The organism is Blautia glucerasea, assembly GCF_020537505.1.
Classification (GTDB): domain Bacteria; phylum Bacillota; class Clostridia; order Lachnospirales; family Lachnospiraceae; genus Blautia_A.
Window position 1 is genome coordinate 1 of the sequence record NZ_JAJBMO010000030.1, and the last position, 45,749, is coordinate 45,749.

General features: G+C 43.3%; 41 protein-coding genes, 2 pseudogenes and 1 riboswitch. Of the genes and pseudogenes, 38 read left to right on the forward strand and 5 right to left on the reverse strand.

Annotated features, from left to right (window positions below):
- Positions 1 to 174: 174 nt before the first annotated feature.
- From LIQ05_RS16935 to LIQ05_RS16950, 4 genes are all read left to right on the forward strand, one after another.
- A complete protein-coding gene (locus LIQ05_RS16935; protein ID WP_005421611.1) occupies positions 175 to 921 on the forward strand; it encodes an SDR family NAD(P)-dependent oxidoreductase in 747 nt (248 codons plus the stop codon).
- Positions 922 to 1,013: 92 nt separating this feature from the next.
- Entirely contained in the window at positions 1,014 to 1,319 is a 306-nt protein-coding gene (gene trxA, locus LIQ05_RS16940; RefSeq protein WP_226822584.1) for a thioredoxin, read from the forward strand.
- Positions 1,320 to 1,331: 12 nt separating this feature from the next.
- The gene (locus tag LIQ05_RS16945; protein ID WP_005421613.1) at positions 1,332 to 1,652 is read left to right on the forward strand and encodes a rhodanese-like domain-containing protein; all 321 of its coding nucleotides are present in this window, start codon (positions 1,332 to 1,334) and stop codon (positions 1,650 to 1,652) included.
- A 1-nt stretch (position 1,653) separates the two neighbouring features.
- Positions 1,654 to 3,345 carry an FAD-dependent oxidoreductase gene (locus LIQ05_RS16950; RefSeq protein ID WP_226822586.1) on the forward strand — a complete coding sequence of 564 codons (1,692 nt, stop codon included), beginning with the start codon at positions 1,654 to 1,656 and terminating at the stop codon, positions 3,343 to 3,345.
- A gap of 120 nt (positions 3,346 to 3,465) precedes the next feature.
- Here the strand turns inward: LIQ05_RS16950 and LIQ05_RS16955 are convergent, their stop codons facing one another.
- A complete protein-coding gene (locus tag LIQ05_RS16955) occupies positions 3,466 to 4,149 on the reverse strand; it encodes a Crp/Fnr family transcriptional regulator (RefSeq protein ID WP_044951848.1) in 684 nt (227 codons plus the stop codon).
- A gap of 166 nt (positions 4,150 to 4,315) precedes the next feature.
- Here LIQ05_RS16955 and LIQ05_RS16960 point away from each other — a divergent pair, with 166 nt between their 5' ends.
- The 7 genes from LIQ05_RS16960 to LIQ05_RS16990 all read left to right on the forward strand — a co-directional run bounded on the left by LIQ05_RS16960 (position 4,316) and on the right by LIQ05_RS16990 (position 8,489).
- Entirely contained in the window at positions 4,316 to 4,639 is a 324-nt protein-coding gene (locus LIQ05_RS16960) for a thioredoxin family protein (RefSeq protein ID WP_226822645.1), read from the forward strand.
- 15 nt (positions 4,640 to 4,654) lie between these two features.
- On the forward strand, positions 4,655 to 5,578 hold the full coding sequence (gene trxB / locus LIQ05_RS16965) for a thioredoxin-disulfide reductase (protein ID WP_226822588.1): 924 nt from the start codon (positions 4,655 to 4,657) through the stop codon (positions 5,576 to 5,578).
- Between the two features lie 117 nt (positions 5,579 to 5,695).
- Positions 5,696 to 5,986: a hypothetical protein gene (locus tag LIQ05_RS16970; RefSeq protein WP_226822590.1), complete on the forward strand. Its 291-nt coding sequence runs from the start codon at positions 5,696 to 5,698 to the stop codon at positions 5,984 to 5,986.
- Positions 5,987 to 6,391: 405 nt separating this feature from the next.
- A complete protein-coding gene (locus LIQ05_RS16975) occupies positions 6,392 to 6,787 on the forward strand; it encodes a methylglyoxal synthase (RefSeq protein WP_021926957.1) in 396 nt (131 codons plus the stop codon).
- The gene (rsmD, locus tag LIQ05_RS16980) at positions 6,784 to 7,338 is read left to right on the forward strand and encodes a 16S rRNA (guanine(966)-N(2))-methyltransferase RsmD (protein WP_226822592.1); all 555 of its coding nucleotides are present in this window, start codon (positions 6,784 to 6,786) and stop codon (positions 7,336 to 7,338) included. The genes LIQ05_RS16975 and rsmD overlap by 4 nt, the downstream gene beginning before the upstream one ends.
- A gap of 9 nt (positions 7,339 to 7,347) precedes the next feature.
- Positions 7,348 to 7,836: a pantetheine-phosphate adenylyltransferase gene (gene coaD / locus LIQ05_RS16985; protein ID WP_226822593.1), complete on the forward strand. Its 489-nt coding sequence runs from the start codon at positions 7,348 to 7,350 to the stop codon at positions 7,834 to 7,836.
- A 17-nt stretch (positions 7,837 to 7,853) separates the two neighbouring features.
- A complete protein-coding gene (locus LIQ05_RS16990) occupies positions 7,854 to 8,489 on the forward strand; it encodes an ATPase (RefSeq protein ID WP_226822594.1) in 636 nt (211 codons plus the stop codon).
- An 11-nt stretch (positions 8,490 to 8,500) separates the two neighbouring features.
- Here LIQ05_RS16990 and LIQ05_RS16995 read toward each other — a convergent pair whose 3' ends face one another.
- On the reverse strand, positions 8,501 to 9,430 hold the full coding sequence (locus tag LIQ05_RS16995) for a nucleoside recognition domain-containing protein (protein ID WP_226822596.1): 930 nt from the start codon (positions 9,428 to 9,430) through the stop codon (positions 8,501 to 8,503).
- Between the two features lie 145 nt (positions 9,431 to 9,575).
- Here LIQ05_RS16995 and LIQ05_RS17000 point away from each other — a divergent pair, with 145 nt between their 5' ends.
- The 19 genes and pseudogenes from LIQ05_RS17000 to LIQ05_RS17090 all read left to right on the forward strand — a co-directional run bounded on the left by LIQ05_RS17000 (position 9,576) and on the right by LIQ05_RS17090 (position 31,325).
- The gene (locus tag LIQ05_RS17000; RefSeq protein WP_226822597.1) at positions 9,576 to 11,027 is read left to right on the forward strand and encodes an aminoacyl-histidine dipeptidase; all 1,452 of its coding nucleotides are present in this window, start codon (positions 9,576 to 9,578) and stop codon (positions 11,025 to 11,027) included.
- 178 nt (positions 11,028 to 11,205) lie between these two features.
- A complete protein-coding gene (locus LIQ05_RS17005; RefSeq protein ID WP_226822599.1) occupies positions 11,206 to 12,039 on the forward strand; it encodes a M23 family metallopeptidase in 834 nt (277 codons plus the stop codon).
- A gap of 123 nt (positions 12,040 to 12,162) precedes the next feature.
- On the forward strand, positions 12,163 to 13,005 hold the full coding sequence (locus tag LIQ05_RS17010; RefSeq protein ID WP_226822601.1) for a GTP pyrophosphokinase: 843 nt from the start codon (positions 12,163 to 12,165) through the stop codon (positions 13,003 to 13,005).
- Between the two features lie 160 nt (positions 13,006 to 13,165).
- Positions 13,166 to 15,091, forward strand: coding sequence for a YgiQ family radical SAM protein (locus LIQ05_RS17015; RefSeq protein WP_226822603.1), 1,926 nt, complete (start codon positions 13,166 to 13,168; stop codon positions 15,089 to 15,091).
- A gap of 10 nt (positions 15,092 to 15,101) precedes the next feature.
- Positions 15,102 to 15,713, forward strand: coding sequence for a hypothetical protein (locus LIQ05_RS17020; protein ID WP_226822605.1), 612 nt, complete (start codon positions 15,102 to 15,104; stop codon positions 15,711 to 15,713).
- 137 nt (positions 15,714 to 15,850) lie between these two features.
- Positions 15,851 to 16,831 carry an RluA family pseudouridine synthase gene (locus tag LIQ05_RS17025; protein ID WP_226822607.1) on the forward strand — a complete coding sequence of 327 codons (981 nt, stop codon included), beginning with the start codon at positions 15,851 to 15,853 and terminating at the stop codon, positions 16,829 to 16,831.
- 1 nt (position 16,832) lies between these two features.
- Positions 16,833 to 17,402, forward strand: coding sequence for a signal peptidase I (gene lepB, locus LIQ05_RS17030; RefSeq protein ID WP_226822609.1), 570 nt, complete (start codon positions 16,833 to 16,835; stop codon positions 17,400 to 17,402).
- A gap of 2 nt (positions 17,403 to 17,404) precedes the next feature.
- Positions 17,405 to 17,950, forward strand: coding sequence for a Holliday junction resolvase RecU (locus LIQ05_RS17035; RefSeq protein WP_226822611.1), 546 nt, complete (start codon positions 17,405 to 17,407; stop codon positions 17,948 to 17,950).
- Between the two features lie 243 nt (positions 17,951 to 18,193).
- Complete coding sequence (gene hisZ, locus LIQ05_RS17040; RefSeq protein ID WP_226822613.1) at positions 18,194 to 19,330, forward strand: ATP phosphoribosyltransferase regulatory subunit; 1,137 nt, start codon at positions 18,194 to 18,196, stop codon at positions 19,328 to 19,330.
- Positions 19,327 to 19,962 carry an ATP phosphoribosyltransferase gene (gene hisG, locus LIQ05_RS17045; protein WP_226822615.1) on the forward strand — a complete coding sequence of 212 codons (636 nt, stop codon included), beginning with the start codon at positions 19,327 to 19,329 and terminating at the stop codon, positions 19,960 to 19,962. The genes hisZ and hisG overlap by 4 nt, the downstream gene beginning before the upstream one ends.
- 86 nt (positions 19,963 to 20,048) lie before the next feature.
- Entirely contained in the window at positions 20,049 to 21,362 is a 1,314-nt protein-coding gene (gene hisD / locus LIQ05_RS17050; protein WP_226822617.1) for a histidinol dehydrogenase, read from the forward strand.
- Complete coding sequence (gene hisB, locus LIQ05_RS17055) at positions 21,359 to 21,946, forward strand: imidazoleglycerol-phosphate dehydratase HisB (RefSeq protein ID WP_226822619.1); 588 nt, start codon at positions 21,359 to 21,361, stop codon at positions 21,944 to 21,946. Before hisD ends, hisB begins: the two co-directional genes overlap by 4 nt.
- 154 nt (positions 21,947 to 22,100) lie before the next feature.
- A pseudogene (hisI, locus tag LIQ05_RS17060) lies at positions 22,101 to 22,421 on the forward strand (phosphoribosyl-AMP cyclohydrolase); the annotation flags it as partial.
- A 29-nt stretch (positions 22,422 to 22,450) separates the two neighbouring features.
- Positions 22,451 to 23,881 carry a VanW family protein gene (locus tag LIQ05_RS17065; RefSeq protein WP_226822625.1) on the forward strand — a complete coding sequence of 477 codons (1,431 nt, stop codon included), beginning with the start codon at positions 22,451 to 22,453 and terminating at the stop codon, positions 23,879 to 23,881.
- A gap of 54 nt (positions 23,882 to 23,935) precedes the next feature.
- Positions 23,936 to 24,128: riboswitch (cobalamin riboswitch) on the forward strand.
- Between the two features lie 208 nt (positions 24,129 to 24,336).
- The gene (locus LIQ05_RS17070) at positions 24,337 to 26,847 is read left to right on the forward strand and encodes a hypothetical protein (protein WP_226822628.1); all 2,511 of its coding nucleotides are present in this window, start codon (positions 24,337 to 24,339) and stop codon (positions 26,845 to 26,847) included.
- A gap of 17 nt (positions 26,848 to 26,864) precedes the next feature.
- Complete coding sequence (locus LIQ05_RS17075) at positions 26,865 to 28,067, forward strand: ABC transporter substrate-binding protein (protein WP_226822630.1); 1,203 nt, start codon at positions 26,865 to 26,867, stop codon at positions 28,065 to 28,067.
- Positions 28,068 to 28,175: 108 nt separating this feature from the next.
- A complete protein-coding gene (locus LIQ05_RS17080) occupies positions 28,176 to 29,228 on the forward strand; it encodes a FecCD family ABC transporter permease (protein WP_226822632.1) in 1,053 nt (350 codons plus the stop codon).
- Between the two features lies 1 nt (position 29,229).
- Complete coding sequence (locus LIQ05_RS17085) at positions 29,230 to 30,330, forward strand: ABC transporter ATP-binding protein (RefSeq protein WP_226822633.1); 1,101 nt, start codon at positions 29,230 to 29,232, stop codon at positions 30,328 to 30,330.
- A 131-nt stretch (positions 30,331 to 30,461) separates the two neighbouring features.
- Positions 30,462 to 31,325: a YitT family protein gene (locus tag LIQ05_RS17090; RefSeq protein WP_226822634.1), complete on the forward strand. Its 864-nt coding sequence runs from the start codon at positions 30,462 to 30,464 to the stop codon at positions 31,323 to 31,325.
- Here LIQ05_RS17090 and LIQ05_RS17095 read toward each other — a convergent pair.
- Both LIQ05_RS17095 and LIQ05_RS17100 read right to left on the reverse strand, forming a co-directional pair.
- A complete protein-coding gene (locus tag LIQ05_RS17095; RefSeq protein WP_226822635.1) occupies positions 31,318 to 32,070 on the reverse strand; it encodes a response regulator transcription factor in 753 nt (250 codons plus the stop codon). The genes LIQ05_RS17090 and LIQ05_RS17095 overlap by 8 nt on opposite strands.
- A complete protein-coding gene (locus tag LIQ05_RS17100; protein ID WP_226822636.1) occupies positions 32,063 to 33,823 on the reverse strand; it encodes a sensor histidine kinase in 1,761 nt (586 codons plus the stop codon). The genes LIQ05_RS17095 and LIQ05_RS17100 overlap by 8 nt, the downstream gene beginning before the upstream one ends.
- A 209-nt stretch (positions 33,824 to 34,032) precedes the next feature.
- Between LIQ05_RS17100 and LIQ05_RS17105 the strand changes: the two genes are divergently transcribed.
- The 5 genes from LIQ05_RS17105 to LIQ05_RS17125 all read left to right on the forward strand — a co-directional run bounded on the left by LIQ05_RS17105 (position 34,033) and on the right by LIQ05_RS17125 (position 40,692).
- Positions 34,033 to 35,280: an ABC transporter substrate-binding protein gene (locus LIQ05_RS17105; protein WP_226822637.1), complete on the forward strand. Its 1,248-nt coding sequence runs from the start codon at positions 34,033 to 34,035 to the stop codon at positions 35,278 to 35,280.
- 94 nt (positions 35,281 to 35,374) lie between these two features.
- Positions 35,375 to 36,271, forward strand: coding sequence for a carbohydrate ABC transporter permease (locus LIQ05_RS17110; RefSeq protein ID WP_226822638.1), 897 nt, complete (start codon positions 35,375 to 35,377; stop codon positions 36,269 to 36,271).
- On the forward strand, positions 36,268 to 37,101 hold the full coding sequence (locus tag LIQ05_RS17115; RefSeq protein WP_226822639.1) for a carbohydrate ABC transporter permease: 834 nt from the start codon (positions 36,268 to 36,270) through the stop codon (positions 37,099 to 37,101). Before LIQ05_RS17110 ends, LIQ05_RS17115 begins: the two co-directional genes overlap by 4 nt.
- Before the next feature lie 25 nt (positions 37,102 to 37,126).
- Positions 37,127 to 39,154, forward strand: a complete 2,028-nt coding sequence (gene yicI, locus LIQ05_RS17120) for an alpha-xylosidase (RefSeq protein ID WP_226822640.1) — start codon at positions 37,127 to 37,129, stop codon at positions 39,152 to 39,154.
- Between the two features lie 164 nt (positions 39,155 to 39,318).
- Complete coding sequence (locus LIQ05_RS17125; RefSeq protein ID WP_226822641.1) at positions 39,319 to 40,692, forward strand: MATE family efflux transporter; 1,374 nt, start codon at positions 39,319 to 39,321, stop codon at positions 40,690 to 40,692.
- A gap of 192 nt (positions 40,693 to 40,884) precedes the next feature.
- Here the strand turns inward: LIQ05_RS17125 and LIQ05_RS17130 are convergent, their stop codons facing one another.
- Positions 40,885 to 41,406, reverse strand: a complete 522-nt coding sequence (locus LIQ05_RS17130; RefSeq protein ID WP_226822642.1) for a hypothetical protein — start codon at positions 41,404 to 41,406, stop codon at positions 40,885 to 40,887.
- Positions 41,407 to 41,607: 201 nt separating this feature from the next.
- Here LIQ05_RS17130 and LIQ05_RS17135 point away from each other — a divergent pair.
- From LIQ05_RS17135 to LIQ05_RS17145, 3 genes and pseudogenes are all read left to right on the forward strand, one after another.
- Positions 41,608 to 42,982: pseudogene (locus LIQ05_RS17135) on the forward strand (sodium-dependent transporter).
- A 404-nt stretch (positions 42,983 to 43,386) separates the two neighbouring features.
- Positions 43,387 to 44,589 carry a [FeFe] hydrogenase H-cluster maturation GTPase HydF gene (gene hydF, locus LIQ05_RS17140; RefSeq protein WP_226822643.1) on the forward strand — a complete coding sequence of 401 codons (1,203 nt, stop codon included), beginning with the start codon at positions 43,387 to 43,389 and terminating at the stop codon, positions 44,587 to 44,589.
- Between the two features lie 124 nt (positions 44,590 to 44,713).
- A complete protein-coding gene (locus LIQ05_RS17145) occupies positions 44,714 to 45,592 on the forward strand; it encodes a LysR family transcriptional regulator (protein ID WP_226822644.1) in 879 nt (292 codons plus the stop codon).
- Positions 45,593 to 45,749 lie beyond the last annotated feature (157 nt).

The window sequence follows — 45,749 nt, forward strand, 5'->3', positions numbered from 1 at the left end:
AAGCGGTTCCAACAATAGCAAAACCCTGCAAAAGCAGGGCTTTGTCTACAGTCTGAAACCCTGGTGCGTGTGAGCAACAGGGTTTTTTATTGCGATAGTTTGTGATGATATCACAGAAAATGATTTACCTTTTGCTTATAATGTAACTACAAACAAAGTAAGGAGGTAGTCTAAATGAGATTAAAAGATAAAGTTGCAATCATTACGGGTGGAAGCCGTGGTATAGGATTTGCCACAGCTGATAAATTCTTGAAGGAAGGTGCTTCAGTTGTGTTGGCAGCAAGTTCACAGGAATCGGCAGATGTTGCTGTAGATAAATTAAAAGAAAAATATCCCAATGCAATAGTTGCTGGAATTAGTCCAAATCTGGCAAGCATGGAGTCTGTCAGAAAGGCTTTTAAAGAGGCAACTGAAAAATATGGATGTGTCGACATACTGGTAAATAATGCAGGGATTTCAGAAAACACCTCATTTATGGATTATACAGAGGAGACTTTTGATAAAGTCATGGATCTAAATGTAAAAGGAGTATTTAATACTACTCGTGTAGCAGCAGAATGTATGGTGGCAAGAGGCAAGGGGGTCATTCTCTCAACTTCTTCCATGGTGAGTATTTCGGGACAGCCAAGTGGGTTTGCTTATCCGGCATCGAAGTTTGCAGTAAACGGATTGACTGTATCATTAGCAAGAGAACTAGGACCTAAAGGTATTCGTGTTAATGCTGTTGCACCTGGGATTACAGAAACTGATATGATGAAGGCCGTGCCAAAGGAAGTTATCGAACCTATGATTGAAAGAATTCCATTGCGTCGTCTTGGACAGCCAGAAGATATTGCCAATGCGTTTGTGTTTCTTGCTTCAGATGAGGCGAGTTACATTACAGGTGTTATATTAAGTGTAGATGGTATGGCAAGAAGTTAAGTTAATGAGGTATGGTGATGTAATCACGGAAAATAAATGAAATTAAGACTATAATAAATCTACAAAAAGAAAAAGATAAGGAGGACTGTAAAATGTCTGCTATTAATATCAATAAAAATAATTTTCAGAACGAAGTACTGAATTCCGATAAAACCGTTCTTTTAGATTTTTGGGCATCTTGGTGTGCACCTTGTCGCATGGTAGTACCTATTGTAGAGGAGATTGCAAGTGAGCGTAGAGATATTAAAGTTGGAAAGATTAATGTAGATGAAGAGCCTGAACTGGCAAATAAGTTCAGTATTATGAGCATTCCGACTTTAGTGGTTATGAAGAATGGGAAGATTGTACAGCAGGTTTCAGGGGCGAGACCTAAGAATGCGATTTTAGAAATGCTTTAGGGAGGTGTGCTAATGGGATTTTTTGATCTCTTTAAACAGTCGAATATTAATCAAGGCATAGAAGAATATAAAAGGACTGATGATGCAGTTCTGCTGGATGTACGTACACCGCAGGAATATCAGGAAGGACATATACCAGAAAGTAAAAATGTGCCGTTGCAGCAACTTGACAATATTGCTTCTGTAGCGAAGAATAAGGATATCCCACTGTTTGTATACTGTTATTCCGGTTCACGAAGCCGCCAGGCAACTGGGATACTGCAACGAATGGGATATTCTAAAGTAAATAATATCGGTGGCATTGCAGCTTACTCAGGAAAGGTGGAAAAATAAGATGAAGGTAATAATTGTAGGAGGTGTAGCCGGAGGAGCTACAGCCGCAGCAAGAATACGCAGACTGAATGAACATGCTGAAATTACTGTGTTTGAAAGATCCGGATACATATCCTATGCAAATTGTGGACTTCCATATTATATTGGAGACGTGATCACAGACCCGGAAGAACTTACACTACAGACACCAGAGAGTTTTTTTAAACGCTTCCGTATTAACATGAAAATTCATCATGAAGTTATCTCCATACATCCGGAACGTAAAACGGTTTCAGTGAAAAATTTAGAGAATGGTGAGATATTTGAAGAAAAATATGATAAGCTGATCCTCTCTCCAGGTGCAAAGCCAACACAGCCGAGACTTCCCGGAGTAGGTATTGATAAACTTTTTACACTTCGTACTGTAGAAGACACTTTTCGGATAAAGGAATATATAAATAAGAATCATCCAAAATCGGCTGTATTGGCAGGTGGCGGTTTTATTGGTCTGGAACTGGCAGAAAATTTGAGGGAGCTTGGCATGGATGTTACGATTGTCCAGCGGCCTAAGCAGCTGATGAACCCTTTTGACCCGGATATGGCATCCATGATCCATAATGAAATGAGAAAGCATGGGATAAAACTGGTACTGGGCTATACAGTAGAAGGATTTAAAGAAAAAGACAACGGAGTGGAGGTCCTGTTGAAAGATAATCCATCCCTTCAGGCTGATATGGTAGTTCTGGCAATCGGAGTCACACCAGACACAGTATTAGCAAAAGAAGCCGGTCTGGAACTTGGCATCAAGGAAAGTATTATAGTGAATGACAGAATGGAAACCTCTGTACCGGATATTTATGCTGCAGGTGATGCAGTTCAGGTAAAACATTATGTTACGGGTAATGATGCGCTGATTTCTTTGGCAGGACCAGCCAATAAACAGGGCAGAATCATCGCTGATAATATTTGTGGCGGTGATAGTCGTTACCTGGGCAGTCAGGGAAGCTCCGTTATAAAAGTGTTTGATATGACTGCAGCCACTACAGGTATCAATGAAACCAATGCCAAAAAGTCAGGATTAGAGGTAGATACAGTAATTCTTTCTCCTATGAGTCATGCCGGTTACTATCCTGGTGGAAAAGTGATGACCATGAAGGTGGTTTTTGAAAAAGAGACCTATCGTTTGCTTGGTGCTCAGATTATTGGATATGAAGGAGTTGATAAACGTATTGATGTGCTGGCAACAGCAATCCATGCAGGGCTGAAGGCAACCCAGCTGAAGGATTTGGATCTCGCATATGCACCGCCTTATTCCTCTGCCAAGGATCCTGTAAATATGGCAGGATTCATGATAGACAATGTAGCAAAAGGTACCTTAAAACAATGGCATCTGGAAGATATGGATAAGATTTCTAGAGATAAAAGTGTTGTGTTGCTGGATGTGAGAACTGTAGGTGAATTTAACAGGGGGCATATGGATGGATTCAAAAACATTCCTGTAGATGAACTAAGGGAACGTATCAATGAAATTGAGAAGGGAAAGCCTGTTTACCTGATATGCCAGAGTGGGCTGCGAAGTTATATTGCCAGTCGTATTCTGGAAGGAAATGGATATGAAACATACAACTTCTCCGGCGGATTCCGCTTCTATGATACAGTTGTCAATGACCGTGCGCTGATTGAAAAGGCATATGCATGTGGTATGGATTATTAAAAATAATCATAATATTTTTATGATTTTCTCGTAATATAAAAAGATCCCCCATTTATTAGAATGACTTTCATAATTCTGATAAATGGAGGATTCTTCTTTATATGTTACAGAAAAACAATTTTATGACCTTTGGAGTGTTTCCAGTCTTTTTGGATCAAGGATTGTGATTTTGCCGCGGGAGAGTTTGACGAGACCCTCGCCTTGAAAGTATCGAAGCATTCGAGTGATAACTTCCCTGTGGGAACCAAGATGATTAGCAATCGTCTCATGAGTGATTTTCAGCTCGTTTGTTCCTTCGATAGAGGTCTCTTCTAAAAGAAATGAAGCAACACGCTTATCCAAACTCTTCCACATGATTTGTTCAATCAGCCACATGACATCAGAAAAGCGGGTGGCTATTAACTCATTGGTATAGTTTGCGACGGGAGCAGATTCCTTCATAATGCCCTTATAGATTTCAGCAGGGATGATCCAAAGATCAGTATCTTTTTCTGCTTCAATGGTTACTTCAAATTGAATGGAGCGTATGATACATGAGGCGGATAAAAGACACATATCCATATCGAACAGACGGTAAAGTGTAATCTCTCGTCCTTCATCTGAAAGTATGTAGGTTCGAAGCTGCCCGGATTTAACCAGTAATAATCCAGTGCAATCCAGGTTTCCATTGTGAATGATTGTCCCTTTTTTTACATACTGTGTGATTAAATTGTCTGAAATTATTTTTTTCTGTGTTGTATTTAAGTCATTCCATAGTGGAAAACAATTTTCGAAGTTCATAACCGTTATCTCCTTTACGAACATAGTATACTTGCTTTTTTTAGATGCGTCAATTATATAACTGGCATATGCCATAAATAGAAATAAAAAGAAGTGTAATAAAGTAAATTATCTTTTCTGTGATATCATCACTGAAATAAGACTTTTTATGAGGTATATTAAGTTCAAACAGGAGAAGGAGTTGAAAAATATGACATCAATAAATATAAATAAAGAAAAGTTTGGACAATTAATTCATAAGGAAAAACCGATTTTGGTTGATTTCTGGGCACCTTGGTGTGGTTATTGCCGTAGAATTGGAGCGGCTTATGAAAAAATAAGTGAAGAATACAGCGATATTCTTATTGCTGGAAAAGTAAATATTGATGAAGAACCACAGATTGCAGAAGCTGAAAAGATTGAGATAATTCCTACGCTGGTTTTATATCGAGATGGAAAGGCAATAGATTCTATTGTTGCACCTGAATCAAAAATAATGATAGAGAATTTTATTAATGAAGCATTGGAAAAATAAAAGGAGGACTGCTGTATGAATGAAAATCATGTTTACGATATGATTATCGTGGGGGGAGGACCTGGAGGGTATACTTCAGCATTATACGCAGCCAGAGCAGGATTTGATACAATTGTTTTAGAAAAATTATCTGCAGGTGGTCAGATGTCATTGACCTGGCAGATTGATAACTATCCTGGTTTTGAAAATGGAATTGACGGATTTTCATTGGCAGAGAAAATGCAAAAACAGGCGGAAAAATTTGGCGCTAAAAGTGAATATGCTGAAGTTTTTAATATGGATTTAACAGGAAAGCTTAAGAGAGTAGAAACTAGTTCGGGAATTTATATTGGGAAAACAGTAGTGATTGCTACTGGAGCAAATCCAAGAGAACTTGGTCTCGCTAGAGAAAAAGAATTGATAGGTCATGGGGTTGCTTATTGTGCCTCCTGTGATGGTATGTTTTATAAAGATAAGATCGTGGTGGTTGTTGGTGGTGGAAATTCTGCTGTATCAGATGCTGCTCTTTTAAGTCGAATTGCTAAGAAAGTCATCATTGTTCATCGTAGAGATACATTACGTGCAACGAAAATCTACCATGACCAGCTGATGAAAACTGAAAATATAGAGTTTCGATGGAATAATACAGTAAATGAACTGATTTATGGAGAACGATTGACTGGTGTGCGGTTGAAAGATACAGTTACAGGAGAAGAAAACATTATAGAATGTGACGGCCTGTTTGTGAGTATAGGAAGAAAACCGACAACAGATTTTTTAGATAATCAGATAGAACTGGATAATAAAGGATATATTGTGGCAGGTGAAAACACTGAAACGAGTATTCCGGGTGTTTATGCTGTAGGAGATGTCAGAACAAAGTTACTTCGTCAGATAGTAACAGCAGTGGCAGATGGTGCTATGGCAGTACATATGGCAGAAGAGTATATGGAGAAATAATAATCAGAATTTGAATAGTGAACTTTTTATACTGAAATATGTACGATTTCAATAATGACATGAACTTATGGGAACGTATTGCGGATACTTTGTGAACTTTATCCTGATACAATGATTATGCTGATGAAAGAAGGCATTCAGAATGGAATTACACTAGAAATACTTATGACAAAAAAACATAAGAAAACACCGGAAGAAAAAGCAGCTGTTGCGAAACAAAAGAAACAACAGATGAGAACAAAACTGAAAAAAGAAACAAGAGATAATCTGGCTAAAGAAGAGATCTTGCAAGATGACCGATTTTTCTTTATTGCCGGTTATACCTCCGGAGGTGCACCGTATGGTATCACCTTGGAGGAAATGGGTCTGAAACCTTGGGATGATTTGGAGGAAAATAAAATGGTGTAAAAGTAGTGTAAACAAACAAAAATCAGCTGTGAAGATTATTGAAAACTATTGAAAACAATACGCTTCTCATATAAAATATACAAAAAATAACTATTTTTTACATATAAAAAGAAGTTGTGAAATTTTTATCTTTAAATGTGCGAAAATTATGAAAATCGTGCGTATTCATATACTTATACAGAAGAATTTTCATGTAATAAGGCTAAAAAATGAGACGTAGCGGTAGAATACGGAGCTGATTTGCACAATAAAATATAACAAAAACCAGGAAAATCAATACGTCATTTAAAAACAAATTCTTAACAAATAATGAACTTTGTATACATTCAAACGTTTTTCTTGCACTTCTTTTGTCAATTTGCTATAATTATCTCAATAAACAGAAAGAAATGGGAGAGGTAAACTATGAATTTAGGTATCATTGCACATAATAGCAAAAAAGTTCTCATTGAAGATTTCTGTATCGCTTATAAGAACATCCTGGCCAAGCATGAGGTATATGCCACCGGCACTACAGGAAGACGAATTGAGGAAGCTACCGGCCTTCATGTCCACAAGTTTTTACCAGGCAGTATCGGAGGCGATAAGCAGTTCATGGAAATGGTAGAGCGGCAGGATCTGGATATGGTAATACTTTTCTATAATCCTGTTATGATAGATCCGAAGGAGCCAGATATCACAGCCATTGTAAAGCGCTGTGACCAGTATAATATTCCAGTAGCGACCAACATCGCTACTGCAGAACTTCTTATCCTGGGACTGGCCCGTGGCGATCTGGATTGGAGACTGAATCTGAAATGAGAGTCATCGCAGGAAAAGCAAGACGACTAAACCTGAAAACTGTACCGGGCATGGAGACACGCCCCACCACAGACCGCATCAAAGAAACTCTTTTTAATATTCTTCAGCCTGAACTTCTGGACTGTCGATTTCTTGATCTGTTCAGCGGAAGCGGCGCGATCGGCATCGAAGCATTAAGCCGTGGAGCTGCTCAGGCTGTTTTTGTTGAGAAAAATCCCAAGGCATGTACCTGCATAAGAGAAAATCTTACATTTACAAAACTTGCAGATAGTGGTAAACTGCTGAACATGGACGTGCTGCAGGCCCTTCGTTCCTTAGAAGGAAAGGGCGTTTTCGACTGCATATTTATGGATCCTCCATATAACCATGAGCTGGAGCGCCAGGTTCTGGAATATCTCCAGGACAGCTGTATTCTGGATGAGAACACACTGATCATCATAGAAGCAGATCTGGCCACAGATTTTAGCTATGTGGAAGACCTTGGTTACAGACAGTTGCGTTCCAAAGAATACAAAACCAATAAGCATATCTTTTTATGTCGGGGAAAGTGAGAAAAACACATGGTAATAGCTGTTTATCCAGGAAGTTTTGATCCGGCCACATACGGACATCTGGACATAATCAAGCGGGCAAGCGTCTCTTTCGACAAAGTAATCGTGGGCGTTTTGCATAATTCTGCAAAAAGTCCGTTGTTTTCTGTGGAAGAACGTGTTAATATACTAGAAAAGGCAACGAAAGACATGGAGAATGTAGAAATCAAGGCATTTGAAGGTCTTTCTGTAAATTTTGCCAGAGAAAATCATGCACAGGTAATCGTGCGTGGGCTCCGGGCAGTAACAGATTTTGAGTTTGAACTTCAGATGGCACAGACCAATCGGGTACTTGCTCCGGATATTGACACCGTGTTTCTGACGACAAGCCTGGAATACGCATACCTTAGTTCTACCATTATGAAAGAGGTAGCAGGCTATGATGGCGATCTGGGTAAATTTGCTCCGCCGGAAATTACCGAAGCTGTTAAGAAAAAGATGCACGATTTGAAGAAATAGAATAAGGAGAGTTTACTATGAGCAGCAGAATTGAACAGATCATTGAAGAAATCGAAGAGTATGTAGACAGCTGTAAATATCAGCCACTTTCTACAACTAAGATTGTAGTAAATAAGGAAGAAATCGAGGAGCTACTTCGTGAGCTTCGTCTTAAGACACCAGACGAGATCAAGCGTTATCAGAAGATCATCAGCAATAAGGATGCTATCCTCGAGGATGCACAGACCAAGGCTGATGCCCTGATCGCAGATGCACAGAACAAAGCTCAGGAGCTTGTTACCCAGCATGAGATCATGCAGAAGGCGTATGCACAGGCAAACGAGACCATCAATGCAGCGAACCGTCAGGCACAGGAGATCCTGGATTCCGCTACACAGGATGCCAACAGCATTCGTCTTAGCGCCATCACCTATACAGACGACATGATGGCGAATATCGGTTCCGTACTTACCCAGACTCTTGAGGATGCAGGCGGCAAGTATAAGGGATTTATTGATGCTCTTCAAACTTGCATGGATGTTGTAAACCACAATCGTCAGGAACTTGCACCGCAGACTGCTCAGGCTGCAGCTATGTCTGGTTCCTATCAGCCGGCAGACACAGAGGCTTCCAAGGAAGATGAGGCGCTTCTGGACGAGCTTGGAGACAACTAATTCTGTTGCATTTATAGCAGACATAAGAATATAAGTGTAAGCACAGCTGTGATTGCTGTGTTCATACATTTTGCAGAAGCGTACAGGTGAAGGGAGATCTCCTTTCCAAGTACGCTTTTTGTTTGTGCCATTATACAGATCCCACCGAATGCACTCATACAAAGGGCCAGGAGCATACGCAATGGATAGGGAAAACCAGATAGCAAAAGACCGTGAAGTCCGGTGGTTATTTCCAGTGTTCCAAGGAAAAGATATTTTCCCGTTTCCGGCAGAAACCAGAAATGTCCGATAGCTGCTGAAAGGATGGAGAACAGCAGAATATAGCCTCCTAATTTTGTCATTGTCTCAAAGCTGTTCATAATCACAGAATCAAGAAGCCCGGCTGTAGTTTGAGCTATGGGGCTTTTGCATTCGGGATAAAAGGATGGGGCAGAATGTTTTTCATATAACACAAAACGAAAAAAACACATACAGATCATATCTGCCAGCAACAAAATCCCCACAAGCACGCTGGTCTTTATCTGTCCTTCCAGGCAGATCTGCCCTACATAGGTGATCAGAAATGCAGGGCTTGGGTTGTTGCAAAAGGTTAAAAGATACTCGGTTTCCTGACGGCTGATTTTCCCGGCATAATACAGGTCTGCCGCTAATTTTGCACCCATAGGATAACCGGTAAGCAGTCCAAGAAGAAAGACATATGTTCCCCCTGGAGAAAGTCCGAAAACCGTCTTGAAAAAAGGCGCAATTGGATGTAAAATTTTTGCGATTCCATCTGTATGGACCAAAATCCCAGTAAGGATCATAAAAGGCAGAAGAGTGGGAAGCAAGGTCTCCAGCCACAGCTTCAGTCCATCTCTGGAAGCAACAAGTGCTTCCGCTGGAAAGCATAGAAAGAAAAGCAACAGTAGAAAAATGAGAAGCAGGGAGATTTTTTTCTTCATGTTAACCTCACACTTTATAAAAGCTGCATTATTTTGAAGATAAATATTTTGAAAGCGAAAAGCCGTATATAAAATTTATATTATAACTTTTCATTTAAATACCGTAAAACACATAAAAGAATACAAAACCCGGAGGTAATTTCACATGGCTATTTTAGAAAATTATGAACCGAAGAATGTTTTTCATTATTTTGAAGAGATCTGCAGTATTCCACACGGTTCTGGAAACACAAAGCAGATCAGCGATTATCTGGTGAATTTCGCCAAAGCCCATCAGTTCAGATATGTACAGGACGAGATGAACAACGTTGTAATCTATAAGCCAGCCACCCCTGGTTATGAGAATGCCCCGACCCTAATCCTTCAGGGACATATGGATATGGTTTGTGAAAAGCGCCTGGATGTGGAGCATGATTTTACGGCAGAGGGCTTGAAGTTAGAAGTGGATGGGGATTATTTATCTGCTGAGGGAACCACCCTTGGAGGAGATGACGGAATCGCAGTTGCTTACGGGCTGGCAATCCTTGACAGTACTGATTTAAGCCATCCGGCACTGGAAGTTGTTTTTACAGTTGACGAGGAGATCGGACTTCTTGGCGCAGATGGATTCGACTGCAGCGTATTAAAGGGCAGAAGGATGATCAATCTGGATTCTGAAGAAGAGGGCCGCCTCTGGGTGAGCTGTGCAGGCGGCGTAAGCGGCAATTCTTATCTTCCGGTACAGAGGGTAAAAGCCTCTGGCGAAAAAGTATCTGTAAAAATTACTGGTCTTACCGGTGGGCATTCCGGTGCAGAAATCCACAAAAGCCGGGCAAGCGCCAATATTCTTATTGGACAGTTTCTTTATGAGCTTGGCAGAATCTGCGGCTATGCCCTGAAGGACCTGGAAGGCGGTCTGAAGGATAATGCCATTCCAAGAGAATGTACCGCAGCACTTCTGGTCCTGCCAGAAGAGGTTTCCCTGGTCACTTCCCAGGCAGAGAAAATGCAGGCTGCTTTTCGGGAAGAATATGCAGGCTCTGATGAGAACATTACCATTCAGGTAACAAAAGAGGGCAATGAAGATGCAGAGGTTCTTCACCCAACCAGCCAGGAAAAGGTGATTTTCTTCCTTATGAACCTTCCTTTTGGAGTGAAGAAAATGAGCGGTACCATTGAGGGGCTGGTAGAAACCTCCTGCAACCCTGGAATTATGAAGCTGTACCGGGACGAATTATTTGTGCAGACAAGTATCCGAAGTTCCGTTGGTTCTGCAAAAGAGGCCCTTTCCCACAAAATTCAGTATCTCAGCGAATTTCTTGGCGGCGAGTATGATACGGAGGGAAATTATCCAGCCTGGGAATACCGCAAGGATTCCGGACTTCGTGATAAAATGGTTGAAGTTTACAAGGAGATGTATCACCAGGATCTGCAGGTAGTTGCCATCCACGCCGGACTGGAATGTGGCCTTTTCTATGAGAGAATGGAAGGGTTGGATTGTACTTCCCTTGGTCCGAACATCCTGGATATTCACACCTACGAAGAACGCCTGGACATGCCATCTGTAAAACGTGTCTGGGAGTACCTGGTGAAGGTTCTGGAAGCCTTGAAGGACTGATGTTTTTATTGTCTGCAAACACGCTCTAATCTATGGAATTATCCTCATACAAACCAGCTGTACTACATATTTTCAGTGCAGCTGATTTTTTTGTTCTATTTTTTTTATTTTCCCATATATTATCTGAGGGTAAAAAATTCACCCTATAGTTTCCCATATGTTTAAGAGAGGAAATGCCATGAAAAGAAAGACCGGAAAATATCTGCTCCTTCTTCTTTTTCTCCTGCTGTCACTTACCTTGCTTCAGAATTTTATTCAGCAAAGAAGCCAGACTTCCCTGTTAAATTCGGATACCTGTTTTACAGAAGCCTTCCGGGAACAGGCCCTGAGACCTGAGCTTTATGCGCAGCTTGACGAAAAAGAATATCCGGACAGGGAATTTGCTGATCTTCTTACTGCAACTATGTTAAATGGAAAATTTTTTCCAAGACGTCTTTCCCGGAACAATGAAGCTTACCTGCGCTTCAAGCCCGAAGACTATTATGATCTGAGAAGCTGTTACCTGGCTGTCTGGAAAGATTTGGAAACGTTTCCCATTCCTGTCAGGGCAGATGGAGAAATAGAAGAAGAGATTTTTTATGAAAACACCTTTGGGGCTGACCGAAGCTATGGTGGAAGCCGGAAGCACGAAGGCTGTGATCTCTTTGGCACAATTTCTCAGTCCGGATTTTATCCTGTGATATCTATGACTTCTGGCAGCATAGAAAAAATCGGATGGCTTCCTCTTGGGGGATATCGGATCGGGATCCGTTCTTCCCATGGTGGGTATTTTTATTATGCACATCTGGAATCCTATGAAAAAAATTTCCAGATAGGAGAAACGGTGGAGGCCGGACAGATCCTTGGATTTATGGGGAATACCGGATATGGAGAGGAAGGCACTTCTGGAAAATTTCCAGTCCATCTTCATCTTGGAATCTATGTAAATCCAAAGGGAAAAGAGGAGCTGAGTGTGAACCCTTACTATGTTTTACGTGCCATGGAGAAAAAAGTAAAAAAGTATACATATTGATAACAATTTTTTCGAAATATATGCTATAATAATTAGACATATGGGCAGCTCAACAATATTTAGCAGCAGAACAGATTTTATAGGCTCTGTTATTTTGCCCATATCCGGTAAGGAGCGAATTATATGGAAATACAGTTATGGAGAAGCATTTTATGCCCCTACGAGCTGGCGGTCAGGGAACTGATCGTCAAATTTGAGCACATTATCAGTGAACACAGAGAAAATGATCTGTATTCCCCCATTGAACAGGTAAGCGGACGTGTGAAGAGCGTATCCAGCATCCTGGAGAAAATGCAGCGCAAGCATATTCCCATGGAGCGCATGGAGGAGGAAGTAGAAGACATTGCTGGAATCCGCATTATCTGTCAGTTTGAGGAAGATATTGAGACAGTAGCGTCTCTGATCCAGAATCGGTCTGATATGACCATCAAAAGCGAGAAGAATTATCTGAAGCATGTGAAGCAGAGCGGTTACAGAAGTCTTCATCTGATCATTTATTATACGGTGGAAACCTTAAATGGTCCCCGAAAGCTGCAGGCGGAGATTCAGATCCGTACCATGGCAATGGACTTCTGGGCTACCATTGAGCATTCTCTTCAGTACAAGTATAAAGGAGACATGCCGCCTCATGTGGCAGATCGTCTGACCAATGCGGCAAATGCCATTATTCTGTTGGATCAGGAGATGTCCTCTGTTCGAAATGAGATTATGGATGCTCAGAATTCTTCACAGATGCAGTCGAATCTTGTGAAAGATATTCTCAATAATATAGAGAACCTTTACCGTGTATCCAGCGAGCGGGAGGTGATTAAGATCCAGACGGAATTTCTCAGGGTTTTCCATACCAAGGATCTGAAACAGTTGGAGCGTTTTCACAGACAGCTGGATATTATTGCGGAAGGCTACCGTGCCCAGGCTGTCTACCATGAGGTCGGACACCAGCCGGGTAAGAGCTGTATTTCGTAAAGCTGTCCGAAAAATGTTACTGTTCGCTGGTAATATTCCACGAAGTGTTTTTTGTGAAAAAGTTCACAGAAACCCCGATAATACATGACTGTCCAGTCCATTCGCGTTTTAGCATCCACAGGCGGATAGAAGCAGGGCAGTACATAGGAGAAAAATATAGATGTCACAATTTTTACCAGTTACAAAAAAAGATATGGAGGCCAGAGGCTGGGAGCAGTTGGATTTTGTCTACGTGACAGGAGACGCTTACGTGGATCATTCCTCGTTTGGAACAGCCATCATCAGCCGTCTTCTGGAGAGCCGGGGCTACAAGGTGGGAATCATCCCCCAGCCGGACTGGAGACGCAAAGAGAGCATAGCCGTACTTGGGGAGCCTCGTCTTGGATTCCTTGTAAGCGCAGGCAATATGGACTCCATGGTAAATCATTATACCGTTGCGAAGAAGCACCGCCAGAAGGATTCCTATTCTCCTGGCGGTAAAATGGGTCTGCGCCCGGACCGGGCCGTAATCGTATACAGTAATCTCATTCGTCAGACTTTTAAGAAAACTCCTATTATTCTTGGGGGAATCGAGGCAAGTCTCAGGCGGATGGCACACTACGATTACTGGGAAAATAAGGTAAAGCACAGCATTCTTATAGATTCCGGTGCCGATCTGATCTCCTACGGGATGGGAGAGCATTCCATAATTGAAATTGCAGAGGCTCTTGACAGCGGCATTCCTGTGGCGGAGATCACTTATGTGGCAGGTACGGTTTACAAGTGTAAAGATCTGTCCCGCGCCTATGCCCCCATTGTGCTTCCCTCTTACGAGGCAGTAAAAGAGGACAAGATGTCTTATGCCAAAAGCTTTGCCATCCAGTATCAGAATACGGATCCGTTTACAGCAGGAACCATGGCAGAGTCTTATGGAAATAAGGGATATGTGATCCAGAATCCGCCAGCCCTTCCCCTTACCCAGAATGAAATGGATGATGTATATGATCTTCCTTATGTAGGAAGCTATCATCCCATGTATGAAAAAGACGGCGGGATCCCGGCACTGGAGGAGATCAGGTTCAGTCTTACCAGCAACCGGGGCTGCTTCGGAAGCTGCAGCTTTTGTGCCCTAACCTTCCATCAGGGAAGAATCCTGCAGACCAGAAGCCACGAATCCATTCTAAAAGAAGCTGTTCACATGACAGAAGAGAAGGATTTCAAGGGCTATATCCATGATGTAGGCGGACCTACCGCAGATTTCCGCCAGCCCTCCTGCCAGAAGCAGCTGACCAGGGGCGTTTGTAAGAACCGGCATTGCCTGTTTCCGGAGCCCTGTAAGAATCTGACTGCCGACCACAAAGATTACGTGTCCCTTCTTCGAAAGCTGCGTAATCTTCCAAAGGTAAAAAAGGTATTTGTCCGGTCCGGGGTCCGGTTTGATTATGTGCTGGCAGATCCAGACAAGACCTTTCTCAATGAGCTTGCCAAATATCACGTAAGCGGACAGCTTCGTGTGGCACCGGAGCATGTTTCAAACCAGGTGCTGAAATATATGGGAAAGCCGTCTCATGAAGTATACCAGAAGTTTTTAGAGGAATTTGATAAAGCGAATCAGAAAGCCGGATTGCAGCAGTTTGCAGTTCCCTATTTCATGTCCTCCCACCCGGGATGTACTATGAAGGAAGCGGTAAAGCTGGCGGAGTATGTCCGTGAGCTTGGCTTTACTCCGGAACAGGTGCAGGATTTTTATCCCACACCATCTACCTTATCCACTTGTATGTATTATACGGGTATCCATCCGCTTACGGGCGAGAAGGTCTATGTGCCTAAGAACGCCCATGAGAAATCTATTCAGCGCGCCCTGATGCAGTATAAAAATCCAGCCAACAGAGAGCTGGTGTTGGAGGGCTTGAAAATTGCAGGACGCATGGATCTGGTTGGATATGGGGAAAAATGCCTGATTAGACCGATCCGGGAAGGTCATGGCGGAGACAGATATCCTGAAAATTCCGGACGCAGTAAAACTTCAAGACATAGTACAGGGAATCGTGTCCCTGCCCCCAGAAAAACCATCCGCAACAATCACACAAGAAAAAAACAGAAATAGGAGTGTTTTCATGAAATTAACGCAGACGAACAAAGGAGAATTCGGATACCTGAAGCGTGAGCGGAAACGGAGGATCATCATTGCCGCGATCATGCTTGGCGTCCCCGTTTTTATTTTCATCAGTATGTGGATCTATCTTGGCACCAGAAATTCCATCTGGACCATCATTGCACTGGTTGGCTCCCTTCCAGGCTGTAAGGCAGTGGTAGATGTGATCATGGTTTATCTGGCCAGGCCCGTAGATCCGGCTCTGTACAAGAAGATCAACGCTCATCAGGGAGAGCTTGTAATGGCATATGAGATGTACATGACTTTTTATGAAAAGAAGTGCGCCATAGATGCCATTGCCGTATGCGGAAATACAGTTGTGGGTTACACCAGTGATCCGAAAGCTGATACGAATTTTATGGCGGCAGAAGCCCAGAAGCTGATCCGTAAAAATGGTTATAAGGTAGATGTAAAGATCTTAAGTGAGCTTCGCCCTTTCCTGGAGCGGCTGGACTCCATGAACGAGCACAGGGAATCCTTAGAAGAGGGACTTCGCTTTACTCCGGACGAAAGATATCCTGATTTTACCAGGGATGACATGGTGAAGCATGTGATATTGAATTTGTGTATCTGATGCTAAAATAGTGTAAACTAAGCAGCTTCCCCATAAATGCAGAAGCTTAATTTATGAAACATCAGTATTTGAGAAATACAGAATATATTTCCAGTATAGTATAATGAATTTAATTCCACATTTGACAGGATATCCATATGAAAGAATTTATTATAAATGAAAACGAAGCGGGGCAGCGCTTTGACAAATATCTTGGAAAGCTCCTTCGGGAAGCACCCAAAAGTTTTTTTTACAAAATGCTCCGCAAAAAGAATATCACCTTAAATGGAGCAAAAGCCACCGGGAATGAGAAGCTCACCTCCGGTGACCATGTAAAGCTTTTTCTTTCCGACGAAACCTTTGAGAAATTCGCCGGGGCGCAGGAAACCGTAGCAAGAGCCCACCAGAAGCTTCACATTGTGTATGAGGATGACAATATTCTTCTGATCAATAAGCCTGTTGGAATGCTTTCCCAGCCTGCGGATGATAAGGAACCTTCTCTGGTAGAATATCTGACCGGCTATCTTTTGGAGTCAGGAGCCGTTACGGAAAGCTCCCTGCACACCTTCCGCCCATCTGTGTGCAACCGCCTGGACCGAAATACCAGCGGTCTTGTGGCCGCAGGAAAATCCCTGGCAGGGCTTCAGGAGCTTTCCACCCTTTTCCATGACAGAAACCTTCATAAATTCTATCGATGTCTGGTAAAAGGTGTCCTAAAAAATGAAAAATATATCAAAGGATATTTGCATAAAGACGAAAAATGTAATAAAGTAACAATACAGGAAAATGAAACACCAGAGGCACTTCCCATTGAGACCAGATACCATCCTCTTGGAGATAACGGTAAGGTTACACTGCTTGAGGTAGAACTGATCACAGGGCGTACCCATCAGATCAGGGCACATCTTGCCAGTACTGGACATCCCCTGATTGGAGATTACAAGTACGGGCGGCCTTCCCTAAATGAAGAATATCGTAGAAAATATGGCCTGAAATCCCAGCTGCTCCACGCATACAGACTGGAGATTCCCAGGATAGAAGGAAGGCTTTCCTATTTGTCTGGCAGGCAGTACATAGCGCCATTGCCCCAGCTGTTTCAAAATATCCTGAAAGAGGAACACGTAGAGGAGAATAAATAATATGAAAATCTGGCATGAAGTATGGGACTACATAAAAATGATCATCATTGTAGTGGCAGTAGTCCTGGTTATCAACAACGTAGTATTGATCAACGCAAAAATTCCGTCTCCCTCCATGGAGAAAACCATTATGACCGGAGACCGTATCTTTGGATTCCGCCTGGCGTATGGAATTAACCTGGATCTGTTCGGACATGAGATTTCCAAGAAGGTCAAAGATCCTGAGCGTTTTGACATTGTGATCTTCAAATATCCGGATGACGAAAGCCAGCTTTTCATCAAACGTGTGATCGGACTTCCAGGAGAGACTGTTGAGATCAAGGATGGAAAGGTATACATTGATGGGTCTGAGACAGCACTTGATGACTCCTTTATTCCAGAGAAGATGAAAGGAAGCTTCGGACCATATACGGTTCCGGACAACTGCTATTTCATGTTAGGAGATAACCGAAACAATTCCAAGGATTCCCGTTACTGGCAGAATACCTTCGTCCGCTTTGACCAGATTGTGGGAAAGGCAATGGTAAGATATTATCCTTCCATTAAGCTTCTTGGCTATGAGGAGCCGTAAACATGGCAACATGGAACAGCAGAGGCCTCCGGGGTTCTACCCTGGAGGACCTTGTAAACCGTACAAATGAACAATACAGGGAAAAGGGACTTGCACTGGTGCAGAAGATCCCAACTCCCATCACTCCGGTACGCATGGATAAGGAGAACCGCCACATTACCCTGGCCTACTTTGACCAGCGAAGTACCGTTGACTACATAGGTGCAGTACAGGGTATCCCTGTCTGCTTTGACGCAAAGGAATGCAGCGCCCAGACGTTTCCTCTGGCGAACATTCACCCCCATCAGGTGAAGTTTATGGAGGACTTTGAAAAACAGAACGGCGTGGCATTTTTTCTTATATTTTTCAGTCATCTGAACCTGTTCTATTATTTGCCCTTCCGTGATCTGTTGGTGTTCTGGAAGCGGATGGAAGAGGGAGGACGGAAAAGCTTCCGCAGGGAGGAACTGGACGAGAAATACTATCTGCCGAAAAAAGGCGGCTTTCTGATTCCTTATTTAGAGGGATTGAAGCTGGATCTGGAATCGCGAAATCATGGGAATACATGATTTCTGTGCATCACAAAGCGGTTACTGGTCACAGAGTGAACAGTAACCCAAGTTTGCACGCTGTACCTGTCACAAGAAGGTTCGTCTTGACAATGGAATCAGATTCCATTATAATCGACATTGGTTTTATATTATCGTGGTAGTGTGATAAAGTGTTATGCAATTAACAACCCCTCCTCTGAGAGATCAGAAGAGGAGGGCAGACTGCGAAATAAACAAGAAACATCATGGAGGAAACATTATATGCAGAGGATTTTTCATACGCCGGAAGGTGTACGGGATATTTACAGTCAGGAATGCAGCAGGAAACAAAAGCTTCAGGAGAAGCTCCATCATGTATTCCACCAGTATGGCTTTGAAGATATAGAGACTCCCACATTTGAATATTTCGAAGTATTCAGCAAAGAAGTGGGAACCATTCCCTCCAGGGAGCTTTATAAGTTTTTCGACAGAGAGGGCAATACACTGGTGCTCCGTCCGGACTTTACGCCATCCGTTTCCAGAGCATGTGCTACCTATTTTAATCCGGAAAAAGAAGTGGTCAGCCTGTGTTACACAGGCAATACCTTTATCAATAATTCCAGTTTCCGTGGCAGACTAAAAGAAACCACCCAGATGGGCGTAGAGCGTATGGGAGACGATTCAGCGGAAGCAGATGCAGAGATTCTCGCCATGACTGTAGAGTGTCTTCTTGCTGCCGGACTTACCGAGTTCCAGGTAAGCGTAGGACAGGTGGACTATTACAAGGCCATTTTGGCACAGACCGGCATGAGCCAGGAAGAGGAAGAAGAGCTTCGGGAGCTGATCTCCCAGAAGAATTACTTCGGCGTAGAGGAGCTTGTAAAGAGCAAGCATATGGATAAATCCCTTGCGAAAGCCCTTTCCCAGCTTCCCCAGATGTTCGGTTCCGCAGAAATTCTGGAGAAGGCAAAAGTCCTTACCGACAATCCCCAGGCATTAAAAGCAGTTGCCCGTCTGGAGGAGATTTATGAGCTTCTAAAGGTTTATGGTTATGAGAAATATGTTACATTTGATTTTGCCATGTTAAGTAAATACCATTACTACACTGGAATTATTTTCCAGGCCTATACGTATGGTACTGGTGAGGCGCTGATCAAGGGAGGACGTTATAACCAGCTGATGAAGCATTTCGGAAAACCGGCTGCTTCCATCGGATTTGCAATTGTAGTGGACAACCTTCTTATGGCACTGTCCAGACAGAAAATTGAAATGGAGGAAGAAGAGGGTGTTACGGTGATCACTTACCGTAAGAAAAACCGCATTCAGGCAATCCAGAAGGCAAAGGAGCTTCGCGCCCAGGGTAAGAATGTGGCTCTTCGTCCGGAGAAAGTAACGAAGGTTTGTGAGGTGGAATTATGAGATATCTGACTTTTGCTCTTACCAAGGGAAGACTTGCAGACAAGACCCTTTCCATGTTGGAAAAAGCCGGGATTACCTGCGAAGAGATGAAAGATAAGGATTCCCGTAAACTGATCTTTGTAAATGAAGAATTAAAGCTCCGCTTTTTCCTTGCCAAAGGACCAGATGTGCCTACTTACGTAGAATATGGTGCTGCCGATATTGGAATTGTGGGAAAGGATACGATTCTTGAAGAAGGCCGTAAGCTCTATGAGGTAATGGATCTTGGCTTTGGAGCCTGCCGTATGTGTGTATGCGGACCAGAGAGTGCGCGGCCGCTTTTAAGTTCCAACCAGCTGATCCGTGTGGCAACCAAATATCCCAACATTGCCAAAGATTATTTCTATAATAAGAAGCACCAGACCGTTGAGATCATCAAGCTGAACGGCTCCATTGAGCTGGCTCCCATTGTGGGGCTCTCTGAGGTGATCGTAGATATTGTGGAGACCGGAAGTACCCTTCGGGAAAACGGTCTGAAGGTATTGGAAGAGGTTTGCCCACTTTCTGCCAGAATGGTGGTAAACCAGGTAAGCATGAAGATGGAGAATGAGCGGATCAGCAAACTGATTGAGGATTTGCGTAAAGTAATCTAAAAGAAGTATCTGATATTACGCCATAGAAAATAAAGTCGAAATAATTTTGAAGACTGTTTAAATTTAAGTTGGAAGGACCGATTACAATGCGTACAGTAAGATTAACAAAGGAATCTACCAAGGATATTCTGGAAAATCTTTTAAAAAGAAGCCCCAATAATTACGGCAAATTCGAAGCCGCAGTAGCAGATATTCTTGCAAATGTGAAGGAAAAAGGGGATGAAGCTCTTTTTTCCTACACCAAGGAATTTGATAAAGTAGAAGTTACCCCGAAAACCATCCGCGTAACCGAAGAAGAGATCGAAGAAGCCTATAAAGCAGTTGACGCTTCTTTGCTTGAAGTTATCCGTAAGGCTCTTGTAAACATCCGCAGCTATCACGAAAAACAGCGCCAGAACAGCTGGTTTACCAGCACAGAGAACGGTACCATGCTTGGCCAGAAAGTAACCCCGTTAAACCGTGTAGGCGTTTATGTTCCTGGCGGAAAGGCAGTTTATCCATCTTCTGTACTGATGAATATTGTGCCGGCGAAGGTTGCTGGCGTACCCCATATCGTGATGACCACACCTCCTGGAAAAGACGGAATGGTAAATCCTTCCACCCTGGTAGCGGCAAAGGAGGCAGGTGCTGACGAAATCTATAAAGTGGGCGGTGCCCAGGCCATCGGTGCCCTTGCCTATGGTACGGCAAGCATTCCCAAGGTTGACAAGATCGTCGGCCCTGGAAACATTTTTGTAGCTTTGGCAAAGAAGGCCGTATACGGACATGTAAGCATTGATTCCATTGCCGGACCAAGTGAGATCCTGGTTCTGGCAGATGAAACCGCCAATGCACATTATGTAGCAGCGGACCTGCTTTCCCAGGCGGAGCATGATGAGATGGCTTCCGCGATCCTAATCACCACCAGCACAGAACTGGCACAGAATGTGGAAAAAGAGATTGAAGGCTACCTGAAAGTTCTTTCCAGAAAAGAGATCATTGAGAAATCCCTGGAGAATTTTGGATATATTCTCATTGCAGAAGACATGGACGAAGCCATTGAAGCGGCTAACGAGATTGCTTCTGAGCATATGGAAATTGTAACTAAGAATGCATTTGAAGTTATGATGAAGGTTCGAAACGCAGGTGCGATCTTTATTGGCGAATACAGCTCCGAGCCTCTTGGAGACTATTTTGCAGGACCGAACCATGTTCTTCCAACCAACGGAACTGCTAAATTTTTCTCTGCACTTTCCGTTGACGACTTTATCAAGAAATCCAGCATCGTGTATTATTCCAAATCTGCCCTTCGGGATATCCACAAGGATATTATCCAGTTTGCAACATCTGAACAGCTTACGGCACACGCCAATTCCATTGCAGTCCGTTTTGAGGACGAGGATAAAAAGGAGCGGTCATGACAAGAGAAGCTACTGTTGAACGTAATACAAAAGAAACTAAGATTGCCATAAAGCTGAAGCTGGACGGAACTGGAAAAAGCAGCCTGGATACAGGTGTGGGCTTTTTTGATCACATGTTAGATGGATTTACCCGCCACGGGCTTTTTGATCTGGATGTAAAGGTAAAGGGAGATCTTCAGGTAGACGATCATCATACTATTGAGGACACAGGAATTGTCCTGGGCACAGCGATCAAAGAAGCGGTAGGAGATAAAAAGGGAATCCGCCGTTATGGAAGCTGCATCCTTCCCATGGACGAATGTCTGGTGCTCTGCGCTGTTGATCTTGGAGGACGTCCCTACCTTTCCTTTGACGGGGAATTTACCAGTGAAAAAATAGGGGATATGTCTACAGAAATGGTGAAAGAATTTTTCTATGCCATTTCCTATACAGCAGCCATGAACCTGCATATCAAGGTGCTCACCCAGGGAAATAACCACCACATGGCAGAAGCAATGTTCAAAAGCTTTGCCAAAGCACTGGATATGGCGGTGGCTTATGATCCGCGGATTTCAGACGTACTTTCTACAAAGGGCAGCCTATAGGGTTATACTCCACCCCAAAAGGGAAAACTGTAACTTATAAAAGAATAAATACCGTATACTGCCACTTGTTTTCTGAATGGAGGCAAGTGGCATAATTATTTGTATTTAAAATACGAAAAGGAGTTTACCAACTATGGATTCGAAAGAATTAAAAAGTAAAATGTCATGGTCCGATTTCAAATTAAACAGTGACGGCATGGTTCCTGTCATTGTACAGGATTACCAGACAAATGAGGTCCTGATGCTGGCTTATATGAATGAGGAGGCCTACCTTACCACCTTAAGGCTTGGGAAAATGACCTACTGGAGCCGCAGCCGCAACGAGCTCTGGACCAAGGGACTGACCTCCGGCCATGTTCAATATGTAAAATCATTGACGATTGACTGTGATAATGATACAATTTTGGCAAAAGTAGAGCAGGTAGGAGCTGCATGTCACACTGGAAACCGTACATGCTTTTTTACCCCACTGCTCTAAAAAACAGTCAAAGGTAAAATTATTATATGAAAAAACAAATGAAAAATGGCATGATCAAGGTTTTGATCCTGCTTTTGATTCTTGTGGGCGCTTATGGTCTGTGGTGTCATTTCCTTACGGATAATGTGATCTGGAAGAAATTGAAAGTCAATGGCATTGCCATTCAGGGAATGACAAAGGAAGAGGCAATTGACGCCATTTCTAGGGACTTTAAGGAAAAGTATCAGGATACCCAGATGACTGTCACTTTAAACGGGAAGAAATTCCAGGTATCTGTTTATCCGGTACTTGGTTTGGACGTGAAGTCCATCGTAGAAAGTGCCTACTCTTTGGGACATGGTGCCTGGTATACCCACGGGACAGACCGCATTGAGCTTATGAACAATAAGACAAAGGAAGAGGTCACTCTTATGCCGGAAGCCAGAAACAAGGACGAACTGGATACTGTTCTGGATGAGGCCGGGATCTTAAATGGCTCCACCACCGTACAAACTTCCTGTGAACTCACAGACACAGATTTAGTGATCACCAAAGGCAAAACCGGGATCGGACCTGATATGGATGCCTTGAAGGAGGAAATTCTGAGGGCGATTTCCATTGAGGATTATGAGGCAGTTATTGAGTGCCCGACGAAGGAAACTCCGCCGGACGAACTGGATATGGAAGTTTATTATGAAGAGGTACATACAGAGGCGCAGGATGCTTCTTTAGGGGAAAATAATGAGATCATTCCAGCTGTTACGGGCATTTCCTTCAATGTAAAATCTGCTGAAAAGAAACTGAAAAAAGCAAAAGAAGGAGAAACTGTCACAATTCCGCTGGAAATCACTTTACCAGATGTGTCCACAGAAGAAATTGAAGCCCTTCCTTACCTGAACCTGCTTGGTACTTATACCACATACGGCGGAGGAACAGATAACCGTGTAGCCAACCTGAAACTGGCTGTGGAAGCATGTGACGGGGTAGAGCTTCAGCCCGGACAGATTTTTTCCTATAACGATACCCTTGGACCACGAACAGAGGAAAGAGGATACCGGGAAGCCACTGTGATCGTTGGCGGTGAGCATGCCCAGGATATCGGAGGCGGAATCTGCCAGATTTCTACCACTTTATATATGGCATGTCTCCAGTCAGATCTGGCTATTGTGGAGCGCCATAATCACGCGGCGCGGATCGATTACGTGGAGGACGGACTGGATGCAGCAGTAGTATGGGGCGGACAGGATTTCCGTTTCCAGAATAACAGTGCATATCCGGTTAAGATCACCGCTTCCTACGATGAGAAAGAAGAAGCAGTGACAGTATCCATCTACGGTACGAAAACAGATAACAACCAGGTGGAGATCACTACCGAACATTCAGATGCCAATACTTGCCGGACCTATCGCAGCGTCTATGATGAGGAAGGTACCCTTCTTCGCAAGGAAGAAGTTGGCTACAGCCAATATAAACAATAATTTGCCAGGTCAATCTATTGATTTCGACAAAGCAGTCTGCTATAATGAAATGAATTGAATAAATCCGTTTTCAGTGCCTTTGCAGGAATAGACTGCAGGCTAAGAGGGAATCAGGTGAAAGTCCTGAGCGATCCGGTCACTGTAAACAGGGAATGGAATCTGTTCGTGCCATTTGTATTTTACTGAGAAGGTTAGATTCCGTAATGATCTGTAAGCCAGGAAACCTGCTGAATCCGTTAATGAAAGCTTCCGAAGAAAGCACTTCATTCTCATGATATATCTGACTGCAGAATATTTAAATTTTAGTGCCTGCTTCTTTGTTTGGAGCAGGTATTTTTGTGTAATAAAATATTCCGTTGGAATTTTCTGATGTATACAGATGAGCTTCTTTACAAGAAACTGCCTGGATTTATTCAGAACCATATAAATGAACTATAAAGAATCGAGGGAGAAAAATGAAAAGAAATTCAAAACGCTTTCTGGCACTGTTTCTTTCTGTAGCAATGACGATCACTCCGGCTGTGCTCACACAGGCAGAGGGGGAGGATGTAAATGTGCTGGTTACAGCTACCCCTACACCAGCTGCAGAGGAAAAAGCTGCGGACATGGATGATCAGAAAACTGCTTCTGAAGATACTTCTAATACAGCCTCTTCAGAGGAATCACCGGCTACGGAAGAGCCGGCAAAGGAAATCCCTTCCGAAACACCAGCTCCGGAGCAGACTCCTGCAGCAGAAGCGGATCAGGAACCAGAGCAGACACCGGAAGCAACTGTAACTCCGGCAGAAGAGAAAAAGGAAGAGGCAAAGGATACCAAAACTTCCGAAAAATCCGATTCCAAAGAAGAAACCGGAAAGACAGATGACACAACAAAAGCAGATGTAAAACCAGACGGATCGGACATCACAATTGATAAGCCAGATGATTCCGGCGCCCTTGGTATGTTTAAGATTGCAAGCTCTTCTGCAAGACACGAGGGAGACAAAACAATTGTTACTATCGTAACCGCTACAGACAAATACGATGCCATCTATCTCGGAAGCGTGGAAGATGCAAAAAGCGATCCAGAAAATGTATGTGTAGGAACTCCTACAGGAGAGGGCTATACCTTTGAATTTGCAGTTCCTTCCACAGAAGAAGACCAGAAATATCAGGTAGCCATCCGTAAAAAAGAGGGCGGCGTATGGTATCAGTATTCCAAAGGCGGAGAATTTACCATTACAATTCCAGGCAATAAGGCACCCACACCAACGGTTACACCAGTTCCAAGCGAGACCCCAGCTCCGGCACCAACCGCTACCCCAACCCCTGCTGTTAAACCAGCCGGTAACGTATGCGACAGCGGAATTTATAACGTAACTGTAAATTCCAGCGCAACCATGTTCCGTGTAGTAAACTGTGTGCTTACTTCCAAGAATGGCAAAATGACTGCTGTCCTTACTTTAAGCGGTACAGGATACGATTATCTCTTTCTTGGAACAAAGGAAGAAGCTGCCGCAGCAGATTCCTCGAAATGGGTTCCATATGTGGTAAATGCTGACGGTAAGTATACCTATGAGATTCCGGTAGAGTCTCTTGATGATGGAATTGCAGTCGCTGCTTTTTCCCATAAAAAACAGATCTGGTATGACAGGATCCTTACCTTCCAGTCAGAAACCTTGAACAAAATCGGTGATGTGCAGGATGACCCGGAAACACCAGATGATAACACGGATACTCCGGCTACAGTTACCCCAACACCTACAGCAGCCCCAACCCCGAGCAGTACCCCAACCCCAACACCGTCTCCGAAACCAGATAAAAAACCGGAAAAAGAGTCTAAATATGAATCTGACTTAAGCGGCGGAACAGCAGCGGTAAACAGTTCCACTACTCTGGCAGACGGAACCTATACTCCGGACAGCTTCTCCTGGTCCGGCGGAACTGGAAAGGTAAGCATTTCCTGCAGCAAGATCACCGTAACCGGCGGACAGGCTTATGCGACGATCGTATTCAGCAGTGAATACTATGGATATGTAAAAGCAAACGGAAATAAATACTACGGAGCATGCGGCGGCGGAACATCCACCTTCACCATTCCGGTGGCATTAAACCAGAATAATACCATTATCGGTATGACCACCAGAATGTCCCAGGCTCATGAGATTACATATACCATTTACATTGCCTTAAAGGGTGCCAACGATCCGAAGAAGACCGATAAAGAGAATCCGGCTTCTGATAACAGCATGCTTTCCACAGGAAACAAGAAGTTAGACGAAGAGGCGCCAGAGATCACAGGACTCGAGTATAAAGAAGAAACTAAACTGGAGCATGCAAAATACTTCAAACTGTATCACTATGCAAAGGGCATTACCCTTCTGGAAGTAGATATGACCACAGATACAGCAAGAAAAGCAGAAACAGCTGATGAAACAACAAAGGCACAGGATTCCAATGAGACTGCCAGCACAGATCAGCTTTATACTGGAAACGTTGTAAAATACCTGATCGTACCAGATGGTGCTGTTATTCCGGCTGGTCTTGATAAAGACGTGATTCTGATCCAGCAGCCAGTTGAATCTGCTTATGTAGCTTCCACAGATGCCCTTAATATTCTGGATAAACTGAATCTTACAGACAAGGTTACCAGCCTTGGAATGGAGAAAGAGGACTGTACAGTAGACAGCCTTACAGCAGCACTGGAAAATGGCTCTGTTGTATTTGCGGGAAAATCAGATGATACAGATTATAAGACACTTGTAAAGAGCCAGTGCGGACTTGCGATTCTTTCCTCTGATATTCTTCCGGCTGAAGAATCTGAGGTAAATGATAAGATGGAACTGCTGAAGGATGCGGCAGAGAAATATTCCACCTTGAAGATTCCATTTATCGTAGACCGTTCTTCTGACGAAAAGGATGAGGAAGCAAAGGCAGAATGGGAAAAAGCATACGAAGCTGTTTTTGTAACAAGTGATGAGGCTTAACTACAGGAGAGAACGAAATGTATAACCGAAAGCTGAAATATAGGATCTTAAGCATTTTTGCAGCAGCAGTAATGACGCTCACCGCCATTACACCAGTATGGGCAGATGAGGAGAATGCAGAAACCACAGAGGCTTCTGCTGAGGCTTCTTCTGATTCTGAAACAGAAAGCGCTGCCCCAGAGATTGCAGGTCTTACCTACGAATCTACAATGGAACTTTCCTTTGCAGAATGCTTTGATGTTTATTATTATAAGGATGGCTACAAGCTTCTGGATGTCCATGATGATGCCAGATATCTGGTGGTTCCGGAAGGAAAAGAAGCGCCAGAGGGACTGGATGCGGATATCCGTGTGCTTCAGCAGCCTCTTGATACGATTTACATGGCAGCAACTTCCCCTATGGCCCTGTTTGATGTAATTGGAAGTGTTGACGCCATCAAATTCTCCGGTCTGGATGCCTCTGGCTGGTATATTCAGGCTGCAGCAGATGCCATCGACAATGGGGATATGACCTTTGCCGGAAAATATGATGAACCGGATTATGAGCTTCTGGTAGGTGATGATTGTGATCTTGCCATTGAATCAACCATGATTCTGCATGCTCCCAAGGTACAGGAGATGATTGAAACTCTGGGAATCCCGGTTTTCGTCGACCGTTCCAGTTATGAGAGCCAGCCTCTTGGACGTACAGAGTGGATCAAGCTTTATGGTGCGATGATGAATAAGGAAGAGGAAGCAAATACCTTCTTTGATCAGCAGGCCCAGATCATTGAGAAATTAAAGGATTTCACCAATACGGAGAAAACAGTGGCATTCTTCTATATCAATACCAGCGGTTCTCCAGTGGTCCGCAGCCCGAAGGATTATATCTCCAGCATGATCGAGGTTGCGGGCGGAAGAAATGTTTTTGCAGATCTTCAGGATGACAGTGGAAAAACTTCTGTATCGATTACAATGGAGGAGTTCTACAATACAGCTGTAGACGCAGATTACCTGATCTACAATTCCAGTATTGATTCCTCTGTAAAGAACATTGATGATCTCCTTGCAAAAGACAGTCTGATGGCTGATTTTAAAGCTGTAAAAGAGGGAAATGTCTGGGTAACAGATGATTCCATGTATCAGCATACAGACACTATCGGAGAACTGATCAATGACCTCAACCTGATGTTCACAGATGGAAACGAGGAGGATATGACCTTCCTTCACAAGCTGAGCTGATTGTGTTGCCGGATAAGCGATTTACATAAAAGATACCAGACTTTGAAAGCGGACTTCTGATAAGTAGTCCGCTTTCCTTAGACAAAACATAAATGGAGTATAATTAGAATGAACAGACAATCCGATGGAACCAGTTTCCACATGGAGAACTTTAAGAGAAGATCTCGCTATACATTGGTTTTTGTTCTGTTGATCCTGGCGTTTGGCCTGATCACAGTTTTGAATATCAATACAGGAAATGTTCACATTTCCCTGTCTGAGATCGTAAATATCCTTTTGAAAAAAGCCACTGACACCAAGGAATACAGCATCATCTGGAAGATCCGTCTTCCCAGGATCCTGATGGCAGCCATCCTTGGAGGTGCATTATCTTTATCTGGTTTTCTTCTTCAGACCTTTTTTGAAAATCCCATTGCAGGACCTTTTGTTCTGGGAATTTCTTCGGGCGCCAAAATGGTAGTCGCACTTACTATGATCTACTATCTTGAAATCGCCCAGAATGTAACCTCTTATACTTTGATCATCGCTGCCTTTATCGGTTCCTTGATTTCCATTGGCTTTATTCTTTTGATTTCCAAAAGGATCAAGCACATGGCTACTCTTCTGGTTGCGGGAATCATGATCGGTTATATCTGTTCCGCCGTTACAGACTTCGTGGTAACCTTTGCAGATGACTCAAATATTGTAAATCTTCATGGATGGTCACAGGGAAGCTTCTCTGGTATGAGCTGGAGCAATGTTTACATTTCCTGTGCAGTTGTGGGTGTCACCCTGCTCCTTACGTTCCTGCTGTCAAAGCCCATCGGGGCTTATCAGCTGGGAGAAGCTTATGCGCAGAGTATGGGTGTGAATATTAAATTTTTCCGTGTTGCATTAATCCTGCTTTCCAGCATTTTGTCTGCAACAGTAACTGCTTTTGCAGGACCTATTTCCTTTGTTGGAATTGCAGTTCCATTCCTGATGAAAAGAAGCTTTGGTACATCCAGACCGTTGATCATCATTCCGGGAACCTTCCTGGGAGGTGCTGTTTTCTGTATGATGTGTGACCTGATCGCCAGAATGGCGTTCGCGCCTCTGGAGCTGAACATCAGCACCGTTACCTCCATCTTTGGAGCACCAGTTGTTATTTTCATGATGTTGCGAAAGAAGAGAGGAAACTAAAATGGACAATTATTATTTTCATATGGACAACCTTTCTGTTGGCTACAATCGAAAGGCACTGATCCACGATATTTGTATTGGAATAAAAAAGGGAGAGATCGTAACTCTCATTGGTCCCAACGGTTCGGGGAAATCCACGATTTTAAAAAGTATTACAAGACAGCTGCAGATCATTGGCGGAAAGGTCTATTTTGATAACCAGAATCTGATGTCCTTTTCCTTCCGGGATCTTTCTACCCGTATGGCGGTAGTTCTTACTGAGAGAATGAAGCCGGAGCTGATGACCTGCCATGACATTGTGGCAACCGGCCGTTATCCTTATACAGGAAGGCTTGGCATTCTTACAAGGGAAGATGAAGAAAAGGTAGAAGAAGCTATGAAGGCGGTACATGCAGAATCTCTTGGCAGCCGTGACTTTAACAATATCAGTGACGGACAGCGCCAGAGAGTGCTTCTTGCACGCGCTATCTGTCAGGAACCAGATATTATTATCCTGGATGAGCCTACTTCTTTCCTGGATATTAAACATAAGCTGGATCTTTTATCTATTCTTCGGGATATGGCGAAGAAAAAGCAGATAACTGTTATCATGTCTCTTCATGAAATTGACCTTGCACAGAAGATTGCTGATAAGATCATCTGTGTAAAGGGAGATACCATTTCCCATTTTGGAAAACCTGAGGAAATTTTTGAGGAAAATATGATCCGGGATCTTTATGAGATCAACAACGGCTTTTTTGATCCGCTGTTTGGAAGCATCGAGCTTCCAAAGCCGGAGGGAGAAGCAAAAACTTTTGTGATCTGTGGAAACGGCACTGGTATTCCCATATTCCGGCAGCTTCAGAAGGAGCATACTCCTTTTATTGCAGGCGTTCTATACACCAATGATGTGGATTACCGCCTGGCAAGACTGCTGGCCAATCAGGTGATCACAGAGAAGCCCTTTATGGAAATCAGCGAGGAAACCTTCCAGAAGGCTTTAAAAGCCATGGAAAGCTGTGACAGGGTTATCTGTACAAGCGTACCTGTTGGAAGCTGCAATAAGCGTCTGGGAGAGCTTATCGAGGCAGCAAAGAAAAGCAGAAAAGTGCAGTTTGTATAAAGAAAAAACTCTATATCAAAAGCAGTGAGGGATTTTAAGCTCATTATATAAAAAACAGAAAAAAACACTCTATACGGAACACATGTTTTACGCTATACTAATTTTACTGAAGGGAGGAGATAAAATAACTTATGAAAAAGAAGATTTTTACAAAAGATAACCTGATTTTCTTTTTAATTCTGAATCTGGGATTAATTTTTACAGCAGTTGGAATTTCCATTTTCAAAACGCCAAACCACTTCGCATTTGGCGGTACATCCGGTTTGTCCATTATCCTGTCTACCCTGTTTCCGAAGTGGAATGTAGGCGCATTCATGTGGATCGTCAACGCAGCGCTAGTTATACTCGGATTTTTCTTTCTGGGAATCCGTTCTATGGGATGGACTATTTATTCCTCCTTTGCCCTGTCTTTTTATGTAAGTGCCTGTGAAGTGATCTATCCGCTTAGTTTCCCGCTGACACATGATGTATTCCTGGAGCTGTGCTTCGCGGTTATCCTGCCAGCAGTAGGAGCGGCCATGGTATTTAACGTAGGTGCTTCCACTGGTGGTACCGATATTGTAGCCATGATCCTGCACAAGTATACCAGTCTGGAGATCGGACGCGCCCTTCTGGTCAGCGATCTTGGAATCGTACTGATCGCCGCTTACCTTTACGGTGCACAGACCGGACTTTACTGTATCCTGGGAATGATCTTGAAATGTACCGTCGTAGACAGCGCCATTGAGAGCCTGAACCTGCGAAAGGTCTGTACCATTATCAGCAAGTACCCGGATCAGGTGGAAGACTTTATTATCAACGATCTTCACCGTTCTGCAACTGAGCAAAATGCCTTCGGTGTTTATACCAAACAGGAGCAGAAGGTACTGATGACTGTTCTCACCAGAAGCGAGACCAACCGCCTTCGCATTCATTTAAGACAGATCGATCCCCACGCTTTCATTACCATTGTAAACAGCAGTGAGATCATTGGAAAAGGCTTTCGGTCTATTTAGTATTTCTGCTCACGAAACACTTATTTCTGCAATCTGTGGGCGTAATGCCAAAAAAATTCCGAAATGCCTTACTGAAATAATTATTATCGGAATATCCAACCCGGGCAGCAACTTCCTGGATCTTAATAGAAGGATCCTCCAGAAGTTCTTTTGCCCGGGTCATTCTGACCATAAGAAGGTATTCCTGAATGGTCATCTCATAATGCTGGCGAAAAAGGCGTGTCAGATACTCCTGGGTAAAGAAGTACTTCTTCGCATAACTGCTAATCTTAAGGGGCTGTGGATAGTTCTGGTCAATGTCCTGCCGGATCCTGGCGACAACTTCATCAGGGGAAAGCTTTGACACTTCTTTTTCTAAACAGGTACCAGTATTTCCCAATGTCTGGACTGCTTTATCAATGGCAGCATTCAATTCTTCCCGTGCAATTGGTTTTAACAGATAATCAATGGCACCACATTTCAAAGCTGCCTTTGCGTAATCAAAATAATCATACCCACTGATTACAATAAAACAGGTATCCCTAAATTCACGTGAAGCCTTTTCCAGGAATTCCATGCCATTCATAACCGGCATCTGCATATCTGCAAAAACAATCTGGGGCTTTATTTCCCGCATGGTTTTTAAAGCTGCAGCACCGTTGGTTTCCTGATAAAGTTCTGTAATATGATAATCTGCCCAGTGCCCAAGCCTGCTTATTGCAATTCTAGCAGGTGCCTCATCGTCAATAATCAGTACTTTATACATTTTCATTTCCCTTCTTTCTGATTGGAAGTTCCATTTTTACTTCTGTAAACTGATCACCCTGTGATTCCAGAAACAGACCAGCCTCTCCCTGATAGAGTATTTTCAGACGGCTTGCAAGATTGGGAAGTCCGATGGAATTGCCAGTATCTGCTGATTTTCCGGAAAAAACATCATTCAGTTCTTTCACTTTTTCTGGGAGAATTCCCTTTCCATCGTCATATACACTGATGAGCAGCCGGTTATTTTCCATACACACCCGGATAATAATATGAAGAACAGCTCCGTCCTCCGGCATTCCGTGTATAATGGCATTTTCCACCAGCATTTGAATACTGATTTTTGGAATCACTGCCAGATTTACCTTTGGATTAATTTTCTTCGTCACTTCCAGACGCCCGCCTAGTCTTGTTTTCTGCAAAAGAATATACCGGTCTACATAATCAAGTTCCTCCTGCAAGTGGACGAGCTCTCCGCCTTTAATGGTATAACGAAGATTTGCAGACAAAGACACAATCATATCATAAATTTCCTGGCAATCTGCAAGCAATGCTTCTGTAGCAATCGCCTGAAGAGTGTTATAGAGAAAATGTGGATTCAGCTGGGCCTCCAACGCCTGGAGCCTGGAATTTTTCTCATTGATGCTGGAAATATAGTTGGTCTCGATCAATTCATTAATGTGGGCCGCCATGTCGTTATAGCTTTCTGTTAATGCACAGGTTTCCTTACAGCCTCCGCCAAAAGCTGTGGGAGAAAAGTCTCCTTCACCCATTTTTCCCATCTGGTAAGACAGCCTCTTCAAGGGAATTGTGATCATCTGGATCATGAGTGTAACAATAATGATCAGACAGATAGTGATCACTGCAATCTGCATTACCAGAGGAAGCAAAAAGTCCCTTGCCCGGTCATCCCAGGCGCTTTTAGGAAGCAGGGAAAGCAGGACAATGCCCGTCTCTTCACTGGTCCTGCGAAGTGCAAGATAAGAAATTCCACCGATATTTACATTTTCAACATCTGAATGAAGCCCAAAAAGCTGCTTCTTTTCTTTTTCTTCCTGATTTCGAATATCCTCAGAACTGGAATATAAAAGTTCACCATCTGAATTATACAGGCATAAGATCTGCCCATAATCCTGATGGTTTTTCATAAGCAGCCGCAGCTGTGTAGTATCTACATCCACATAAGACAAACTGACTGGTTCCCGGTTTCTCAGGCGGATCAGGTAGTGATAATACCGGAAAAATACATCTTCTGAATCCGGGGGCGCCAGATATTCATATTTGTCATTGCTTCCACAGACAATATAAGGTCTGGATATTTCGGTATCTTTTACAGGTGTCGATAAAATATGCTGTCCCCCAACCCCTGCATTCCGCTCAAAACATAAATCCTGATTCATTGCTGTAATGGAATAAGAACGGATATCTGTTCTGCTGTGATAGGAAGACTGGATTTCCTGTTTTATGTCACTGATCTCAGAAGAGGAAAAAGGTTTTCTCTTCAGCAGGGAATTATAGACAGATACATTCAGGCAGGGCTGTACGCAAAAGGTCCGCAGGCCCTGAATATACTGATCCAGATTTGCCACATCCATCTCCAGAATAGTCTGTGTGGAAGAAGTATATTCCTCTGCGAAAGACCTTGCCTGACCAGTATAACCACTATATAAAATAATTCCAAATGCAAGAACGATCACAGACAGGATCACAACTGTCAGCTGCGTCTGCATGGATAAATTTTCTATTTTCTTTTTCATACATAAAGCTCCTTTTTATTATAGCAATATTATACAACTTGTTGTATTTATTCACAATAGAACAGATTATAGATATCAAACTTTTACCATAAACAGTTTTATTTTTTCTATTTATTTGTAATATTGCATAGTGTATGATTAGATTACCAAAAACAAAGCAGGCTGCCGCGGGCGAAACGGGCAGCAGCAAAAAGAAGGAGGATATGCATATGCATAAGAAACAAATCGCTTTATTAATGGCCGGTTTAATGACAGTCAGTTCTCTTACAATGGGTTCTGTAACCGTAATGGCAGACGATGATCCGGTAGAGCTTTATTTCATGTTTAATGGTCCGGAATATACAGACGCTTACCATGATCTGATCGATCATTATACAGAAGAACATCCAAATGTATCCATTGAGCTGGAAGTCCTTCAGAATGATTACCAGACCGTACTTCGTTCCAGATTAAATTCCGGTGAGGTTCCGGACCTGTTCCTTTCCAGTGCATACAGCGACAATACTTTATATGCAGATTATATTTATAACCTGGATGACGAAGAGTTTATGAAAAACTTTTCCGAGACAACCCTTACATCTGTAACAGAAGATGGCCATATTACAGGAATGCCATTCCTGGTTCAGTCCCATGGCTTTATCTATAACAAAGCATTATTTGAGCAGGCTGGAATCACAGAACTTCCAACTACCTTAGACGAGCTTCGCACCGTTTGTGAAAAATTGACAGATGCAGGTATTCAGCCATTTAGCTCCGGATTTGGTGAGTGGTGGATCCTTCCACAGACCGTTTATCCGTCTATGAGTGATGCCTATGACGGCGATTATGACAAGCTCTTTGAAGATGTGAAAAGCGGAGATCTGAAATTTGGCGAGCTTCCGCAGGTTGATTTTGCACTTGATCTTCTGGATCTGATCAAGGAGTACAGTGGTGACAAGCCAATGGAGTCCACCAACGACCTTCAGTGCTCCGATTTTGCAACAGGAAAAGTTGCCATGATCCACAATGGCTCCTGGGACGAGGCAAGTATCCGCGCCATTGCCCCTGATATTGATATGGGTTATGTTTATATGCCTCGCATGGACGAAAAAGCAGTTCTCGCAGTTGAGTCCAACCTTACCTTCCGTGTAGCAAAAGATTCCGAAAATCTTGATACGGTTCTTGATTTCCTGAACTACATGTGTACTTCTGATTACGGAAGAAGCTGGGTTCCATCAGTTATCGGCGATATCTCCCCACTTACCGGCGCAGATGCACCTGATACACAGCTTGCAGCAGAAACTGCAGCCGCACAGGATAATTCCGTAACATGTCCATGGTGGATCTTTAAAGGACCAGAAGGTGTAGAAGAGCCATTTGGTACCGCATTCCAGAACTATGTTGCAGGAAATGCAGACCGCGACGAGACAAAAGAGGTTCTTACCCAGTTATTTGTTGATGCTTACGATGCAATGTAATTTATTATAAAATGATCGCGTAAATAAAAACGAAAACAGGGCGGCTGACAATTTCGGCAGCCCTGTTTTTCCGAAAAGGACAGGAGGTTTCTTTATGCAGGCAAACAGCCAGAAACAAAAGGCCAGAAAAACAGCATTGGAATTCGCAGGATATGTAGCCCCGGCAGTTTTCTTCATCACGCTGTTTGTAGGAATTCCTTTCGTTATGTGTATTTATTATTCCTTCCGTAAATGGAACGGTATTGGAAAAACATCGGAATTTATCGGACTCGAAAATTATATCCGGCTTTTTATCAATGATCCCGCCTTTGTCAGTGCGCTGAAATATACCTTTATCTATGCCATTGGAACAGTACTGATCGTAAATGTACTTGCCATTTTTTTTGCCGCACTTCTGGAATCCAAGATCAAAGGCAGAGGATTTTTCAGAGCCGCTTTTTATATTCCCAATATCATAAGCCTTGTTATCATTGGATTTATCTGGAAATTTATCTGTACCAGAGTATTTGAAGCACTTATGTCCATAACCGGATGGGGAATTTTCGGTCTTAGCTGGCTGGGAGACTCCCAACTGGCTGTGTTCTCCACCATCATTGTTTCTGTTTGGCAGAGCCTTGGCTTTTATATTCTGATCTACGTTGCAGGTATGCAGGGAGTACCAACGGAACTAAACGAATCCGCAGACCTGGATGGGGCAGGAGCAGTCCGCAGATTTTTCTCAATTACTATCCCGCTGATCATGCCGTCCATTTCCTTCTGCATGTTCCATTCTGTTGCCAATTCCTTAAAAATGTTTGAATTGATCTTCAGCTTGACAGGCGGCGGTCCGGGAACATCCACTACATCAATTGCACTTGATATTTACAACACTGCATTTAACAACAGCCGCTATGGATATGGAAGCGCCAAAAGTGTAATTCTTTTTATCATCGTTCTGGTGATCTCCGTAATTCAGGTTAATTTCTTTAAAGGCAAGGAGGTAGAGGCATGAGTAAAAAAAGCAAAGCACTTCACGGTGTAATACAATTATTCCTGATCCTTTTTCTGCTTTTATATCTTTCCCCTCTTTTCCTGGTGGGAATCAATGCCTTTAAAAGCTATCAGGAAATCATGACAGATGTTATGAGCCTTCCATCTGCTTTTACTTGTGACAATATAAAAAATGTATTTCATGATATGAAATATCCAGCTACTTTTTTGAATACACTCATTGCCACAGTAATAGGAACTCTCGGCATTATCGTGATTGCTTCCATGGGAGGCTATAAAATGGCACGTGTGAAAACACGCTACAGCCGTTTCTGTTTCCTGTTCTGCATTGCGCCTATGATGATCCCGTTCCAGTCCTTTATGCTTACTCTGGTAAATGTAGCCACCACTTTACATATCAATGGGAAAATATGGGGACTTGCCATTATTTACTGGGGGCTTGGTGCTCCAATGAGTATTTTCCTGTATCAGGGCTTTGCCAAGGGCATTCCCCTGGAACTGGAAGAGAGCGCACTTATTGACGGCTGCAACCAGTTTCAGCTTTTTACCCGTATTATTTTTCCAATGCTGAAATCCTGTACCGCGACAGTTACGATCATCAATGTAATGTGGATCTGGAATGACTTTCTTCTTCCCCTTCTTATGCTGGGCGGAAGAAAGAGCAGCAAAACCCTGCAGCTTGCAGCCTACAGCTTTATGGGACAGTACAAAATGGAATGGCAGAACATTATGTCTGCTGCGATCCTGATCATTATCCCGGCGCTGATCCTGTATCTGATTTTCCAGAAATCTATTATCAAGGGTGTTGTAGCTGGAGCCGTAAAAGGCTGACTGATTTTCAAAGGAGGAATGGAAAATGAAGTTTACCAATGGCTTCTGGCTTGTGAGAGATGAATTTCAGGCTGATTATGTAAGAGACATTTATGAGGTAGAAGAGCGGGAAAATGAACTCCTGGCTTTTGCCCCCTATAAACAGATCCTGGAACGTGGGGATACCTTAAACATTGGAATGATGACCTATACCTTCACCGCACCAGCGAAGGACATTTTGGGAATCCACATGGTAAATCACGCTGGAAATTACGTAAAAAGTCCATCATTTGAATTGTATGGTGATTTAGATAAAAGTCCGGAACGTAAATGTGAAAAAGCTTCCGGAAAAGAAAAATGGACGTTAAAGTCAGGAAATCTTTCCCTGGAATTTGAAACTGGTTCCCCTGAAATAAAGTTTTATGGAAATGGAAGGGAGCTTACCTGTATCAAGAGCAAAACTACGGGAATGATGCACCACAAACAAGGCATGAACTATCTGGTCTCTGGACTTAATTTAAGTGTTGGCGAGCTGGTTTATGGTCTTGGGGAACGGTTTACCCCTATGGTAAAAAATGGCCAGACCGTGGATATCTGGAATGAGGACGGCGGTACAGCCAGTGAAATTTCCTATAAGAATATTCCGTTCTATTATACGACCAAAGGCTATGGCGTCTTTGTCAATCATCCGGGACGTGTCAGCTTCGAAATAGGTAGTGAGAAGGTAGAAACCGTACAGTTTTCCGTAGAAGATGAGGAACTGGAATACTTTGTTATTTATGGTCCTACCCCTTTGGAAATTATAGAAAAATACACCGCCCTTACCGGAAGACCGGCATTGCCTCCTAAGTGGTCCTTTGGCTTATGGCTTACCACATCCTTTACCACCAACTACGATGAGGCTACTGTAAATAGCTTTATTGATGGATTTGAACAGCGCCATATTCCTCTTTCTGTTTTCCATTTTGACTGTTTCTGGATGAAAGGCTTCGAATGGTGCAACTTCACCTGGGATAAAGATATGTTCCCAGATCCGGCAGGTATGCTGGAACGTTTTCATAAGCGAGGCTTAAAAATCTGTGTTTGGATCAATCCCTATATTGCACAGAAGTCACCTCTGTTTGGAGAAGCCATGGAAAAGGGCTATCTTCTGATGAAAGACAATAGAAGAGTTTGGCAGTGGGATATGTGGCAGGCTGGTATGGGACTGGTAGACTTTACCAATCCAGCTGCATGTAGCTGGTACCAGAATAAGCTGAAAGCACTTCTGGATGTGGGAGTGGATTGTTTCAAAACAGATTTCGGAGAACGAGTTCCTACCAATGTAAAATGGTTCGACGGCTCTGATCCGGAAAAAATGCATAATTATTACACGTATCTTTATAACCAGTGCGTATTTGAGCTTCTGAAAAAAGAAAAAGGAGAAAGCGAAGCTGTTCTTTTTGCACGAAGTGCAGCACCAGGCGGACAAAAATTTCCAGTACACTGGGGCGGAGATTCCACCAGCCAGTATATTTCCATGGCCGAAACCTTAAGGGGCGGGCTTTCCCTTATGGACAGCGGCTTTGGCTTCTGGAGCCACGATATTGGCGGCTTCGAGGATGATGGATCGGCTGATCTGTACAAAAGGTGGGTGGCTTTCGGACTTTTATCTTCCCACAGTCGTTTACACGGATCCAGTTCTTATCGTGTTCCATGGAATTATGATGAAGAGGCCTGTGAGGTTCTGAAATACTTTACCGAGCTGAAATGGAAGCTTATGCCTTATATTTACAGTCTTGCACAGACTGCCCATGAAAAGGGGCTTCCCGTAATGCGTCCAATGCACATGCAATACCCCAAAGACAGAAACTGCGCATATCTGGATCAGCAATATATGTTGGGAGACCGCATTCTGGTTGCACCTGTATTTTCCTCAGATGGAAAACAGGATTTTTATCTGCCAGAAGGAAACTGGGTACATCTTCTTACCAAAGAACCTGCACAGGGAAACCAGTGGCATACCGGAACCTTTGATTACTTCAGTCTGCCATTGTATGTAAGAGAAGGAGATCCTTTATTAAAAGTTATTTAATAGAAAGATTTTACAGGCACTGTCTGGCATGTTTGTCTCAGACAGTGCCTTTTCAATGTCAAAATATTGTTATTTTCTGTCAAAATAGAGATAGCTTTTGGGACAGAAAAACAGTATAATACCAAATAGTTTATTTAAATATAGGTATTCACTAAGGAGGAAAAATGAAAAGAATACTTTCAATTGGAAAAGATGATTTTTATCCGCAGATTTTCCGGCTGGCGGTTCCAATTATTATTCAGAATCTGCTCAGTGCGGCTGTGAATTCAGCGGATGTGATCATGTTGAATTACGTGGGGCAGTCCGCTATTTCGGCGGTATCCCTGGCCGCCAATTATTCCAATATTTTATTTATGGTGTATTATGGCATCGGTACCGGAGCCTCTCTTTTGTGCTCCCAATATGCCGGTAAAAAGGATTTTCAGGCGATTCATGTAGTGGAGGGAATCGCACTTCGTTTCTCTGTGTTGATTTCCCTGTTGGTTGCCCTGGTTGCTTTTACTGCGCCTCAGATGATGCTGAGGCTATTTACCAATGATCCTGAGCTGATCACCATTGGTTCCTCCTATATCCGCATTATGGGCGTTACCTATATCTGCTGGGGAATCTCGGAGATCTATCTGGCGGTTCTTCGAAGTATCGGAAGAGTAACTATCAGTATGGCGCTGAATATGCTGGCATTTGTTCTGAATATATTCCTAAATGCAGTTTTTATCTTCGGTCTGTTCGGTGCTCCGAAGCTTGGTGCAACCGGCGTTGCAATTGCCACCGCTGCATCAAGACTGATCCAGCTGATTGGCTGTGTAGTTGTATCTTCCTTTAGTAAAAATGTGAAGCTGAATCTGGCGTATATGTTCCTTCGCAGTAAAGTATTGTTTCAGGACTTTATCCGTTTGTCACTTCCGGCACTTGGAAATGACCTGTCCTGGAGCGTTGCTTTTTCCATGTATTCTGTAATCCTGGGACACCTTGGCACTGACGCAGTGGCCGCTAATTCCCTGGTTACTGTGGTGCGGAACATTGGCTCTGTATTCTGTTTTGCCATTGCAAGTGCGGGAACCATTCTTCTTGGACAGATCATGGGAAAAGGAGATCTGGAAAAATCCAGGCGATACGCTTCCAGAATGCTGAAGCTGACTGTGATCACCGGTGCACTTGGAGGGCTGATCGTCCTTGCCATCACTCCTTTTGTGATAAAATTTGCTTCCCTGAATGATACCGCTATGCATTATCTGAAATACATGCTTCTCATCAACACCTACTATATTATGGGATCCGCAGTAAATACCGCACTGATTGCAGGTGTCTTTCGGGCAGGGGGCGATACGAAATTTGGCTTAATCTGTGACACAGTAGATATGTGGGTATATGCGGTGCCGCTAGGTTTCTTCGCTGCCTTTGTACTGAAGCTTCCGGTGTTGTGGGTTTACTTTCTGCTCTGTACAGACGAATTCGTGAAATGGCCCTGGGTTTTCCATCATTACCGAAAGGGAGAGTGGGCGAAAAATATTACCCGGGAAGATATTTTTGAACAATAGGATCTGATGAAAAGTGGACACCGACTGCAATGCCATTACTAAACGTCCAGTAATGGCATTGTGATCTGTGTCCGCTTTGCTTTATACGATAGGTGAGCCAAAGCTCGTGCCTGCACGAAGCCTTGGCACTTGCCGCGGTAACGGGTAGAATTTGCAGAACAGGTCTTATCTCATTTACGCACTTTGGGTTATTTAGATTTCTACCAAAATTCCCTTTTCCTTATCATACTTACAATATTTCCCCTTTCCGGAAATAAATGGCTGATAGGTATTGGTACGAGTATCTTTCACATATACAATTCCGGTAGCGATCATTTCTACCAGTGAGAATCGTTTGCTCAGGCTGGAAATCCAGGCATATGTCTTATTGCTGTCTGAGTCAGCTGCCACCAGAGAGTAGCCTTCTTCACATGGTTTCAGTGAGAAGTAAATTTTCTCAGGCTTAGAAGTCTCTTTAAACACCTGGCTTGCTATGTAAGAAGAGAAATTCTTCTCCACAAACTGCTGGAAAGAATACAAGGTGTAAACTTCTCCGCTGACTTCGTCTGTAATCCGATCCCCGCGCTGCAGACGGGCCTTAATCAGTGACAAGGTCTCAATGGTCCAGTTGATAAAAGAGATGCTGCTGTAGGTCATGCTCTCCAGAAGCTGGTCGATCAGTTTCTTCGTGAGAACATTTGATTTCGTTGCTTCGTTAAATAATTCTTCGTTCATAATCCGCACCCTCCATAACATATATATGGTAATTGATAATTTTCATTATAGAATGATATTTGGTTAAAAGCAATAATTTCTGTTCTTTTTTCGCTCTTTTTTTATATAATATTTGCCTTTGTAAGAAAACCGTGTTATCATCATAAGAGTTGAACTTTACAAGAAGCAAAACAAATTTAAAGTATGTGGAAGGGATAACTTATGGAAAAACATCATCACGAGCGAAGTACATTTTCCGGGAAACTTGGATTTGTACTGTCCGCAGCCGGAGCTTCCGTAGGATTGGGAAATATATGGCGGTTTCCCTATCTGGCAGCAAAATACGGCGGCGGAATCTTTTTACTAATTTACATTATTCTGGCACTTACCTTCGGTTACTCTATGATTGTAGCAGAGACAGCTCTCGGCCGAATGACAAGAAAAAGTCCCTTTTGGCGCCTTTGGTAAATTTGGAAAGTCCAAGTGGCTGTCTTTTGGCGGCTGGATCAACGCCATTATTCCAGTGCTGATCGTGCCCTATTATTCTGTTATTGGCGGATGGGTGATCAAATACCTGATCGAATATGTGAAAGGTAACAGCCAGAAGCTGGCAGAGGATGGATATTTCTCTGAATTTATTTCAAACGGTACTTCTACAGAAGTCTGTTTCCTTGTTTTCGCACTTTTAACAATTGCAATTATTTATGTGGGCGTTCGAAATGGAGTAGAACGTGTTTCCAAATTTATGATGCCAATCCTGGTATTTTTGTCTGTGCTTATCACCGTTTATTCTGTAACAAGACCAGGTGCCCTTGCCGGTGTAAAGTATTTCCTGGTGCCGAATCCCCAGAATTTCTCCTGGATGACAGTTGTGGCAGCTATGGGACAGATGTTCTATTCCCTGTCTATTGCAATGGGTATTCTGGTGACCTTTGGTTCCTACATGAAAAAGGAGGTATCTATCGAAGGCTCTACCAAGAATGTAGAAGTTTTTGATACCTCCATTGCGATCATGGCAGGTCTGATGATCATTCCGGCTGTGTTTGCATTCTCAGGCGGAGATCCGGATACCTTACAGGCTGGTCCGGCGCTTATGTTTATTACGATCCCGAAAGTTTTTGCAAGCATGGGACTGGGAACTCCAATCGGAATCCTGTTCTTCGTACTGGTACTTTGTGCAGCACTTACCAGCTCCATTGCTTTGACGGAGAGCGCTGTATCTACTTTCCAGGATGAGCTGAGATGGCATAGAAAGAAAGCAACGGTTATTGTAGGAGTGATCATGATCCTCCTTGGGACTCTTTCTTCTCTTGGTTATGGACCGCTGGGCTTTGTAAAAATTATTGGAATGCAGTTCCTGGATTTCTTTGATTTCCTTACGAACTCGGTGATGATGCCGATTGCAGCCTTTGCAACTTGTATCCTGATTTCCAGAAAAGTGGGAGTGGAGAAGATCGAAGAGGAAGTGGTTGCAGAAGGCGGCACTTTCCGCAGAAAAAAAGTGTTCAACTTTATGATCAAGTATCTTTGCCCGATTTTTGCAGTCATCATCCTGCTTAGTTCTGTGGCAAATGCATTTGGACTCATTTCCATGTAAATATTTTCATATCAGAATCCTGCGGTTTATTTGTTTAGAAAAACAAAAGTGTTGGGAAAGAAAATGATCCACGAGCAATTAGATGACATTCCCAATGAAAAAGTAAGGGCATTGTGATAGAAAGATTGGAGAAGATCGTGCAGGAAGAGAGGGATTTTAGATTCTAATTTGTTTCCCGTACACGCTTTCACAATGTATATTCACCGCCGTGCGTCCAGGCATTCCACTGGGCTAGCTGGTAACTACGACTAAGCCACTCGGGAAAGCCCTCTCGGCTAAATCTCCGTAACCATCGGATCTCAGCTCCACTGAAACCGCTCCTGAAATGCACGGCTACATGAATATACATTGCAAAATCGCTGGTTGTTGAAAAGTTGTAGTAAAACAGCAGGAAGGATTATTTTATGAGTAGTTTAAATCAAACACCTTCTGCAAATCGGCTCCATATCAGTTTCTTCGGGTGCCGGAATGCAGGGAAATCCAGTGTGGTGAATGCAGTTACCGGGCAGGAGCTTTCCATTGTGTCGGACATAAAAGGAACTACCACGGATCCGGTGACAAAGGCGATGGAGCTTCTGCCACTGGGACCGGTGGTTATTATTGATACCCCAGGTATTGATGATGTGGGACAGCTTGGGGAGCTGCGGGTGCTGCGGACGAAGAAAATTCTAAATAAGACGGATCTGGCAGTTCTGGTAGTAGATGGTATTGTGGGAATGCAGACGGCAGACCAGGAATTGGTGGAATTATTCCAGAAGAAAGAAATTCCTTATCTGGTTGTGTATAATAAAGCGGATCTTATACAGAATGTGCCAACAGCTGGAGAAAATGAAATCTGGGTTAGTGCCACAGAAGGAACCAATATTTACGAATTAAAGGAGCGTCTTGGGGCCCTGGTAAAAACAGATACTATGACACGTAAACTTGTGGGACAGCTGCTAAAGCCTTTGGACATGGTGATCCTGGTCTGTCCCATTGATGAGTCGGCACCTAAGGGACGCTTGATCCTGCCCCAGCAGCAGGCAATCCGTGATGTGCTGGAAGCTGGAGCCATTGCTGTAGTGATCCGAGAGCATGAACTTGCTGCCACTTTAGAACAGCTGGGAGGCAAAGCCGCCATGGTGATTACCGACAGCCAGGCTTTTGCGCTGGTAGGAAAGGTGACACCAGATTCTATCCCACTGACTTCTTTTTCCATACTTATGGCGAATTACAAGGGATTTCTGAAAACTGCGGTAAATGGGATTTCTGCATTGGAAAATCTGAAGGATGGTGATAAGGTTCTCATTGCAGAGGGCTGTACCCATCATCGCCAGTGCAACGATATCGGAACGGTGAAGCTTCCCAACTGGCTGAGAGCGTACAGTGGGAAAAAGCTGGAATTTGAATTCTGTTCCGGACGGGATTTTCCGGAGGATGTAAGTCCGTATGCGCTGGTTGTGCACTGTGGAGGATGTATGCTTACAGAGAGAGAAGTTCAGTATCGCATGCGCTGTACGGTAGATCAGGGAATACCATTTACCAATTATGGGACTGTGATCGCTATGGTGACTGGAACCCTGGAACGAAGCCTGCGGATTTTCCCGGAAATACATGATACGCTATGATAAAACAGATACAAATGCAGTTTTTTTTAACTACAGAAGGGGCTTTCTGCAAAATTGTAGAAAGCCTTTTTCATCCACATTTCCCATAAATGCAATATAAAAACTTTTAGGAGAGAACGGTTCTATGGATTTAAGAGTCTTACGCTATTTTCTGACAGTGGCCAAGGAACAGAGCTTCACCAAAGCCGCCGAACAGCTGAATATCACCCAGCCTACCCTTTCCAGGCAGCTTGCGGCTCTGGAAGAGGATCTTGGGACAAAATTGTTCAACAGAGGAGGACATTGCATTACCCTTACCAATGAAGGTCTTCTGCTAAAAAGACGTGCTCTTGAGATCGTGGATATGGAAGACAAGATCATAAACGAATTCAAGGGCAGCAACGAGGCTATGGAGGGAAAGATCACTATAGGCTGCGGGGAATTTATGGCTGTGGAAATACTGGCGGAGATCTGTAAAAGCTATAGGGAAAAGTATCCTCTTGTCCAGTTCGCTATTCACACCGGAACCGCAGATACCATTTCCGATATGATGGGAAAAGGGCTGGTAGACATTGGGCTTTTCTTAGAGCCAATGAGCACAGAAGGACTGGATTATATCCGCATCCCTGGATGTGACCACTGGGTGGTGACTCTGAAAGCGGACGATCCTCTGGCAGAAAAAGAAGTGATCACGAAAGAAGATTTAATAAATCTTCCCCTGATCCTGCCAGAGCGGGTGACCGTCCAAAGCGAAATTGCCAACTGGTTTGGAAAAGATTTTGGAAAGCTGAACATTGCGTTTACCAGTAATCTTGGAACCAATGCGGCGGTTATGGCGCTGCATGGACTTGGCTATCCCATTTCCATAGAAGGCGCTGCCAGATATTGGAAGAATGACATTTTGATCCAGCGGAGGCTTTTCCCAAAAATCGACACCAGTACCGTAATCGCATGGCGAAGAAACATTCCCTATTCTCCTGTGATCAGTAAGTTTATCGAGGAGATAAATGCCTATAAAGCATAGTAATGCATGTAATATAAGTATTAGACATAATGAATGTCGAAATATATAATAATATGCAGGACGTATTTGATTTCAATGACATAACAGGAGCTTCCTGTATAATAAAAAGCGTAGACGTTGAAATTTGAAAATACCTCAGAGTACAATAAGACTACTG

What these genes read in the sequence shown, in the direction of transcription:
- LIQ05_RS17090 (WP_226822634.1), top strand. Translation starts at nt 30,462, where the DNA reads ATGAAAAAGAAGATTTTTACAAAAGATAACCTGATTTTCTTTTTAATT.
- LIQ05_RS17145 (WP_226822644.1), top strand. Translation starts at nt 44,714, where the DNA reads ATGGATTTAAGAGTCTTACGCTATTTTCTGACAGTGGCCAAGGAACAG.
- hisZ (WP_226822613.1), top strand. Translation starts at nt 18,194, where the DNA reads ATGCAGAGGATTTTTCATACGCCGGAAGGTGTACGGGATATTTACAGT.
- LIQ05_RS17085 (WP_226822633.1), top strand. Translation starts at nt 29,230, where the DNA reads ATGGACAATTATTATTTTCATATGGACAACCTTTCTGTTGGCTACAAT.
- rsmD (WP_226822592.1), top strand. Translation starts at nt 6,784, where the DNA reads ATGAGAGTCATCGCAGGAAAAGCAAGACGACTAAACCTGAAAACTGTA.
- LIQ05_RS16950 (WP_226822586.1), top strand. Translation starts at nt 1,654, where the DNA reads ATGAAGGTAATAATTGTAGGAGGTGTAGCCGGAGGAGCTACAGCCGCA.
- LIQ05_RS17065 (WP_226822625.1), top strand. Translation starts at nt 22,451, where the DNA reads ATGAAAAAACAAATGAAAAATGGCATGATCAAGGTTTTGATCCTGCTT.
- LIQ05_RS17000 (WP_226822597.1), top strand. Translation starts at nt 9,576, where the DNA reads ATGGCTATTTTAGAAAATTATGAACCGAAGAATGTTTTTCATTATTTT.
- LIQ05_RS17125 (WP_226822641.1), top strand. Translation starts at nt 39,319, where the DNA reads ATGAAAAGAATACTTTCAATTGGAAAAGATGATTTTTATCCGCAGATT.
- LIQ05_RS17010 (WP_226822601.1), top strand. Translation starts at nt 12,163, where the DNA reads ATGGAAATACAGTTATGGAGAAGCATTTTATGCCCCTACGAGCTGGCG.
- hisG (WP_226822615.1), top strand. Translation starts at nt 19,327, where the DNA reads ATGAGATATCTGACTTTTGCTCTTACCAAGGGAAGACTTGCAGACAAG.
- LIQ05_RS16955 (WP_044951848.1), bottom strand. Translation starts at nt 4,149, where the DNA reads ATGTTCGTAAAGGAGATAACGGTTATGAACTTCGAAAATTGTTTTCCA.
- LIQ05_RS17115 (WP_226822639.1), top strand. Translation starts at nt 36,268, where the DNA reads ATGAGTAAAAAAAGCAAAGCACTTCACGGTGTAATACAATTATTCCTG.
- LIQ05_RS17015 (WP_226822603.1), top strand. Translation starts at nt 13,166, where the DNA reads ATGTCACAATTTTTACCAGTTACAAAAAAAGATATGGAGGCCAGAGGC.
- LIQ05_RS16970 (WP_226822590.1), top strand. Translation starts at nt 5,696, where the DNA reads ATGCTGATGAAAGAAGGCATTCAGAATGGAATTACACTAGAAATACTT.
- hydF (WP_226822643.1), top strand. Translation starts at nt 43,387, where the DNA reads ATGAGTAGTTTAAATCAAACACCTTCTGCAAATCGGCTCCATATCAGT.
- LIQ05_RS17130 (WP_226822642.1), bottom strand. Translation starts at nt 41,406, where the DNA reads ATGAACGAAGAATTATTTAACGAAGCAACGAAATCAAATGTTCTCACG.
- LIQ05_RS17020 (WP_226822605.1), top strand. Translation starts at nt 15,102, where the DNA reads ATGAAATTAACGCAGACGAACAAAGGAGAATTCGGATACCTGAAGCGT.
- LIQ05_RS17110 (WP_226822638.1), top strand. Translation starts at nt 35,375, where the DNA reads ATGCAGGCAAACAGCCAGAAACAAAAGGCCAGAAAAACAGCATTGGAA.
- LIQ05_RS16960 (WP_226822645.1), top strand. Translation starts at nt 4,316, where the DNA reads ATGACATCAATAAATATAAATAAAGAAAAGTTTGGACAATTAATTCAT.
- LIQ05_RS16935 (WP_005421611.1), top strand. Translation starts at nt 175, where the DNA reads ATGAGATTAAAAGATAAAGTTGCAATCATTACGGGTGGAAGCCGTGGT.
- LIQ05_RS17005 (WP_226822599.1), top strand. Translation starts at nt 11,206, where the DNA reads ATGAAAAGAAAGACCGGAAAATATCTGCTCCTTCTTCTTTTTCTCCTG.
- LIQ05_RS17100 (WP_226822636.1), bottom strand. Translation starts at nt 33,823, where the DNA reads ATGAAAAAGAAAATAGAAAATTTATCCATGCAGACGCAGCTGACAGTT.
- LIQ05_RS16945 (WP_005421613.1), top strand. Translation starts at nt 1,332, where the DNA reads ATGGGATTTTTTGATCTCTTTAAACAGTCGAATATTAATCAAGGCATA.
- LIQ05_RS17080 (WP_226822632.1), top strand. Translation starts at nt 28,176, where the DNA reads ATGAACAGACAATCCGATGGAACCAGTTTCCACATGGAGAACTTTAAG.
- LIQ05_RS17035 (WP_226822611.1), top strand. Translation starts at nt 17,405, where the DNA reads ATGGCAACATGGAACAGCAGAGGCCTCCGGGGTTCTACCCTGGAGGAC.
- hisB (WP_226822619.1), top strand. Translation starts at nt 21,359, where the DNA reads ATGACAAGAGAAGCTACTGTTGAACGTAATACAAAAGAAACTAAGATT.
- LIQ05_RS16995 (WP_226822596.1), bottom strand. Translation starts at nt 9,430, where the DNA reads ATGAAGAAAAAAATCTCCCTGCTTCTCATTTTTCTACTGTTGCTTTTC.
- hisD (WP_226822617.1), top strand. Translation starts at nt 20,049, where the DNA reads ATGCGTACAGTAAGATTAACAAAGGAATCTACCAAGGATATTCTGGAA.
- LIQ05_RS17095 (WP_226822635.1), bottom strand. Translation starts at nt 32,070, where the DNA reads ATGTATAAAGTACTGATTATTGACGATGAGGCACCTGCTAGAATTGCA.
- LIQ05_RS17070 (WP_226822628.1), top strand. Translation starts at nt 24,337, where the DNA reads ATGAAAAGAAATTCAAAACGCTTTCTGGCACTGTTTCTTTCTGTAGCA.
- LIQ05_RS17075 (WP_226822630.1), top strand. Translation starts at nt 26,865, where the DNA reads ATGTATAACCGAAAGCTGAAATATAGGATCTTAAGCATTTTTGCAGCA.
- trxA (WP_226822584.1), top strand. Translation starts at nt 1,014, where the DNA reads ATGTCTGCTATTAATATCAATAAAAATAATTTTCAGAACGAAGTACTG.
- LIQ05_RS17025 (WP_226822607.1), top strand. Translation starts at nt 15,851, where the DNA reads ATGAAAGAATTTATTATAAATGAAAACGAAGCGGGGCAGCGCTTTGAC.
- yicI (WP_226822640.1), top strand. Translation starts at nt 37,127, where the DNA reads ATGAAGTTTACCAATGGCTTCTGGCTTGTGAGAGATGAATTTCAGGCT.
- LIQ05_RS17105 (WP_226822637.1), top strand. Translation starts at nt 34,033, where the DNA reads ATGCATAAGAAACAAATCGCTTTATTAATGGCCGGTTTAATGACAGTC.
- coaD (WP_226822593.1), top strand. Translation starts at nt 7,348, where the DNA reads ATGGTAATAGCTGTTTATCCAGGAAGTTTTGATCCGGCCACATACGGA.
- LIQ05_RS16990 (WP_226822594.1), top strand. Translation starts at nt 7,854, where the DNA reads ATGAGCAGCAGAATTGAACAGATCATTGAAGAAATCGAAGAGTATGTA.
- lepB (WP_226822609.1), top strand. Translation starts at nt 16,833, where the DNA reads ATGAAAATCTGGCATGAAGTATGGGACTACATAAAAATGATCATCATT.
- LIQ05_RS16975 (WP_021926957.1), top strand. Translation starts at nt 6,392, where the DNA reads ATGAATTTAGGTATCATTGCACATAATAGCAAAAAAGTTCTCATTGAA.
- trxB (WP_226822588.1), top strand. Translation starts at nt 4,655, where the DNA reads ATGAATGAAAATCATGTTTACGATATGATTATCGTGGGGGGAGGACCT.